Source organism: Streptomyces longispororuber, from assembly GCF_024448165.1.
Taxonomy (GTDB): Bacteria; Actinomycetota; Actinomycetes; order Streptomycetales; family Streptomycetaceae; genus Streptomyces; species Streptomyces longispororuber_A.
Genome location: NZ_JAMOLN010000046.1, coordinates 1 through 53,764, shown reverse-complemented (window position 1 = coordinate 53,764; position 53,764 = coordinate 1). Strand labels below are relative to the sequence as shown.

Annotated in this window: 45 protein-coding genes, 5 tRNA genes and 2 pseudogenes; 20 read left to right on the top strand and 32 right to left on the bottom strand. The window is 71.1% G+C overall.

Translation table 11 applies throughout. From position 1 onward, the window contains the following. The 4 genes from M4J07_RS15930 to M4J07_RS15915 form a co-directional block, all read right to left on the bottom strand. On the bottom strand, positions 1-837 hold an 837-nt coding region (locus M4J07_RS15930; protein WP_255972317.1), incomplete at its 3' end, for an MFS transporter. A gap of 229 nt (positions 838-1,066) precedes the next feature. Beyond that, the gene (smc, locus tag M4J07_RS15925) at positions 1,067-4,657 is read right to left on the bottom strand and encodes a chromosome segregation protein SMC (protein ID WP_255972315.1); all 3,591 of its coding nucleotides are present in this window, start codon (positions 4,655-4,657) and stop codon (positions 1,067-1,069) included. 218 nt (positions 4,658-4,875) lie between these two features. Further along, a complete protein-coding gene (locus tag M4J07_RS15920) occupies positions 4,876-5,079 on the bottom strand; it encodes a hypothetical protein (RefSeq protein WP_018531075.1) in 204 nt (67 codons plus the stop codon). 381 nt (positions 5,080-5,460) lie between these two features. Continuing rightward, positions 5,461-5,742 carry an acylphosphatase gene (locus M4J07_RS15915; protein WP_255972313.1) on the bottom strand — a complete coding sequence of 94 codons (282 nt, stop codon included), beginning with the start codon at positions 5,740-5,742 and terminating at the stop codon, positions 5,461-5,463. A gap of 133 nt (positions 5,743-5,875) precedes the next feature. On the opposite strand from M4J07_RS15915, the gene M4J07_RS15910 reads away from it, so the two are divergent. Next, positions 5,876-6,958 (top strand): CAP domain-containing protein, encoded by a 1,083-nt coding sequence (locus M4J07_RS15910; RefSeq protein ID WP_255972312.1) that lies wholly within the window; start codon positions 5,876-5,878, stop codon positions 6,956-6,958. Between the two features lie 64 nt (positions 6,959-7,022). Beyond that, a complete protein-coding gene (locus M4J07_RS15905; RefSeq protein WP_255972310.1) occupies positions 7,023-7,427 on the top strand; it encodes a winged helix-turn-helix transcriptional regulator in 405 nt (134 codons plus the stop codon). On the opposite strand, the gene mutM is transcribed toward M4J07_RS15905, so the two are convergent. The 8 genes from mutM to recG form a co-directional block, all read right to left on the bottom strand. Further along, positions 7,400-8,269: a bifunctional DNA-formamidopyrimidine glycosylase/DNA-(apurinic or apyrimidinic site) lyase gene (mutM, locus tag M4J07_RS15900; RefSeq protein WP_255972309.1), complete on the bottom strand. Its 870-nt coding sequence runs from the start codon at positions 8,267-8,269 to the stop codon at positions 7,400-7,402. The two genes, M4J07_RS15905 and mutM, sit on opposite strands and share 28 nt — an antisense overlap. 139 nt (positions 8,270-8,408) lie before the next feature. Next, the gene (rnc, locus tag M4J07_RS15895) at positions 8,409-9,203 is read right to left on the bottom strand and encodes a ribonuclease III (RefSeq protein WP_255972307.1); all 795 of its coding nucleotides are present in this window, start codon (positions 9,201-9,203) and stop codon (positions 8,409-8,411) included. A gap of 19 nt (positions 9,204-9,222) precedes the next feature. Continuing rightward, the gene (rpmF, locus tag M4J07_RS15890; protein WP_030361955.1) at positions 9,223-9,396 is read right to left on the bottom strand and encodes a 50S ribosomal protein L32; all 174 of its coding nucleotides are present in this window, start codon (positions 9,394-9,396) and stop codon (positions 9,223-9,225) included. A gap of 2 nt (positions 9,397-9,398) precedes the next feature. Beyond that, positions 9,399-10,043 (bottom strand): YceD family protein, encoded by a 645-nt coding sequence (locus M4J07_RS15885; protein ID WP_255972329.1) that lies wholly within the window; start codon positions 10,041-10,043, stop codon positions 9,399-9,401. A gap of 153 nt (positions 10,044-10,196) precedes the next feature. Beyond that, entirely contained in the window at positions 10,197-11,270 is a 1,074-nt protein-coding gene (locus tag M4J07_RS15880; RefSeq protein ID WP_255972327.1) for an ATP synthase F0 subunit B, read from the bottom strand. Between the two features lie 91 nt (positions 11,271-11,361). After that, positions 11,362-11,841 carry a pantetheine-phosphate adenylyltransferase gene (coaD, locus tag M4J07_RS15875; RefSeq protein ID WP_255972305.1) on the bottom strand — a complete coding sequence of 160 codons (480 nt, stop codon included), beginning with the start codon at positions 11,839-11,841 and terminating at the stop codon, positions 11,362-11,364. A gap of 26 nt (positions 11,842-11,867) precedes the next feature. After that, entirely contained in the window at positions 11,868-12,464 is a 597-nt protein-coding gene (gene rsmD, locus M4J07_RS15870) for a 16S rRNA (guanine(966)-N(2))-methyltransferase RsmD (protein WP_255972303.1), read from the bottom strand. 96 nt (positions 12,465-12,560) lie between these two features. Then, positions 12,561-14,768 (bottom strand): ATP-dependent DNA helicase RecG, encoded by a 2,208-nt coding sequence (recG, locus tag M4J07_RS15865; protein WP_255972302.1) that lies wholly within the window; start codon positions 14,766-14,768, stop codon positions 12,561-12,563. A 193-nt stretch (positions 14,769-14,961) separates the two neighbouring features. Here recG and M4J07_RS15860 point away from each other — a divergent pair, with 193 nt between their 5' ends. Together M4J07_RS15860 and M4J07_RS15855 are read left to right on the top strand one after the other, a co-directional pair. Further along, positions 14,962-16,800, top strand: coding sequence for an HSP90 family protein (locus M4J07_RS15860; protein WP_255972300.1), 1,839 nt, complete (start codon positions 14,962-14,964; stop codon positions 16,798-16,800). Beyond that, positions 16,797-19,514, top strand: a complete 2,718-nt coding sequence (locus M4J07_RS15855) for a tetratricopeptide repeat protein (RefSeq protein ID WP_255972298.1) — start codon at positions 16,797-16,799, stop codon at positions 19,512-19,514. The genes M4J07_RS15860 and M4J07_RS15855 overlap by 4 nt, the downstream gene beginning before the upstream one ends. 22 nt (positions 19,515-19,536) lie before the next feature. Here M4J07_RS15855 and M4J07_RS15850 read toward each other — a convergent pair whose 3' ends face one another. Then, positions 19,537-21,258: a DAK2 domain-containing protein gene (locus M4J07_RS15850; protein WP_255972297.1), complete on the bottom strand. Its 1,722-nt coding sequence runs from the start codon at positions 21,256-21,258 to the stop codon at positions 19,537-19,539. A 231-nt stretch (positions 21,259-21,489) separates the two neighbouring features. On the opposite strand from M4J07_RS15850, the gene rpmB reads away from it, so the two are divergent. The 3 genes from rpmB to M4J07_RS15835 all read left to right on the top strand — a co-directional run bounded on the left by rpmB (position 21,490) and on the right by M4J07_RS15835 (position 26,562). Then, positions 21,490-21,675, top strand: a complete 186-nt coding sequence (gene rpmB, locus M4J07_RS15845) for a 50S ribosomal protein L28 (RefSeq protein WP_003957616.1) — start codon at positions 21,490-21,492, stop codon at positions 21,673-21,675. A gap of 145 nt (positions 21,676-21,820) precedes the next feature. Then, on the top strand, positions 21,821-24,835 hold the full coding sequence (locus M4J07_RS15840) for a BTAD domain-containing putative transcriptional regulator (RefSeq protein WP_255972294.1): 3,015 nt from the start codon (positions 21,821-21,823) through the stop codon (positions 24,833-24,835). 338 nt (positions 24,836-25,173) lie between these two features. Next, positions 25,174-26,562: an FAD-dependent monooxygenase gene (locus tag M4J07_RS15835; RefSeq protein ID WP_255972292.1), complete on the top strand. Its 1,389-nt coding sequence runs from the start codon at positions 25,174-25,176 to the stop codon at positions 26,560-26,562. Here M4J07_RS15835 and thiD read toward each other — a convergent pair. After that, entirely contained in the window at positions 26,478-27,557 is a 1,080-nt protein-coding gene (gene thiD, locus M4J07_RS15830) for a bifunctional hydroxymethylpyrimidine kinase/phosphomethylpyrimidine kinase (RefSeq protein WP_255972290.1), read from the bottom strand. The genes M4J07_RS15835 and thiD overlap by 85 nt on opposite strands. Continuing rightward, complete coding sequence (locus tag M4J07_RS15825; RefSeq protein WP_255972288.1) at positions 27,554-28,537, bottom strand: thiamine-phosphate kinase; 984 nt, start codon at positions 28,535-28,537, stop codon at positions 27,554-27,556. Before M4J07_RS15825 ends, thiD begins: the two co-directional genes overlap by 4 nt. A gap of 244 nt (positions 28,538-28,781) precedes the next feature. Between M4J07_RS15825 and M4J07_RS15820 the strand changes: the two genes are divergently transcribed. Together M4J07_RS15820 and M4J07_RS15815 are read left to right on the top strand one after the other, a co-directional pair. Next, complete coding sequence (locus M4J07_RS15820) at positions 28,782-29,015, top strand: Lrp/AsnC family transcriptional regulator (protein WP_016642988.1); 234 nt, start codon at positions 28,782-28,784, stop codon at positions 29,013-29,015. Between the two features lie 20 nt (positions 29,016-29,035). Then, positions 29,036-29,554: a DUF3515 domain-containing protein gene (locus tag M4J07_RS15815; RefSeq protein WP_255972284.1), complete on the top strand. Its 519-nt coding sequence runs from the start codon at positions 29,036-29,038 to the stop codon at positions 29,552-29,554. 70 nt (positions 29,555-29,624) lie between these two features. On the opposite strand, the gene M4J07_RS15810 is transcribed toward M4J07_RS15815, so the two are convergent. The 3 genes from M4J07_RS15810 to M4J07_RS15800 form a co-directional block, all read right to left on the bottom strand. Then, on the bottom strand, positions 29,625-30,809 hold the full coding sequence (locus M4J07_RS15810; protein WP_255972282.1) for a D-alanine--D-alanine ligase family protein: 1,185 nt from the start codon (positions 30,807-30,809) through the stop codon (positions 29,625-29,627). Positions 30,810-30,879: 70 nt separating this feature from the next. Continuing rightward, positions 30,880-31,890 carry an NAD(P)H-dependent glycerol-3-phosphate dehydrogenase gene (locus M4J07_RS15805; RefSeq protein ID WP_255972280.1) on the bottom strand — a complete coding sequence of 337 codons (1,011 nt, stop codon included), beginning with the start codon at positions 31,888-31,890 and terminating at the stop codon, positions 30,880-30,882. Continuing rightward, a complete protein-coding gene (locus M4J07_RS15800) occupies positions 31,887-32,669 on the bottom strand; it encodes a lysophospholipid acyltransferase family protein (RefSeq protein WP_255972278.1) in 783 nt (260 codons plus the stop codon). The genes M4J07_RS15805 and M4J07_RS15800 overlap by 4 nt, the downstream gene beginning before the upstream one ends. Before the next feature lie 135 nt (positions 32,670-32,804). Between M4J07_RS15800 and cofC the strand changes: the two genes are divergently transcribed. Together cofC and M4J07_RS15790 are read left to right on the top strand one after the other, a co-directional pair. Then, complete coding sequence (gene cofC / locus M4J07_RS15795) at positions 32,805-33,440, top strand: 2-phospho-L-lactate guanylyltransferase (RefSeq protein WP_255972276.1); 636 nt, start codon at positions 32,805-32,807, stop codon at positions 33,438-33,440. 13 nt (positions 33,441-33,453) lie between these two features. Beyond that, positions 33,454-33,657 (top strand): hypothetical protein, encoded by a 204-nt coding sequence (locus tag M4J07_RS15790; RefSeq protein WP_255972274.1) that lies wholly within the window; start codon positions 33,454-33,456, stop codon positions 33,655-33,657. 110 nt (positions 33,658-33,767) lie between these two features. On the opposite strand, the gene M4J07_RS15785 is transcribed toward M4J07_RS15790, so the two are convergent. The 4 genes from M4J07_RS15785 to leuC all read right to left on the bottom strand — a co-directional run bounded on the left by M4J07_RS15785 (position 33,768) and on the right by leuC (position 37,156). Next, a complete protein-coding gene (locus tag M4J07_RS15785) occupies positions 33,768-34,445 on the bottom strand; it encodes an HU family DNA-binding protein (protein ID WP_255972272.1) in 678 nt (225 codons plus the stop codon). Positions 34,446-34,577: 132 nt separating this feature from the next. Continuing rightward, positions 34,578-34,817, bottom strand: a complete 240-nt coding sequence (locus M4J07_RS15780; protein WP_255972270.1) for a hypothetical protein — start codon at positions 34,815-34,817, stop codon at positions 34,578-34,580. Between the two features lie 308 nt (positions 34,818-35,125). Beyond that, a complete protein-coding gene (leuD, locus tag M4J07_RS15775) occupies positions 35,126-35,719 on the bottom strand; it encodes a 3-isopropylmalate dehydratase small subunit (RefSeq protein ID WP_255972268.1) in 594 nt (197 codons plus the stop codon). Between the two features lie 6 nt (positions 35,720-35,725). Continuing rightward, positions 35,726-37,156 carry a 3-isopropylmalate dehydratase large subunit gene (gene leuC / locus M4J07_RS15770; RefSeq protein WP_255972266.1) on the bottom strand — a complete coding sequence of 477 codons (1,431 nt, stop codon included), beginning with the start codon at positions 37,154-37,156 and terminating at the stop codon, positions 35,726-35,728. 192 nt (positions 37,157-37,348) lie between these two features. Here leuC and ndgR point away from each other — a divergent pair, with 192 nt between their 5' ends. Continuing rightward, a complete protein-coding gene (ndgR, locus tag M4J07_RS15765) occupies positions 37,349-38,065 on the top strand; it encodes an IclR family transcriptional regulator NdgR (RefSeq protein WP_135330737.1) in 717 nt (238 codons plus the stop codon). A gap of 175 nt (positions 38,066-38,240) precedes the next feature. On the opposite strand, the gene M4J07_RS15760 is transcribed toward ndgR, so the two are convergent. The 10 genes from M4J07_RS15760 to M4J07_RS15715 all read right to left on the bottom strand — a co-directional run bounded on the left by M4J07_RS15760 (position 38,241) and on the right by M4J07_RS15715 (position 42,919). Then, positions 38,241-38,313, bottom strand: a tRNA-Glu gene (locus tag M4J07_RS15760). 40 nt (positions 38,314-38,353) lie between these two features. Next, positions 38,354-38,425 (bottom strand) — tRNA-Gln (locus M4J07_RS15755). A 30-nt stretch (positions 38,426-38,455) separates the two neighbouring features. Next, positions 38,456-38,528, bottom strand: a tRNA-Glu gene (locus M4J07_RS15750). A gap of 63 nt (positions 38,529-38,591) precedes the next feature. Next, a tRNA-Glu gene (locus M4J07_RS15745) sits at positions 38,592-38,664 on the bottom strand. 42 nt (positions 38,665-38,706) lie between these two features. After that, positions 38,707-38,778: transfer RNA gene (locus M4J07_RS15740), tRNA-Gln, on the bottom strand. An 88-nt stretch (positions 38,779-38,866) separates the two neighbouring features. Beyond that, positions 38,867-39,592 (bottom strand): HAD family hydrolase, encoded by a 726-nt coding sequence (locus M4J07_RS15735; RefSeq protein WP_255972261.1) that lies wholly within the window; start codon positions 39,590-39,592, stop codon positions 38,867-38,869. A gap of 18 nt (positions 39,593-39,610) precedes the next feature. Beyond that, complete coding sequence (locus M4J07_RS15730) at positions 39,611-40,279, bottom strand: DUF4241 domain-containing protein (RefSeq protein ID WP_255972259.1); 669 nt, start codon at positions 40,277-40,279, stop codon at positions 39,611-39,613. A 74-nt stretch (positions 40,280-40,353) separates the two neighbouring features. Continuing rightward, positions 40,354-41,838, bottom strand: coding sequence for a glutamate--tRNA ligase (gene gltX, locus M4J07_RS15725; RefSeq protein WP_255972257.1), 1,485 nt, complete (start codon positions 41,836-41,838; stop codon positions 40,354-40,356). Beyond that, on the bottom strand, positions 41,831-42,628 hold the full coding sequence (locus tag M4J07_RS15720) for a fumarylacetoacetate hydrolase family protein (protein ID WP_255972255.1): 798 nt from the start codon (positions 42,626-42,628) through the stop codon (positions 41,831-41,833). Before M4J07_RS15720 ends, gltX begins: the two co-directional genes overlap by 8 nt. A 105-nt stretch (positions 42,629-42,733) precedes the next feature. After that, complete coding sequence (locus M4J07_RS15715; protein ID WP_255972254.1) at positions 42,734-42,919, bottom strand: hypothetical protein; 186 nt, start codon at positions 42,917-42,919, stop codon at positions 42,734-42,736. A gap of 577 nt (positions 42,920-43,496) precedes the next feature. Here M4J07_RS15715 and M4J07_RS15710 point away from each other — a divergent pair. The 8 genes and pseudogenes from M4J07_RS15710 to M4J07_RS15675 form a co-directional block, all read left to right on the top strand. Further along, complete coding sequence (locus tag M4J07_RS15710) at positions 43,497-47,306, top strand: sensor histidine kinase (RefSeq protein ID WP_255972252.1); 3,810 nt, start codon at positions 43,497-43,499, stop codon at positions 47,304-47,306. 9 nt (positions 47,307-47,315) lie between these two features. Next, positions 47,316-47,729 (top strand): roadblock/LC7 domain-containing protein, encoded by a 414-nt coding sequence (locus M4J07_RS15705; protein WP_003951074.1) that lies wholly within the window; start codon positions 47,316-47,318, stop codon positions 47,727-47,729. A 162-nt stretch (positions 47,730-47,891) separates the two neighbouring features. Next, on the top strand, positions 47,892-48,302 hold the full coding sequence (locus M4J07_RS15700; RefSeq protein WP_255972250.1) for a DUF742 domain-containing protein: 411 nt from the start codon (positions 47,892-47,894) through the stop codon (positions 48,300-48,302). Next, positions 48,283-48,870, top strand: coding sequence for a GTP-binding protein (locus tag M4J07_RS15695; RefSeq protein ID WP_255972249.1), 588 nt, complete (start codon positions 48,283-48,285; stop codon positions 48,868-48,870). The genes M4J07_RS15700 and M4J07_RS15695 overlap by 20 nt, the downstream gene beginning before the upstream one ends. 372 nt (positions 48,871-49,242) lie before the next feature. After that, a pseudogene (locus M4J07_RS15690) lies at positions 49,243-52,508 on the top strand (sensor histidine kinase). Positions 52,509-52,518: 10 nt separating this feature from the next. After that, positions 52,519-52,932: a roadblock/LC7 domain-containing protein gene (locus M4J07_RS15685; protein ID WP_026057603.1), complete on the top strand. Its 414-nt coding sequence runs from the start codon at positions 52,519-52,521 to the stop codon at positions 52,930-52,932. Positions 52,933-53,025: 93 nt separating this feature from the next. Next, a complete protein-coding gene (locus tag M4J07_RS15680; RefSeq protein ID WP_374215046.1) occupies positions 53,026-53,613 on the top strand; it encodes a DUF742 domain-containing protein in 588 nt (195 codons plus the stop codon). Beyond that, a pseudogene (locus M4J07_RS15675) lies at positions 53,594-53,764 on the top strand (ATP/GTP-binding protein); the annotation flags it as partial. The gene M4J07_RS15680 and the pseudogene M4J07_RS15675, both read left to right, overlap by 20 nt.

Genomic DNA, 53,764 nt, shown 5'->3' with positions numbered 1-53,764 from the left:
GAGGCCGATACCGACCCAGACGATCGGCTTGAAGAAGAAGCTGCCGCCGAGCAGGTCCTTGAAGGTGGACTTGTGCTCGCTGCGCATGGCCGTGTGGATCTCGGCGACCCGGGCGTCGAGGTCGACCTCCTTGCCCTCGACCTCCTCCAGGACCTTCTTGGCCTTCTCCTCCTTGCCGGCGGAGATCAGGTAGCGCGGGGACTCGGGGATCGCGAAGGACAGCAGGCCGTAGAGGACGGCCGGGATGACCATGACGCCGAGCATGACCTGCCAGGCCTCCAGGCCCATCAGCTTGCCGCGCTGGTCGCCGCCCGCGGCGTTCAGCAGGCCCCAGTTGACGAGCTGGGAGATCGCGATGCCGATGACGATGGCGGCCTGCTGGAAGGAGCCGAGCCGGCCGCGGTAGGCGGGCGGGGCGACCTCGGCGATGTAGGCCGGGCCGATCACGGAGGCCATACCGATGGCGAAGCCGCCGATGATCCGCCAGAACGCCAGGTCCCACAGCGCGAACGGCAGCGCGGAACCCACGGCGCTGATGGTGAAGAGGACCGCCGCGATCTGCATGCAGCGGATCCGGCCGATGCGGTCGGCGATCCGGCCGGCGGTCGCGGCGCCGATGGCACAGCCGATCAGCGCGATGGCGATGACCTGCGCGAGCGCGGCGGAGCCGATGTCGTACCGGTCACGGATGGCCTCGACCGCACCGTTGATCACGGAACTGTCATAGCCGAAGAGGAAGCCGCCCATCGCGGCCGCGGCCGCGATGAAGATGACATGTCCGAGATGCTCGGGCTGGGCATCCCGGGCTCCGGATTTGGGTGCCGAAGTGCTGGTCACGTGTACTCCTCGGGCCACCGGCTTCGCTGCCGGGGGTGGGGGCGAGCCCTTCAGTTGAGATTCCAGTGGCGCACAAGTTCGCGCCACCCACCACCTGAAGGTAAAAGCAACGTCGCAGAGACTATGCCTTCAAGTTTCGAAGTCAACAGGTGGGGTGCTGTGAATTTTCGGCATGGAAGCAGCACCTTGAGTTCAAGACTTGAACATGACTGGACGCCAACCCGCGCGACTAGCGCAGCCGCTGGCTGATCACCTTCGACACCCCGTCGCCCTGCATGGAGACGCCGTACAGCGCGTCGGCGACCTCCATCGTGCGCTTCTGGTGGGTGATCACGATCAGCTGCGAGGCCTCCTGCAGCTCCTGCATGATGCGGATGAGCCGCTGCAGGTTGGTGTCGTCGAGGGCGGCCTCGACCTCGTCCATCACGTAGAACGGGCTGGGCCGCGCCTTGAAGATGGAGACCAGCAACGCCACGGCGGTCAGCGATCGCTCGCCGCCGGAGAGCAGGCTCAGACGCTTGACCTTCTTGCCCGGCGGACGGGCCTCGACGTCCACGCCCGTGGTGAGCATGTTGTCGGGATCGGTCAGGATCAGCCGGCCGTCGCCGCCCGGGAAGAGCCGGCCGAAGACACCCTCGAACTCCCGGGCCGTGTCCCGGTAGGCCTCGGTGAAGACCTGCTCGACGCGCTCGTCGACCTCCTTCACGACCTGAAGGAGGTCGGCCCGGGTCTTCTTGAGGTCCTCCAGCTGCTCACTGAGGAACTTGTGGCGCTCTTCCAGCGCCGCGAACTCCTCCAGAGCCAGCGGATTGACCTTCCCGAGCTGCTGGTACGCCCGTTCGGCTGACTTGAGCCGCTTCTCCTGCTCCGCCCGGACGAACGGCCGTGGCTTGTTCCGCGGGTGCTCCGGGTCCTCCGGCAGCTCCTCCCCCTCGGCGGGGAGCGAGGGCGGCACGAGCTGTCCGGGACCGTAGTCCGCGACGAGCCCGGCCGGTTCGACACCCAGTTCCTCCAGCGCCTTGGTCTCCAGCTGCTCGATCCGCAGCCGCTTCTCGGCGCCGAGTACCTCGCCGCGGTGGACCGAATCCGTCAGCTTGTCGAGTTCCGCCTTGAGATCGCGGCCCCGGGTCCGCTCGGCGACGAGCTCCTGCTCCCGTGCGGCCTTGGCGCGCTCGGCGAGGGTCCGCTCCGCGTCGGCCCGCGCGATGGACACCTCCACGTGCCCGAGCAGCTGCCGGGCGCCGGACGCGACGGCCTCGGCGACGGCGGCCTCGTACTTCAGCCGGGTCCGCTGCCGCTCGGCACGCGCGCGTGCCTCGCGTTCGGCGCGGGCCGCCCGGTCGAGGGAGTCGGCGCGCCCCGCGAGCCCCTTGACCCGCTCCTCGTGCGTACGGGCCTGGAGCCGCGCCTCCATCTCCGTCTGCCGCGCGTTGGCACCGTCGGCGGAGAGGCGGTCCCGCACGGACGTGTCCGGCTCCTCGTCCGCTCCCTCGCAGAAGGGAGCCTGCTCCTCGGCCACCGCGAGCCGCTCGGCCAGCTCCTCGGCGTCCATCGCGGCCTTCTCCAGGGCGTCCTGCGCCTTGGCCGCGGCGGCGGCGCTGCGCTCCGCCTCGCCCGCGGCTCCCCGCGCCTGCCCGGCGAGCCGGCCCAGCTGCTGGGCCCGCCCGGACCGCTCCCGCTCTATGGCTCGCTGCCGCTGCCCCAACTCCTCGACGAGCGCGGCACACTCCGTGCGCCGCTCCCCCGCGGCGCGCTGCGCCCCGGCCAGCTCCTCGCACTGGGCGGCGAGCTGCTCCAGCTCGGCGGCGGCCTCGTCGACGGACGCCTGCACTTCGAGGAGGCTGGGCGCCCCGGCCGACCCGCCCTGCGCGAAATGCGCCCCGAGGAGGTCCCCTTCAGCGGTCACGGCGGTCAGCTCCGGCCGCGCGTAGACCAGGTCCTCGGCGTCCTCCAGGGTTCCCACGACCACGACGCCGCGCAGCAGCCGTCGCACGGCGGGCATCAACTCGGCCGGTCCGCGGACCAGTTCGGCGGCGTACGGGGGGCTGCTCGGCCCCTCGCTCCCCGCGACGTCGTCGGGGGCGTCGGCGGCACTCGCCCCGTCGCCCGCGAGGAGCAGGGCGGCCCGCCCCCCGTCCTGCTTGCGCAGCAGGCGAATCGCTTCGGCGGCGGAGGCGGGCGAGGCCACGGCGATCGCGTCGGCCGCGGCGCCGAAGGCCGCGGCCACCGGCACCTCGAACCCCGGCGCCACGGACAGCAGCTCCGCGGCCGGCCCGAGCAGCCCGGTCAGCCGGTCCTTCGCGCCGAGCAGCGCCCCGGTGCCGTCCTTGCGTCGCAGTCCGAGGGCCAGCGCCTCGCGCCGGGCGGCGACGGCGGCCCGCTTGCGCTCGGCGGAGGTCGCGGCCTCGCGGGCGGCGGACGCGGCGGCTTCGGCGCCGGCGAGGGCCGACTTGGCGTCCTCCAGCTGCCGCACGAGTTCCTCGTCACCGGCGTCGAGGCCGTCGACCTCGGCCTTCAGCTCCTCGTACTCCTCCTGCGCGGCGACGGCCCGCTGCTGCGCCTCGTCCCGGGCGGCGGCCAGCCGGTCGATCTCGGCCTGCGCGGACGCGGCCCTGCTGCGGGCGGCGTTGACCTGGCCCTGGAGCCGGGCGAGGCCCTCGCGGCGGTCGGCGATGGCGCGGGCGACGTCCTTGAGCCGGCGCTCCTCGACCGCCAGCTCCCGCTCCAGTTCGGCCCGGTGGGAGACCGTCTCCTCCAGCGCGGTCTGCGCCGCTTCGAGGGCGGCCGCCAGCTCGGCCTCCTGCTCGCGCACCCGGGCGGCCTCGCGCTCCAGGTCCTCGGGGTCGCGGCCGCGCCGCTCCTCGGTGGGCGCGGAGGTGGCGCTCTTCACCCGGGCGTCGGCCAGCGAGACGGTGCCGCGCACCCGCTCGGCGAGCTGCGACAGCTCGTACCAGGTCTGCTGCGCCCGCTGCAGTCGCGGCGTCAGCCGGCGCACCTCGTCCTCCAGGTGCCCCTCCTTCTGGAGGGCCTTCTTCAGCTCTTCCTCGGCCGTCTCCTTGCGCCGCTTCAGCTCGGCCTCGTCGGCGACCTCGGCGCTGAGCGCCTCCCGCAGCCGTACGAGATCGTCGGCGAGGAGCCGCAGCCGGGTGTCCCGCAGATCGGCCTGGATGACAGCGGCCCGCCGCGCGACGGCGGCCTGCCTGCCCAACGGCTTCAGCTGCCGCCGCAGTTCGTCGGTCAGGTCCTGTACGCGGGCCAGATTGGCCTGCATCGCGTCCAGCTTCCGCAGCGCCTTCTCCTTGCGCTTGCGGTGCTTGAGGACACCGGCGGCCTCCTCGATGAAGGCGCGGCGGCCCATGGGATCGGCGTGCAGCACGGAGTCCAGCTGGCCCTGGCCGACGATGACGTGCATCTCGCGGCCGATGCCGGAGTCGGAGAGCAGGTCCTGGATGTCGAGCAGCCGGCAGGTGTCCCCGTTGATCTGGTACTCGCTGCCGCCGTTGCGGAACATGATCCGCGTGATGGTGACCTCGGCGTACTCGATGGGGAGCGCCCCGTCGGAGTTGTCGATGGTCAGCGACACCTCGGCGCGGCCGAGCGGCGGGCGCCCGGTGGTGCCCGCGAAGATGACGTCCTCCATCTTGCCGCCGCGCAGCGACTTGGCGCCCTGCTCGCCCATGACCCAGCTCAGGGCGTCCACGACATTGGACTTGCCCGAACCATTGGGACCCACGACGCAGGTGATGCCCGGCTCGAAGCGCAGCGTGGTGGCCGAGGCGAACGATTTGAACCCGCGCAGGGTCAGAGCCTTGAGGTGCACGCCGTCGGACTCTACCGGGCGCCCCTGTCTCACTCCATGAACCCGCGGTTTCACCGATGAAGGTGCAGGGCACATCAGACGTTAAGAAAGCGCTTCGGTGCGCGGGGGGTCGGGTCCGGAGCAGGCAAGAAAAGAAAGAAGGGACGCCGAAGCGTCCCTTGCATATCTCTGTCAAGCGGCTGTCACGGCAGCCCGACCACGTACGTCTTTGGATGTGGTCAGGTGAGCGCAGGCTCCGCCTGGGGTACGTCGATGCTCTCCAGGAGCGAATCGTGAGAAGCGGCAGCCGCGAGCGCGTCGTTCTCGGCCTGGATCCGGCCGAGCTCGGATTCAAGATCCTGGACGCGCTGCTGGAGCCGTCGCATCTCGGCGAGGAGTCGCGGGTCGCTGCCGCCGACGTAACCGAGAAGCGCCTTTGCCATGATGGATGGTCCTCCACACTGAGTGACCGACCGAAGCGGTGTGGGTCGTGAGGGAATCGCACCCGCGGTGCTTGGCACTTCTTGTCTTGCTGCCGTTCTTACATGCCAAACAGCTAAGGTGCGCGGGGATTCCAGAGTCTCACCAAAAAGTTTGACGGTCAACACGATCACGCCCCGTATTGGCGGGCAACCCGGGGGCTCGGCGCCGTGAAACATCCGGCGCGGCCTGACGCTCGGGGCCCTGGGGGCGTGGAGATCATCCGTCCTTCGGGAGCCTGCCACGAGTCCCCCTTCTTGGCAACCACCAGGGCGTTTCTGCCCGGAGCAGTTGCCTGCGGCATCTCTTTCCGGGGTGCGTGCGCCGCCGCCTGGGCCGACGTGTCAGCGAATGGCAAATCCGTCGTAGCCGCCGCGGGGCGTGTCCCAGATCTCAGTCACACCGTCGACGCGGCCGGGTGTGTCGTCGCCGTGGAGCCAGTCGAGCAGTTGCTGGCATCCGTCGCGAGGCCCCTCGGCGACCACTTGCACACGGCCGTCCTCCAAATTGAGAGCAAAGCCACTCAGGCCACCGATCTCCAGAGCACGTGCACGGGTGAACCACCGAAAACCCACACGTTGGACGCGTCCTCGCACCCAGGCGACGAGCCGCACTTCTTCGTTCATGGGTGCACGCTAACCGGCCAATTGCACTCGGAGCACTTCGTCCCCTTGCGTCTTGGGGTACCGTCGCGGACCGATGAGCCTCACTCGTACGGGTGAGTCACATTGACGACCGCGAGGATCAGGAAGGCCAGACATGGGACGCCACCGACGCTCCGCCGCCGGACGCGCCGCCACGGGCCGCGCCACCGGGACCCCGGACAGTTACGCCGAGGGCACGCACGCCGAAGGATATGGCCAGGCATACGACGCCGATCACGCAGGGTCGTACACCGGTGGGCACTCCGACGCGCACCCCCTTTACTCCCCCTACTCCGCCTACCCGGCCCACGACGAGACCGTGACCGCCGTGTACGGCTCCATCTCCTCGGCCGGCGGGTCGGGGGACGAGCCGCACGGGCGCTCCTCCCACCGGCGCAAGAAGCGCGGCGGCGTGCCCGTGCGCACCGGACTGCTCGGCGTCTCCGCCGCCGTCGCCATGGGCGCGGTGGCCGTCGCCTCGGGTCTGATCCCGGGCGCCGACAACTACAAGCTCGGCGGCGACCACGGCAACAAGGTGCAGGCCGCCGACTCGCCCAGCGTCGAGGCGCAGGGCGGCACGGACGGATCGGTCGAGGACCGTGCACCGTCGGCCGCCAGCCGGAACACCGAGCGCGCCACGCCGTCGGCCTCCCCGTCGAAGTCCGCGTCGGCCAAGCCGTCCGCGGAGCCCTCGAAGAAGCCGGCGCCGTCCAAGACCTCCGCCGCAGGGGGCGGGACGACGACGAAGAGCGCGAGCCCGTCCACGAAGGCGCCCGAGAAGACGAAGGCGCCCACCTCCGCCGCGCCCGCGACGTCGTCGGAGAGCGCGGCCGCGGCCCAGGTGCTGTCCCTCGTCAACCAGGAGCGCGCCAAGGTCGGCTGCTCCCCGGTCACCGCGGACAGCGGTCTCGCCGCTCTGGCCACGGCGTTCAGCGAGGACATGGCCGCCCGGAACTTCTTCGACCACACGGACCCGGACGGCGCGACGCCGTGGGACCGCGCCAAGAAGGCCGGGATCACCGACCTCGGCGGCGAGAACATCGCCCGCGGCCAGGCCAACGCCCAGTCCGTCATGGACGCCTGGATGAACAGCCCCGGCCACAAGGCGAACATCCTCAACTGCGACTACAAGACCCTCGGCGTCGGCGTGCACTTCGGCTCCGGCGGCCCGTGGTGGACGCAGGACTTCGGCTTCTAGTCGAGCACTAACCCCTGGTTAGCGCCCTCCTGGGGTTCGCGCTGCGCGGGAGTATGCTCGGCATATGACCACGACCGGGACCGACAGCGCCGTCGCCGCCGGCCTTCCGTACGACGTGTTCTCCAAGGCGTGCCCGTCCCGCGGCACCCTGGAGCACGTCACGGGACGCTGGGGCGCGCTCACGCTCGGGGCGCTGCACGAGGGCTCGCTCCGCTTCAACGAGCTGCGCCGCCGCGTCGACGGCGTGAGCGAGAAGATGCTGTCCCAGACCCTGCACGCACTGGAGCGTGACGGGCTGGTGCACCGCGAGGCGCAGCCGACGAACCCGCCGCGCGTGGACTACGAACTGACGCCGCTCGGCCGGGACGTGGCCGAGCGCCTCCTCGCCCTCATCCACTTCGTGGAGGGGCGGATGGACGACGTGCTGGTGGCGCGCGGACGCTACGACGAGACGCGCGGAACGCGCTGACAGCGCGGGCAGTAGTAGCTCGACCGGTTCATCCAGGGGCGCCGCCGCATCGGTGTGGCACACCGGCGGCAGGGCTCGCCCTCCCGCCCGTACGCGTCGAGCGACCGGTCGAAGTACCCGGACTCCCCGTTCACGTTGACGTAGAGCGCGTCGAAGCTTGTCCCGCCAACCGCGAGCGCCGCGTTCATCACGTCGCGCACGTGGCCCAGAAGTTCGGCCGTGCGCGGGCGGGTGAGGGTCGCGGTGGGCCGCTCGTAGTGCAGCTTCGCGCGCCACAGTGCCTCGTCGGCGTAGATGTTGCCGACGCCGCTGATGAGGGACTGGTCGAGCAGGGCGCGCTTGATGGTGGTGCGCTTGCCGCGCAGGGCCGTGTGGAAGGCCGCGTCGTCGAAGAGCGGATCGAGCGGGTCGCGCGCGATGTGCGCGATGACGTCCGGCAGACCGTCCGCACTGTTCTCCGCGGTCTCGTGCAGCGAGAGCCCGCCGAAGGTGCGCTGGTCCACGAAGCGGAGCTCCGTGCCGAGGTCGTCCGCGAACCGGACGCGGATGCGCAGGTGCTTCTCGTCCGGGGCGTCGTGCGGCTGGACCAGCAACTGGCCGCTCATGCCCAGGTGCGCGAGGACGGACACGTGCGTCGTCTCGAGCGGCAGCCACAGGTACTTGCCGCGACGGCTCGGCTCGCCGATCCGCTGCCCCTTGAGGCGGTACGCGAAGTCCTCGCCCCCCGCGATGTGCCGACGCACGGCCCGCGGGTGCAGCACTTCGGCGTCGGCGACGGTCCGGTGGGCCACCCACCGCGCGAGCCCGCGCCGTACGACCTCGACTTCGGGCAGCTCGGGCACGGGGTTCCTCCGGACAAGGGGCTGATGACAGCGGTGCAGCGACCCTACCGCGCCCCGAAGGGGCACGGGGAACCGCACGAAAAGCCGCCCGTTCCCCTTGGCGAACCGAGGGGAACGGGCGGCTGAGGAAGCGCAGCGCCTACGCGCCGGAGGCGGTGTCGGCGGCCGCCCCTTCAGAGGCCGCGGCCCCTTCGGACGCGGCAGCCTTGGCCCGCTCGTCCGCGGCGGCGCGAATCGCACGCCACGCGGACTCGGCGGCCTGCTGCTCCGCTTCCTTCTTGCTGCGGCCGGTGCCGGTGCCGTACGAGACGCCTCCGACGCGGGCGGCAGCAGTGAAGGTCTTCTCGTGGTCCGGGCCGGTCTCGGTGACCAGGTACTCGGGAACGCCGAGCCCCTCGGTCGCCGTGAGCTCCTGGAGACTGGTCTTCCAGTCCAGGCCGGCACCCAGATTCGAGGACTTCTCGATCAACGGGTCGAAGAGACGGTGGACGAGCTCGCCCGCCGCTTCCAGACCCTGGTCCAGATACACAGCGCCGATCACCGCTTCGAGGGTGTCGGCGAGGATGGACGCCTTGTCCCGGCCGCCCGTGCCCTCTTCACCACGGCCGAGCCGGATGAAGGAACCCAGGTCGAGCCCGCGGCTGACCTCCGCAAGCGCACGCGAATTGACCACCGCGGCCCGCAACTTGGCCAGCTGGCCTTCAGGCAGGTCGGGGTGGGTGCGATACAGGGTGTCGGTGACCACGAGGCCGAGCACGGAGTCCCCGAGGAACTCAAGGCGCTCGTTCGTGGGCAGACCACCGTTCTCGTACGCGTACGAGCGATGCGTCAGCGCACGCACCAGAAGGGCGGACTCGAGTTGATACCCGAGCCGCCCTTCCAGAAGCGTGTGGGACGAGGCTGTGGTGTCCGCCTTTTTCTTGGCGTCAGACATAGAGCCTCTCACCAGCCGCTCAGACCTCGAGGACCTGGCGCTTGTTGTAGGTGCCACAAGCGGGGCACGCGATGTGCTGCAGCTTGGGCTCCTGGCAACGCTCACACGAAACCAGGGTGGGGACCGCAGCCTTCCACTGCGACCGGCGGTGGCGCGTGTTGCTGCGCGACATCTTCCGCTTCGGAACAGCCACGGCTACTTCTCCTGCTTCTCGTCGACGCCCGCTTGTGCTTCGGCGCCGCTCATCTCGTCCTTCTCGCCGTCCTGGATGGTGCCAGCGAGTCCCTGCAGTGCCGCCCAACGGATGTCGACGGCGTCGTGGTGGTGGCCCGGCTCGTCCGAAAGCCGCACTCCGCACTCGGAGCACAGCCCTTCGCAGTCGTCCTGGCACACCGGCTGCATCGGCAGTGCGAGCACCACCGCATCACGCAGCACAGGCTCGAGGTCGAACATGCCGTCCTCGAGAAAGAGCCTGTCCTCGTCTTCCTCGGCGTCGTCGGCCGGCTCCGCTTTCACACGGCCCCGGTCGTCGGCGTCAGGGTACGAGAACATCTCCTGGAAGTCCGCGTCGACCTCTTGGTCGAGCGGCTCCAGACACCTTACGCACTCCCCCTTCGCCGATGCACGGGCGGTGCCTGTGACAAGCACCCCTTCCATGACCGACTCCAGACGGAGGTCGAGCTCCACCGGGGCGCCTTCCGGCACCTCGATGACTCCCTGGATACCGAAGTCCTTGGGAGCGTCGATCGTGCGGGACAGCCGCTGCATGGCACCAGGACGCCGACCCAGCTCGTGCGTATCGAACACGAACGGGTTGCGGTGATCGAGGTGGGTGTTCAGGGCTGGTCCCGCTTTCGTTCTTCGAAGCTCATGAGGTCGCTGCCCCGATTTTCCGGGCAGCTCGGATCACACGTGTACGCGCGACCGAAGAGCCAGGATACTGGACCTTTCGCTCTCGGCCCAATCCGGTCCCGGCCACCCTGTGCGACTCGGTCAGCGGCCCTGGTCGTACTGCCGCTCGTACTCCCGCACCTGATCCATGTTGATCATGCTGGTGTCGAAGAGGCTGGTCTCGTCGAGCGCACCGCTCTGCGCCTCCTGCTGCACCTGCACCTGCTGCTGGTACGCGTACGGATCCTGCTGATAGGCCGCGTACGGGTCCTGCTGCTGTTGCTGCTGCTGGTACGCGTAGGGGTCCTGCTGGTACGCGGCGTACGGGTCCTGCTGGCCGTAGGGCTGCTGCTGGTACCCGTACTGGTCCTGCTGCTGCGGGTACGCCGGGGCCGGCTGCTGGGCCGGGATCTGCGGGGCCTCGGGCTCCTGGCGCTCCTGGCGGTCCTGGTTGCCGATCTCGGCCAGGCCCGCGAGGTAGTCGGCGTCACTGGTGTGCGCCTGGGTGCCGCCCTCGCCGTCCAGCGTGAGGGCGCCGAGGTCGTCCTGGGCGATGCGGCCGTGGAGCTTCTGGCGGCCCTTGCCGACGGCCTCCAGGGTCTTGGCGAGCACCGCCTCGAAGGCGCCGAGCTTGACGTCCACGTACGCGTCGGCGTCGCGCCGCAGCGTCTCGGGGTCGTGGCTGCGCTCCGGGGCGTCCTCGTCCTCGTAGCCCTGCTCGTCCGTGCCGGGGCCGGTGCCGAGCAGCTTCTCGCGGCCGCGGCCGACCGAGCCGAGGGTCTTGTTGAGGACGACCTCGAAGTTGGCGAGTTTCGAGTCGACGTAGTCGTCGGCCTCGGCGCGGACCTCCTCGGCCTCCTGGCGGGCCTCGGCCAGGATCCGGTCGGCCTCGTCCTGGGAGCGGCGGGCGATCTCGGTGTCGGCGATCAGGGTGCCGCGCTCGGCGTGCGCGGTCTCGATGATCCGCTCGGCCTCGACGCGGGCCTGCTCGACCATCTGCTCGCGGCCGCCGATGAGCTCCTGGGCCTGGGCGAGGGAGCCGGGCAGTGCCTGGCGCACCTCGTCGAGCATCGCGAGCAGATCGGCGCGGTTGACCACGCACGAGGCCGACATGGGCATGGACCGGGCGTTGCCTACCGCGGCGACGATCTCGTCGAGCTTCTTCTGCACGTCCACCGTGTGCTCGCCACTCTCTCGTCTGCTCACAGGGATGTGAGGGGTGTTGGAGACGGACGGGACGACTGTATGCCCAACTGGCGCGTGCGTGTCACTTCTTGGGGAGGCGTTCGGTCAGGGCCCGGTGCACCAGCGGCGGGACCAGGTGCGACACGTCTCCGCCCCAGGCGGCGACCTCCTTGACGAGCGAGGAGGACAGGAAGCTGTACGTGGGGTTGGTGGGGACGAAGAGCGTCTCCACGCCGGAGAGGCCGTTGTTCATCTGGGCCATCTGCAGCTCGTAGTCGAAGTCGCTGACCGCGCGCAGGCCCTTCACGATGGCCGGGATGTCGCGCTGCTTGCAGAAGTCGACGAGGAGGCCGTGGAAGGACTCCACCTCCACGTTGCCGAACTCGGCCGTGACCTCACGGATCAGCTCGATCCGCTCGTCGACCGCGAACAGGCCCTGCTTGGACTGATTGATCATCACCGCGACGTGCACGACGTCGTACAGCTTGGAGGCTCGGGCGATGATGTCGAGGTGGCCGTTGGTGATGGGGTCGAACGACCCAGGACAGACTGCGCGGCGCACGGGATGTCCCTCGCTCTCCGGTCCGGTCATCGTGCGTCGTCGCACGTGAGGGTGGTGTTCAAGGCGGCGCGACCGTACCAAAACGTGCCCTCGCCGTAACGCCGGGACCTCAGTCCCTCGAACCCGTCGGGCCACCGGAATTCGCCGCCTCTGGTGCTGCGTTCAACGGTGACGAGCGCTTCGTCCGCGAGCCAGCCCTGAGTGCGGAGTGTGAGCAGGATCTCCCGAAGATCGTCGTCCGAGACCGCGTACGGAGGGTCGAGGAAGACCAGGTCGTACGGGGTGGAAGGGGGCGATCCGGAGATGACTTGTTCCGCTTTTCCGGTACGTGCCTCCGCGCCGGGCAGGGCGACCGCCTTGATGTTCTCCCGGATGGTGCGGGCGGCCCGGGCGTCGGCCTCGACGAGCAGGGCGTGCGCGGCGCCGCGCGAGAGGGCCTCCAGGCCGACGGCCCCCGATCCCGCGTAGAGATCGGCGACGCGGGTGCCGTCGAGCGTGCCGAGCAGTGCCTGCCAGGTCGAGAAGAGGCCCTCGCGCGCACGGTCGGAGGTGGGGCGGGTGCCGTTGCCCGGCGGTACGGCCAGGCGGCGTCCGCCGGCGCGCCCGGCGATCACGCGGGTCATGTCAGTCCTTCACCGTGCCTTCAGCATGAGCGGGATCCGTCGCGGATCACTCCGGGACCGCTCCCGGATCGCTCCCGATCTTTCCCGCCCAGTGTCTCAGCCCTTGTCCAGGTACTGCTCACGCTCCTCGTCCAGGAGGGCGTCAAGGGCCGTCCGCAGACCGGGCAGGCCCGCCAGGTCCGGGTCGGCCGCGACGACCCTGGTCGCCTCCTCGCGCGCCTCGGCGATGATCTCCTCGTCCTCGATGACGGCGAGCATCCGCAGGGACGAGCGGACCCCGGACTGGGCCTGCCCGAGGACGTCGCCCTCGCGGCGCTGCTCCAGGTCGATCCGGGACAGCTCGAAGCCGTCGAGCGTGGCGGCGACGGCGCCGAGGCGGGCGCGCGCGGGGCTGGCCTCGGGCATCTCGGTGACCAGCAGACACAGGCCCGGCGCCGAGCCGCGGCCGACGCGGCCGCGCAGCTGGTGGAGCTGGGAGACGCCGAAGCGGTCGGCGTCCATGATCACCATCGCCGTCGCGTTCGGCACGTTCACCCCGACCTCGATGACCGTCGTCGCGACCAGGACGTCCGTCTCGCCGGCGGCGAAGCGGCGCATCACGGCGTCCTTGTCGTCGGGCTGCATCCGGCCGTGCAGCACCTCGACCCTGAGCCCCTGGAGGGGGCCGTGCGCCAGCTCGTCGGCCACGTCGAGGACGGCGAGCGGCGGGCGCTTCTCGGCCTCGTCCTCGGCGGACTTCTTCTTGGCGCCCTTCTTGGGCTTGTCGTCCTCGTCGTCCCCGATGCGGGGGCAGACGACGTACGCCTGGTGTCCCTTGCCCACCTCTTCCCTGACGCGCTCCCACGCGCGGGCGAGGAAGTGCGGCTTGTCGGCGGCGGGCACGACGTGGCTGGCGATCGGCGAGCGGCCGGCCGGGAGCTGGTCGAGGACCGAGGTCTCCAGGTCGCCGAAGACCGTCATGGCGACCGTGCGCGGGATCGGCGTCGCCGTCATGACCAGGAGGTGCGGGGGCTGCTTGCCCTTGGAGCGCAGGGCGTCGCGCTGCTCCACGCCGAACCGGTGCTGCTCGTCCACCACGACCAGGCCCAGGTCGTGGAACTGCACCTTGTCCTCGATCAGCGCGTGCGTGCCGATGACGACGCCGGCCTCGCCGGTGACGATGTCGAGCAGGGCCTGCTTGCGGGCGGCCGTGCCCATGGAGCCGGTGAGCAGCACGACCTTCGTGGAGTGCTCGGCGCCGCCGAGCATGCCGCCCTCGGCCAGCTCGCCCATCATCTCGGTGATCGAGCGGTGGTGCTGCTGGGCGAGGACCTCGGTGGGCGCGAGCATCGCGGCCTGGCCGCCCGCGTCGACGACGGTGAGCATGGCGCGCAGCGCGACCATCGTCTTTCCGGAGCCGACCTCGCCCTGGAGCAGCCGGTGCATCGGGTGCTCGGTGGCCAGGTCGTCGAAGATCTCCTTGGAGACCTTCTGCTGGCCTTCGGTGAGGGTGAACGGCAGCTTCGCGTCGAACGCCGTGAGCAGTCCGTCCGGCTGCGGCACGCGCGCGACGGCGGTGAGCTGGGTGTCGGCGAACCGGCGCCTGGCGAGGGCGACTTGGAGGACGAACGCCTCGTCCCACTTCAGCCGGGACCGCGCGTCGGCGATGTCGGCCTTGGTGTGCGGCCGGTGGATCTTGAGCAGGGCCTCGGTGAGCGGGACGAGGCCACGGCCCTCGCGCAGCGACTCCGGGAGCGGGTCGACGGCGTCCTGCGCGCTGGGCAGCACCAGGTCGACGGCCTTGGCGATCTTCCAGGACTCCAGCTTGGCGGTGGCCGGGTAGATCGGCAGGAGGGCCCCGGCCCAGGAGCCGACGGTCTCGGCGGCCTCCTCCGAGGAGTCGGCGCGCAGCAACTGGTAGGCGGGATGCGCCAGTTGCATCTTGCGGTTGAAGACGCCGACCTTGCCGGCGAACATCGCGCGCGTGCCCGGCAACAGGTCCTTGTGCGGCTTGTGGATGCCCCGGCCGAAGAAGACGAGCTGGAGCTGTCCGCTGCCGTCGGTGATGGTGACTTCGAGGCGCTGGCCACTGCCGCCGTTGAACCTCAGGACGCGGGCGCTCGCGACCTGGGCGACGACCGTGACGTGCTCGTCGAGCGGCAGCTCGGCAAGGGCGGTGAGCTCTCCGCGCTCCGCGTATCTGCGCGGATAGTGGTGCAGGAGATCCCCGACGGTGTGCAGGCCTAGGTGCTCGGCCATCACCTTCGCGGTGGCGGGACCGAGCGCTTTCTTCAGCGGTTCTTCGAGCGCGGGCACGAGATCCATTGCACACCACGCCACTGACAATCACGCGCGGTCCCTCGCGGTTCCGTCCGAACAATCCCGTGCAGGTCCTTGAAAACTGCTGGTCAGCAGCGGCTTCCCGGCCCTAGGATGACCGCCTTCCGCCCTCTTCGCGGTCACCTCGCGGGGCCGCCCGACCCGCGCCGTCGCCAGTCCCCCCACCGGCGCAGCGACGATGGAATCCCAGACTTCTCACGATGCCCAGCGCGCTCAGGCGCCGCACACGTTCCAGGTCGACCTGCGCGGTCTCGTCGATCTGCTCTCCCACCACCTGTACTCCAGCCCCAAGGTCTACCTGCGCGAGCTGCTGCAGAACGCGGTGGACGCCATCACCGCGCGCCGCGCCGAGGAGCCCGGATCCCCCGCCACGGTGCGCCTGTTCGCCGAGGGCGGTGCGCTGCGCGTCGAGGACTCCGGCATCGGTCTGACCGAGGCGGACGTGCACAGCCTCCTCGCGACGATCGGCCGCAGCTCCAAGCGCGGCGACGGCCTGGAGTCGGCCCGCGCCGACTTCCTCGGCCAGTTCGGCATCGGCCTGCTCGCCTGCTTCGTCGTCGCGGAGCGGATCCGTGTCGTCAGCCGCAGCGCGCGCACGCCCGAGGCGCCGCCGGTCGAGTGGACGGCCCGCGACGACGGCTCGTACACGGTCCGTACGCTCCCGGACTCGGCCCGCCCCGAACCGGGCACGACCGTGCACCTGGAGGCCCGCGCGGGCGCCGGCGACTGGCTGGCCGAGCCGCGGGTGCTGGCCCTGGCCCGCGACTTCGGCTCGCTGCTGCCGTACGACGTGCGGGTGGGCGACGCCGCCGTGACGGACCTTCCGGCCGTCTGGGACCGCGCGCATCCGAGCCCGGCCGCGCGCCGGGTGGCACTCGCCCGCCACTGCCACGACCTGTTCGGCTTCACTCCGCTGGACTCGATCGAGCTGGACGTGCCGGTGGCCGGCATCCGGGGTGTCGCGCACGTGCTGCCGCAGGCGGTCAGTCCGGCGCAGCGCGCGGGCCACCGGGTGCACCTGAAGGGCATGCTGCTCACCGAGCGGGCCGAGCAGCTCCTGCCCGACTGGGCCTTCTTCGTGCGCTGCGTGATCGACACGGACAGCCTGCGCCCCACGGCGTCGCGCGAGTCGCTCTACGAGGACGAGACGCTGGCCGCCGTACGGGAGGCGCTGGGCGAGCGGGTCCGGGAGTGGCTGACGGCGCTCGCGGCCGGCGATCCCGAGCGGCTCGCGGCCTTCCTGTCCGTGCACCACCTGGGGGTCAAGTCCCTTGCGCGGCACGACAAGGAGATGCTGCGCACGATGCTTCCCTGGCTGCCGTTCGAGACGACGGACGGGCAGCTCTCCCTGGAGGAGTTCGCGCAGCGCCACCCGGTGGTGCACTTCACGCGGACGGTGGAGGAGTTCCGGCAGGTCGCGCCGATCGCCTCCGCGCAGGGCATCGGTGTCGTCAACGGCGGTTACACGTATGACGCCGATCTGGTCGAGGCGCTGCCCTCGGTGCGGCCCGGCACGGCCGTCGCCGAGCTGGACGCGGACACGGTGACCGCGCACCTGGACGCCGTCGACCCGGCGGAGGAGCTGGCCCTGTCGGCGTTCCTGGCGGCGGCCAGGGCCCGCCTCGACCCGCTGGGCTGCGACGTCGTCCTGCGCGCCTTCCACCCGCTGACGGTGCCCGCGCTGCACCTGGACGACCGGGCGGCCCGGCACGAGCAGGCACGGGCGGAGGCGGAGGGCCAGGCCGACGACCTGTGGGCGGGGATCCTGGGCTCGCTGCGCGGCAGCGCTCCTCGCGCGCGGCTGGTGCTCAACCACCTCAACCCGCTGGTCCGGCGAGTGAGTTCGCTGGCCGACGCCGAGCTGATCGGCACGGCGGCCGAGGCCCTGTACGGCCAGGCCCTGCTGATGGCGCAGCGCCCGCTGCGGCCCGCCGACTCGGCGCTCCTGAACCGTTCGTTCATCGGCCTCCTGGAGTGGGCCACGCATCCCGGTACCGGAAAGGACGACCTTCGATGAGCGACCTGGACTTCGACGGCCTGCGTCGGGCGATGGCGGAGAACGCCGCGCGGCCCGAGGGGCCCGCGCGCGGTGCGCGCGCCGAGCAGCTGCTCGTCGAGGCCGAGCGGCTCGGCATCCCGCTCGCCGTGATCGAGGCCCTCGGCCACCAGCTGCAGATGTACAACTACAGCTCCGAGAAGGACAAGATGTTCGTCCCCTTCGCGCGGCTGCTGCGCATGTGGGACGAGCGCCCGGAGGACTTCGACGCCTACGAGACGCACTCGCTGCACTGGGTCTTCAAGTGGATGTCCGGCGGCATGCTGAACCAGCCGCACATCCCGCTCGCCTCCATGGAGAAGTGGCTCGGCGAGATGGAGCACCGCTACCGGGTGGCCGGTCACTCCGAACGTGCCGTCCGTATGAGCGAGTTCTACGTCGCCGACCACATGGGCGACGAGGAGCGGGCCACGCGCGCGTACGACGCGTGGCTCGCGGCGGACCGTGACGACATGGCCGACTGCCACGCCTGCGAGCTCAACGGACAGGGCGCCCGCCAGTCCGACCTGCGCAACGACGAGCGGGCCCTCGAACTGTGGCGGCCGGTCCTGGAGGGCGAGTTCACGTGCGCCCACGAGCCGCACGCGGCGCTCGCCTCGTCGCTGCTGCCCCTGCTGCGCCTGGGCCGCCCCGAGGAGGCCCGGGCGAACCATCTGCGCGGGTACCGCCTCGTACGGCAGATGGAGTCCATGCGGGGCGCCTTCGCCTCGCACGTGGAGTTCTGCGTCCTGACCGGTAACGAGGCGCGGGCCCTTGAGCTGCTGGCGGAGCGGCCCGCGTACTTCAGCGACAGCGGCAACCCGCACGGCCTGATGGACTTCCTCGGCGTCACGGCGCTGGTCATGGACCGGCTCGTCGAGCTCGGTCTGGGCGAGCAGGGCGTGCCCGGGCCCACCGGTCGCGCGTGGACGGCGGCCGAGCTGGCCGGGCACGCGCGCGTGGAGGCCCTTGCCCTGGCCGCCCGGTTCGACGAGCGCAACGGCACACCACACGTGGGTGCCCGGCTGCGGGAGCGGATGGACCAGCGGCCCGTGCTGGAGCGGCTGCCGCTGGGCGTCCGGGTCGTGCGGACGGCCGTCCCCGCGAAGCCGGTCTCCCCCGCGCCCGTGGAGCGGCCCGCGGACGCGGCGTCCCTGGTGGCCGAGGCGCGGCGGATCTCCGCGGAGGAGGGCGGCCCGGACGCGGGCCGCGCCTGGGAGGCGGCGGCCCGGGCCGCACAGGCGGAGGGCCTCGAACTCACCGTCCACGACCGCGCGGAGATCGCCGACTACGAGGCCATGCGCGCGGACGACGACGGCGCGGGACTGTTCGACCACGCGGCCGCGCTGTACGAGGCGGCCGGCGATCCGGACGAGGCCAGGGCGGCACGCGCGCGTGCCGCGTACGCACAGGCCCTCACCGGGCACGTGGACGAGGCGCTCGCCGCGATCCGGGAGCCGTACGAGCAGGTGCTCGCGCTGCTGCCGGACGTGGACGCCACGACGGCCAGGCCCGCGGCGGCCGTGCTGGCGTGCCGCGCGCGCATCCTGCTGCTGGCGCACTCCGGCGACGCGGAGATCGGTGAGGCGGAGGACGGCGCCCGCCGGCTCCTGGCGCTCGCCGAGCCCTTCCCTGACGTCCCGCGGCTCGCGTCGCAGGCAGCGGCGGCCCGGGCGATGCTCGGGGACATCGCGGTGCATCGCGGGGACCCGGAGGCGGCCGGTGCGCTGTACGAGCGGGCGGCGGCCGCTCATGTGGCGGCCGGGCGGCCCTGGCTGGCCGTGGACTGCGAGGTCCGGATCGCGGGTCTCGCCCGTGACCGGGAGGACGCGCCGGGCGCCGAGCGGGCGTTGCGGGCGGCCCTGGAGCACGGGGCCGGATACCTGGAGCCGGCCGGTGCCGCGCAGCTGCACCTCCAGCTGGCCGAAGTCCTGGCGGCCGGAGGGCAGTTCGGCCCTGCGGCCGACCATGCCCTGGAGGCCGCTCACTGGGCGGACGAGTCGGGCGGGAACGCGGGGCTCGGCGCCTGGGCACGGTTCCAGCTGGGCGGGCACCTGCTGCGCGCCGAACGCACCGCGGAGGCCGCCGAGGTCCTGGAGTCGGCGCTGCTCGACCTGACCTCCGACGACCACGGCGACGGGGCGATCGTGCAGGCCCAGTGGTGGCTCGGCGACTGCGCCCGCGCGCTCGGCGAGGACCTCCAGGCCGCCGAGGCATGGCTGAAGGCGGCGGAGATCGCCCAGCACTGGCCGGAACAGCGGGACCACGCGATGCTCGCGAACCTGGCGGCGGACGCCCTCGACCGGGCCGGACGCCCGGAGGACGCGGATCGCGCCTACGCGCGCGCGGGCGAGCTGTGGGGCTCCTTGGAGCACGTCCATGCCGTGGCGCGTTGCCTACGCGCGCGTGCCTGGCTCGACTCGGCGTCGGCGCAGGACGAGCGGGAGCTGATGACCGCGGCGATTCGGGCCTGTGAGGAGGCCCTCGCCACGGCCGGAGCCGACCGGGCCGAGCTGCTGTCCGAGCTGGGACACACCCACCGGCAGTTCGCGGAGCTCCTGGACCGGCGTACCGAGGCCGGCGACGCCACGGACACGGCGGCCCAACTGGAGCTGGCCGCGGCCGCGTTCGGTGAGGCCGGGGACACCGAGCGGCGGGACGAGGCGCGGACCGCGCGCGCCGCACTGCCCGCGTAGGGCCGGTGGTCGTGGCGGGCGGCTACTCGACGCCGATGAGCATCAGCGCCGACTGCCGCCCGCCCCGGTACACCATGGTGTCCACCGCCAGGTAGGACTCGCGGACGTGCTGCTCCAGACCGTCGGCGACCTCGTCGGGGACGTCCTCGCCGAGGACGAGCGTGACGAGTTCGCCGCCCGCCGCGAGCATCCGGTCCAGGACGGTGCGGGCGGTGGCCGGCACCTCGCTGCCGATGACCGCCACGTCGCCGTCGATGAGGCCGAGGACGTCACCGGCCTGACAGATGCCGGCCATCGTCCAGGACTGCCGCTCGGCGACGGCCAGTTCGGCGTACCGGGTCGCGCCCGCGGCCGAGGTCATCGCGACGACGTCCTCGTCGAAGCGCCGGTCGGGCTCGTGGACGGCGAGCGCGGCGATGCCCTGGACCGCGGAGCGGGTCGGGATCAGGGCGACCCGGACGCCCTCGGAGCGGGCCTGCTCGGCGGCGGCCGCCGCGGTGTGCCGCAGCTCGGCGTCGTTGGGCAGCAGTACCACCTCACGCGCGTGGGCACGGCGGATCGCGTCGACGAGCTCTCCGCTGGCGGGCGGCTCCCCCGGCCGGTCGGGCACGGTCGTCGCGCCCGCCTCCGCGTAGAGACCGGCGAGCCCGTCGCCCGGCACGACCGCCACCACGGCGCGCTGGGCACGCTCGCGGGGCGGTGCCGAGGCGCGGCCCGCGTGCACGTCGCCGAGGCCGAAGTGGGTGATGCGGATCCGGTAGGGGCGGCCCGCCTCGACACCCGCCTCCACGGCCGCACCGGCGTCGTCGACGTGCACGTGGACGTTCCACAGGCCGTCCCCGCCGACGACGACCAGGGAGTCACCGAGGGCGTCCAGCCTGGTCCGCAGCCGGGCCACGGCCCGGTCGTCGGCCTCCAGCAGATAGATGACCTCGAAGGCGGGTCCCGCGACGCCGTGCTCTTCGGGGCATTCGAGTGCGGTGTCGCCGGGCGTGGCCTCCACGCGCGCGTGCCCGCCGTCCACTCGGCTCCGTACCGGCGCCCTCTCCCCCGAGACGGCCTCGCTCAGCGCCCCGAGAACCGCGACGAGACCCCGTCCGCCCGCGTCCACGACCCCGGCCCTGCCCAGGACCGCCAGCTGCCCCGGTGTCGCGTCGAGCGCCGCGCACGCGCCTTCGTAGGCGGCACGGGCGACGGCACCGCAGTCGCCGTCGACGCCGGAGGCGGAGTCCGCGGCCGCCGTGGCGACCGTCAGCACCGTGCCCTCCACGGGGTGGGCGACGGCCTCCCGCGCGGACTCCGAGGCCCGCCGCAGCGCGAGCCGCAGCTCCCCCGGGGCGGCCCCGCCGGAGTGATCTCCCTCACGCGCCTGCCCGTCGGCCAGCACCTGGGCCATGCCGCGCAGCAGCTGCGCGAGGATCGTCCCGGAGTTGCCACGGGCACCGATGAGCGCCCCGTGCGCCATCGCGCGCATCACTTCGGGCAGCGCGGGCGCGGCGGGCTCCGGGCCTGCCTCCAGACCGGCGAAGACCGCCTCGACGGCCTGATGCGCCGACTCGACGGTCAGATAGAGATTGGTGCCGGTGTCCCCGTCGGCCACGGGATACACGTTGATCGCGTCGATCTCCGCGCGCTCCCGCCCGAGCGCCTCCAGGGCGAGTGAGCACCAGGCGCGCACCGCGACGACGTCGAGCACATGCGGCACCTGCGGCACCTGCGCCTCCTTGAGCTGCTGGACTGGCATCGCAGAGTAGACCCCGGAGGGAGGCCGTCCGGAAGAGGGCCTGGTCCGGTCCCCGGGACAGCGGCCCGGGCAGTCATGGTAGTTTCGTTGTACCGAAGCAGCCGTTGTATGCTGCTCCGGTTGCCCGATATTCATCGGGCCACCCCCTGGCACCGCCACTCAGATCCTCTGATCTCGATCCCGGCATGCCGGGATCAACCGTAAGTGCATCTGAAGTCTTTGGAGTGACCCGTGGCTGCCAACTGCGACGTCTGCGGCAAGGGGCCGGGCTTCGGCAACAACATTTCGCACTCGCACCGCCGTACGTCCCGTCGCTGGAACCCGAACATCCAGCGTGTGCGTGCAGTGGTCGGTCGGACGCCGAAGCGGCTCAACGTCTGCACCTCGTGCATCAAGGCCGGCAAGGTCTCGCGCTGACGTAACGCGTAGCGCGGCCACCTCGCTGGTTGCTTGAAGGAACCGGTCCCCTCGGGGGCCGGTTTTTTCTTGTCCTCGATCACGCTCCCCGACGGGATCCGGCGCTCCGGGCACGACTGTCAGTGGTGACTGCGAGACTCAGCGCATGCGGTTCGGCATCCTCGGCCCCCTCGACGTGCGGGCCCCTGACGGCAGCCCCCTGGACCCCGGGGGGCCGCGGCCGCGCGCCCTGCTGACGCTGCTGCTCCTGGACGCCGGCAGGACCGTCTCGGTGGAGCGTCTGATCGACGGCCTGTACGGCGAGGATCCCCCGGCCCACGCGGCCAATGCGCTGCAGTCGCAGGTCTCGCGGCTGCGCAGGCGCCTGGCCGTGGAGATCGAGGCGGGGCCTGCCGGGTACCGGCTGGTGATCGATCCGGACGACGTGGACCTGCACCGCTTCGAGCGCGTCGCACGCGAGGGCGGGCAGGCGCTGGCCGTCGGCGAGCACGCGCGGGCGGCGGCGCTGCTGCGCGAGGGCCTCACGCTGTGGCGCGGCCCAGCCCCCGCCGATCTGCCGCGCCTGGAGGAGCTGCGGCTCGGCGCCGTGCAGGACCGGATCGAGGCCGACCTCGCCCTGGGCGACGGCAGGGAGCTGGTCGCGGAGATCCGTGAGCTGCTCGCCGCCCACCCACTCGGCGAGCGCCTGTACGGGCTGCTGATGCGCGCGCTGCACACCGCGGGGCGGCCCGCCGAGGCACTGCGGGTCTTCGAGGAGGCGCGGCGCACACTCGCCGACGAGCTCGGCGCGGATCCGTCCCCGGAGCTGTCGGCGCTGCATCTGGAGCTGTTGCGGGGACAGGAGCCCGTGCGGCAGCGCGGGGTGCCGGCGCAGCTGACCCGGTTCGTGGGCCGGGCGGACGAGCTGGCCAGGATCGACGCCCTGCTGGGCGGGGCGCGACTGGTGACGCTGACCGGGCCGGGCGGCGCGGGCAAGACGCGGCTCGCGGTCGAGGCGGCGCGCTCCCGAGCAGACGTCTGTTACGTGGAGCTGGCACCGCTCGCCGACGGGGCGCAGATCCCGTACGCCGTCCTCGGCGCGCTCGGCGTCCGCGAAGGGCTGCGCGGGCCGCAGGGCGAGGACGCGGCCGAGCGGCTCGTCGCCGCACTGGAGAGCCGTGACCTTCTGCTCGTGCTCGACAACTGTGAGCATCTCGTCGACGGAGCGGCGCAGGTCGCCGGTGTGCTCCTCGGCACCTGCCCGGGCCTGCGGATCCTGGCGACGAGCCGCGAGGCGCTCGGCATCACCGGGGAGGCCCTGTGTCCGGTGCCGCCCCTCGCCGCGGGCCCGGCGGCGCAGCTCTTCCTGGACCGGGCGGCGGCCGTGCGCCCGGACTTCGAGGCGTCGGAGCACGCGCGCGTGGCCGCGATCGACGACATCTGCTCGGCCCTGGACGGGCTGCCGCTCGCGATCGAGCTGGCCGCGGCCCGACTGCGCACCCTCACCGTCGAGGAGCTCGCGGTGCGGCTCGGCGACCGCTTCCGGGTCCTGTCCCGCGGGGACCGCACGAAGGCGCCCCGGCACCGCACGCTCCGCGCGGTCGTGGAGTGGAGCTGGGAGCTGCTCGACGACGAGGAGCGGGACCTGGCCTGCCGGATGACGGTGTTCACGGGCGGCGGCCGGTCCGGTGGCGCGACGCTGGACGCGGTGGAGGCGGTGTGCGGCATCCCGTATCCGGAGGATCTGCTCGCCTCACTCGCGGAGAAGTCGTTCCTGGACGCCTCCGAGGGGCGCTACGGGATGCTGGAGACGATCCGCGCCTTCTGTGCCGAGCACCTCACGGATCCCGTCCGCCAGGAGCTTCGGGACGCGCACGCCGCGTACTTCCTGCGGCTCGCCGAGGAGGCCGAGCCGCGCCTGCGCGGGGCTGATCAACTCCCTTGGCTGGCTCGGCTGTCCACGGAGCGCGGCAATCTGGACGCGGCCCTGCGCCACTGCGTCGTGGCCGCACCGGCCGACGGACTGCGCCTGATGGCGGCCCTGTCCTGGTTCTGGCGGCTGCACGGCCTCGCCGGTGAGCGCGTGCCGCTGGCCCGCGAGCTGGTCGACGCGGTGGGCCCTGAGCCACCGCCCGGCCTGGAGGAGGAGTACGCACTGTGCGGGCTCAACTCCGTGGCGTCCGTCGCGGACCAGAGCGACGAGGCACGGCTCGTGCGCGCGGACCGGGTGCTGGCCACGATCGACCGTCAGTTGAGACTGCCGTTCACCGTCGTCCTGTGGACCCTCGCCGTCGGGCCCGAGCGGTCCAGGGACGAGCGGGTGCACGCACAGGTCGGGAGTGACCCGTGGGGCCGGGCGCTGCTCGGCATCGGGCTCGGGTTCCAGGAGCAGTTCGCCGGGCGGCCCGACGCGTCGGAGGCCCTGTTCACGGAAGCTCTTGAGGGGTTCCGGGAGACGGGTGACCGGTGGGGCATGGCCAACTCCCTCGACCAGCTGGGCATGTTCGCGGACTGGCGTGGTGACCGGACGCGCGCGCTGGAGCTGATCGACGAGGCCCTCGGCTACGCACGGGAGCTGGCAGCCCCCGAGGAGACCGCCGACCTGTTGTGCCGGCGCGGCGTGGTCCTGCTGCGCAGCGGCCGGTACGAGGAGGCCGCCGCCGACTTCGCGCGGGCGGCCGGCCTCGCGCGCACCGCGGGCGCACCCGAGAAGGTGGCGGGCGCCCACTGGGGCATGGGCGACGCGGCCCGTCTGGCCGGGGACACGACGCGGGCGCGGGAGCACTACGAGACGGCCCTGGAGACGAGCGCGGGGTCCTGGTTCAGCGCGGGCCAGACGGTCCACATCTTCCTCGGCCTGGGCCGCGCGGCGCTCGCGGAAGGGCGTCAGGACGAGGCCGACGACTGGTTCCGGCAGGCCCGCACCTTGTCGACCGACGGCAGGACGCAAGGGCTCGAACTCGCGGAGGTGGCCGAGGCGTTGGCGTCCCGCGCGGACGGGCCCGAGCAGGCCGCGACGCTCCTCGGCGCCGCGTCGGCCCTGCGCGGCCGGCTGATCGTGGACGACCCGGACGTCACCCCGGTCGAGCGCCGGATCAGAACGCTGCTCGCGCCCGACGTGTACCGGAAGGCCTTCGAGCTGGGCGGACGCCTGCGCGGGGCGGCGGTCGACGGGTCGTGAGGCTGCGCGGGCCGTGGCGTGTGGGTGGATGGCTGGATAGATGAGCGAGGTGCGCATCATGGCCTCACGGTCAACGCGTCGGGGCCCGGCCAGTCAGCACGTCAGGGCCCGGCGGCCGGCAGGTCACGGCCAGCCGGTCAGCAGTCCAGGCCCCACAGTCAGCACGCCACCGCCAACAAGTCAGCAGGTCACGGCCCCACAGTCAGCACGCCACCGCCAGCAAGTCAGCAGGTCACGGCCCCACAGTCAGCACACCGCAGCCCGAAGGTCAGCGGCCGGTAAGGCACGGTCAGCGGGCGGTCAGCGAACGGTAAGCGGTCGGCCGCAAGGTCACTGGCATGACGAAGCAGACGCACACCAACGCCGGCCACCAAACCACCACCACCGACAACAACAACCCGCAGGTCACCACCACCGACAGCAGCCGCCCGGCGACCCCCGCCCAGCCCGCGCTGACGGCCGACGCCCTCGCGCACCTCGACGTCCTCGTCTCCGGCGCGAGCATCGCGGGCCCCGCCATCGCCTTCTGGCTCTCCCGGCAGGGCGCCCGTGTCACGGTCGTCGAGAAGGCGGCCACCCTGCGCGAGGGCGGCTTCGCAGTCGACTTCCGGGGTCACGTCCACCGCACCGTGCTCACCCGCATGGGCATCTGGGACGAGCTGCACCGGATCCAGACCGACATGGGCCGCCAAACCATCGTCGACGCGGACGACCGCGAGCGCGTCGATCTCCCCGCCCACCTCATGAGCGGAGACGTCGAAGTCTTCCGCGGCGACCTCGCCGTGCTGATGTACGAGCGCACCAAGGACGCCGTGGAGTACGTGTTCGGCGACTCGATCGCCTCCCTCACCGAGACGGCCACGGGCGTCGACGTCACTTTCGACCACGGCGTGCCCCGCACGTTCGACCTGGTCGTCGGCGCCGACGGCCTGCACTCGAACACCCGCCGTCTGGTCTTCGGCGACGAGTCGCAGTACCTGCACCGGACCGACTACTACGTCGCCGGGTTCGACATGCCCAACCACCTGGCGCTCGACCGCACGGCCCGTCTGTACACCGAGCCCGGCCGCACCGCCATGATCAACAACTATGACGGTGACCCGGCCCGGGCCGGAGCCGGCGTGGTCTTCCGGTCGGAGCAGCTCACGTACGACCGCCGGGACACCGCCCAGCAGAAGCGGATCATCGCGGATCAGCTGCGCGACATGGCGTGGCCGCACGTGCGGCAGATCCTCGACGCGCTCGACGCGACGGACGACCTCTACTTCGACGCCATCGCCCAGATCCACATAGACCGGCTCTCCAAGGGCCGGGTGATCCTGCTCGGCGACGCGGGACACGGCGCGACGATGGGCGGCATAGGCACCGGCACGGCACTGGTGTCGGCGTACGTCCTGGCGGGCGAGCTCGTCGCGGCCCGCGGCGACCACCGCACGGCGTTCGCGGCCTTCGAAGCGGCGATCACCAAGTACGCGAAGGGCTGCCAGAAGCTCTCCGGGAACGCCGGCCCCTTCCTGGCCCCGCCCACCGAGAAGAAGATCCGCAGCCGCGACCGGGCGTACCGGATGCTCAGCTCGCGCTTCCTCGCGGGCCTCTTCAAGCGGATCACGGAGAAGGCGGCGAGCAATCTGACGCTGAAGGACTACGCCCTCTCCGCCGCCCCGCTGCTCCCGTCCAGCCCCGCACCCGCGCCCGGACTCGCCACCGATGTCAACCGCCAGCCGTGATCCACGGGCCCGATGCCGCCGCCCAGCGCGAACCCGGCAGCGATCGCCCCGGTCACGTACTCCTTGGCCGCGTGTACGGCCTCGGGCACCGACTGCCCCTTCGCGAGCTGCGCCGCGATCGCGGAGGCAAGGGTGCAACCCGTGCCGTGCGTGTGCCGGTTGTCGTGGCGCGGGGCACGCAGCCAGTACTCCTCGGTGCCGTCCGTGAGCAGATCGACGGCGTCGGCCGACCCGGCCCGCACACGCCCCGGGCCAAGCCCTGAAGCATCACCCGAACCCACACCCGAGCCGGAACCCGCACCCGAGCCCGGCCCCACACCCGAAGCCGACCCCGCACCCGCACCCGCTCCTGCACCAGCACCAGCACCAGCACCAGCACCAGCACCAGCACCAGCACCCGAAGACGCCCCCACACCAGAGGAGGACAGATGCCCACCCTTGATGACCACCCAGCGCGGCCCATAGGCGAGGACGGCCGCCGCGGCGCGACGCATCCCGTCCTCCGACTCGACCTGGATGCCGGTGAGTTGAGCCACCTCGTCGAGGTTCGGGGTCGCCACGGTGGCGGTCGGCAGCAGCTTGGTGCGGACGGAGTCGAGCGCGGAGGCGGCGAGCAGGGAGTCGCCGTGCTTGGACACGCCGACCGGGTCGACCACGACCGGGGCGTCGGTGCCGGCGAGCAACTCGGCGACGCACTCCACGAGTTCGGGCGACGCGAGCATCCCCGTCTTGACGGCCTGCACCCCGATGTCGTCGACGACGCTGCGATACTGCGCGCGCACCGCCTCCACCGGGAGTTCCCACGCTCCTTGCACTCCGAGGGAGTTCTGGGCGGTCACCGCGGTGATGACGCTCATGCCGTGGGTGCCGAGCGCCAGCATCGTCTTCAGGTCGGCCTGGATCCCGGCGCCGCCGCCGGAGTCGGACCCGGCCACGGTGAGCACCCGCACCGGCGGGGACCCGGCGGTGCGCGCCACGCCGACGGGCGCCGTCACGACTCGATCTCCCCACCGGGGAAGTCGTCACCGAAGTGGTCCCAGCCGCCCTTGCTGGTCCAGGGCGCGCCGTCGACGGTGACCTGGGGCAGGGCCGACGGATTGAGCACCTCGCCGATCACCTTCCAGCGGGCGGGCAGCTTCACGTCCGGCGGGAAGGTGGCCACGATCGCGTGGTCCTCTCCCCCGGTGAGGACCCACTGCAGCGGGTCGACGCCGACGGCCTGGCCGATGTCGTTCATCTGCGACGGCACGTCCACCTTGCCGGACTTGATGTCGATGCGGACCTTGCTGGCCTCGGCGATGTGCCCCAGGTCGGCGATGAGGCCGTCGCTCACGTCGCACATGGCGGTCGCGCCGAGACCGGCCGCGGCGGGACCGGCGTGGTACGGCGGTTCGGGCCTGCGGTGCGCCTCGACGAAGGCGCGGGGTGAGCGGAAGCCCCGGGAGAGCACCGCGTATCCGGCCGCGGACCAGCCCAGCCAGCCCGTCACGGCCACGACGTCACCGGGCTGCGCCCCGGCCCGGGTGACCGGCTCATGGTTGCGCAGATCGCCGAGGGCGGTGATCGCGATGGTGATGGTGTCGCCGCGTACGACGTCACCGCCGACCACCGCGGCACCGGCCACCTGGCACTCGTCGCGCAGCCCGTCCATCAGCTCGGAGGGCCAGGAAGCGGGCAGCTCGGCGGGCACCACGAGGCCGAGCAGCAGCGCGGTCGGCACGGCGCCCATGGCGGCGATGTCCGCGAGGTTCTGTGCGGCGGCCTTGCGTCCGACGTCGTACGCCGTGGACCAGTCCCGCCGGAAGTGCCTGTTCTCCAGCAGGACGTCCGTGCTGGCGACGACCCTACGGTCCGGTGCGGCGACCACGGCGGCGTCGTCGCCGGGGCCGATCCGGACGGCCGGGGTGGTGGTGAGCCGCGAGGTCAGCTCTCGGATGAGCCCGAACTCCCCCAGCTCTCCGACGGTGCCCTTCATGCGCGTACTGCCCCTTCTGCCACGGTCCGCTCGCGGTCGCGGACCGTCTCTGTCATGGGTACGGTTTGTGTCACGGGCGTGCCTTCTGCTTCCGTCATGGGACCGCCCCTACGATGCCTTGCGCTCCCCGCGCATACACGGCGAGTACGCCACAGCCACCCCGGGTCTCCCCGCGACGAGCGGCGACGCGATACCGTGGCGTCCCTTCTCCCCACATGATCCTCGTGGCCGCCCTGGAGGTTCCGTGGTACAGGCGTACATCCTGATCCAGACCGAAGTAGGCAAGGCGTCGACTGTCGCCGAGCTCATCGGGAAGATTCCAGGAGTCATTCAGGCCGAGGATGTCACCGGCCCCTATGACGTGATCGTCCGCGCTCAGGCGGACACGGTCGACGAGCTCGGTCGCATGGTGGTTGCCAAGGTCCAGCAAGTGGACGGCATCACGCGCACCCTGACCTGCCCGGTCGTCCACCTGTAGCCCCCGTCTACCCTGTGCCGGTGAACTCTTTCCGTCACCGGCTCCGCCTTGGCCGACTCGTCATCGGGTCGTCCGCGCTGTCCCTGCTGATCGCCACCGCGGGTTGTTCCTCAGCAGACGGCAGCGCGTCGGCTGCGGTTCCCAGCCCGGGGACGACGGTCACGAAGCTGTGCCAGAACCTGGACAAGGTGCTGCCGTCGAAGGTGGACGGACTCAGTCGCAAGGACCCCGAGCCCTCGTCGAAGCTGACCGCGGGCTGGGGAGGCAACGCGATCATACTGCGCTGCGGTGTCCCGCAACCCCCCAAGATGATCGACCCCAAGGTCGCCGAGGGCGGTGACCCCGACGCGGTGGCCGGCGGGGTCAACGGGGTGGACTGGCTGATGGAGAAGCAGGACGACGATTCGTACCGCTTCACGACCGCCAACCGAGAGGCGTACGTCGAGGTGGCCGCGGAGAAGGGGCGCGACAGTTCGAGCGTCCTGGTCGACCTGGGCCCGGCCATCAAGAAAGCGATCCCCGAAGGGATCGCTTCCTGACAAGCGGTTTCCCGCCCTGCCTGCCCGCTGCCCGGACCGGGCGCGGGTCAGGCGGGCCGGAGCCGGACGGCTATCGCAGCCCCGTCGGGCGGCGCAGGGCGGCCTGCAGCAGGCGGTCCACCAGTTCCGGGTAGCTGACGCCGCTCTCCTGCCACATGCGCGGGTACATGGAGATCGGGGTGAAGCCGGGCAGCGTGTTGATCTCGTTGATCACGAACTCGCCGTCCTCGGTGAGGAAGAAGTCCGCGCGGACGATTCCCTCACAGGCCACGGCCTCGAAGGCCTCGACGGCGAGCCGCTGGACCTCGGCGGTCTCCTCGTCGGTCAGCGGGGCGGGCACGATCCCGGAGGCCGAATCGATGTACTTGGCCTCGAAGTCGTAGAAGTCGTGGGACTGGACGGGCGGGATCTCGGCCGGGACGGAGGCACGCGGCCCGTCCTCGAACTCCAGGACACCGCACTCGATCTCGCGGCCGACGATCCCCGCCTCGATGATCACCTTCGGGTCGAAGGAGCGGGCCGTCTCCATCGCCTCGTCGAGCCCCTCGAAGGAGTCGATCTTCGTAATGCCGAACGAGGAGCCCGCGCGGGCGGGCTTCACGAACAGCGGCCAGCCGTGCTCGCCCACGAAGTCGGCGATGCGCCGACGGGTGACGTCCCGCCTGCTCCCGCCGTCCGCGTCCGGGGCCGACTGCTCCCACTCGCGCGGCCGGACGACGAGGTACGGCCCGACCTTCAGCCCGAAGGAGGTGAAGATCCGCTTCATGTACTCCTTGTCCTGGCCGACGGCCGAGGAGAGCACACCACAGCCGACGTACGGCGTCCCGGACAGGTCCAGGAGGCCCTGGATCGTGCCGTCCTCGCCGTACGGGCCGTGCAGCACGGGGAAGACGACGTCGACGTCACCGAGGACCTTGGGCACGGAGCCCGGCTCGTTGTAGACGACCTCGCGCGAGGACGGGTCGACCGGGAGCACCACGCCGCCCTCGGGCGACTCGGCGAGATCGGCGACGTCCGGCACCTGACGGTCGGTGATGGCCATCCGCTCGGGATCGTCCGCCGTCAGCGCCCAACGCCCCTCACGCGTGATGCCGATGGGCAGCACGTCGTACTTGGAGCGGTCGATGGCGCGGAGCACGGCGCCCGCCGTGACGACGGAGACACCGTGCTCGGAGCTGCGACCGCCGAAGACGACGGCCACGCGCGGCTTCTGCCCGTGCGGCGCAGGGCTCTGGGGGAGGTTCTCGCTGCTCATATCGCGTTGAGCGTACCTGCTGGTAGTACGAGAGTCAGCGCCCTCCCGAGCCACGTCGTGCCGCCGTCGCTCAGCGTCGTTCCGACTTGGCGGAGCGCGACATGAGTTCCTTCACGGCGACGACCGGCGGCTTCCCCTCGTGGACGATCGCGACGACCGTCTCGGTGATCGGCATGTCGACTCCGTAGCGGCGTGCCAGATCCAGCACGGACTCGCAGGACTTGACGCCCTCGGCGGTCTGCTTGGTGACGGCGATGGTCTCGTCGAGGGTCATGCCCTTGCCGAGGTTGGTGCCGAAGGTGTGGTTGCGCGACAGCGGCGACGAGCAGGTGGCCACCAGGTCGCCGAGGCCGGCGAGCCCGGAGAACGTGAGCGGGTCGGCGCCCATGGCGAGGCCGAGCCGGGTGGTCTCGGCGAGGCCGCGCGTGATGAGCGAGCCCTTGGCGTTGTCGCCCAGACCCATGCCGTCCGCGATGCCCACCGCGAGCCCGATGACGTTCTTGACGGCGCCGCCCAGCTCGCAGCCGACCACGTCCGTGTTCGTGTAGGGCCTGAAGTACGGGGTGTGGCAGGCGACTTGGAGGCGGCGGGCGACGGCCTCGTCGCGGCAGGCGACGACCGCGGCGGCAGGCTGCCGGGCAGCGATCTCGCGTGCGAGGTTCGGCCCGGTGACGATCGCGATGCGGTCCTCACCGACCTTGGTGACGTCCTCGATGACCTCGCTCATGCGCATCGCCGAACCGAGCTCGACGCCCTTCATCAGCGAGACGAGGACGGTGTCGGGGGCGAGCAGCGGCGTCCAGTCGGCGAGGTTGGCGCGCAGCGTCTGCGACGGCACGGCGAGGACGGTGAAGTCCGCGTCCGCGGCGGCCTCGGCCGCGTCGGTCGTCGCCCGCAGGTTCTCCGGGAGCTCGACGCCGGGCAGGTAATCCGGGTTCGTCCGCGTGGAGTTGACGGCCTCGGCGAGTTCGGCGCGGCGGCCCCAGAGCGTGACGTCGCACCCCGCGTCGGCGAGGACCATGCCAAATGCCGTGCCCCACGAGCCGGTTCCGAAGACGGCGGCCTTCACGGGTCGGGTCACTTGCTGCTCTCCTCGGTCGTACTGCCGGGCGCCGAACTCCCGCTGTCCGTCTGCGACTTGCGGCGCTGCTCGATGCGCGCCTCACGCGGGTCGTAGCGCTTCGTCGGCGGGGTCTCGCCGCGCAACTCCCCCACCAGGGCGGTGATCTCGCCCATGATGACCTCGGTCGCCTCCTTCAGGAGCTCCGGTGTCATCTCCTTGTCGTAGTACGCCGACAGATCGACGGGCGTACCGGCGAGGACGTGGTGCGTCTTTCGCGGGAAGAAATCCGGCTTCTTCGCATACGGCGCGAGCGCGTCGGTGGCGCCCCACTGGCCGACGGGAATGACCGGGCACTTGGTCTGCAGGGCCACGCGGGCGACGCCCGTCTTACCGGTCATGGGCCACAGGTGCGGATCCCGGGTAAGCGTTCCTTCGGGATAGAAGGCGACGCACTCACCGCGCTCCACGGCGTCGATCGCGGCGCGGAAGGCGCTCAGCGCGTTCGTCGACTCGCGATAGACGGGAATCTGCCCGGTGCCCCGCATCGCGGCGCCCACGAACCCCTTCCTGAAGAGGCCGTGCTTGGCGAGGAAACGAGGGACTCGTCCACTGTTGTACTGAAAGTGCGCGTACAGGAACGGGTCCAGATGCGAATTGTGGTTGACCGCGGTGATAAAGCCGCCGTCCGCCGGAATGTTCTCCATTCCGCGCCAGTCCCGCTTGAACAGAACCACCAGCGGCGGTTTGCAGAGGACCGCAGCGAAGCGGTACCAGAAGCCGATTCTGCGGCGGGACACTCGGACACCTTCCTCTAGGACCTGGCGGGCCGTACCCGGCGGGCCGCACAAGTGTCGCCCCAGGCCACCGGTCTGTCGAGAACACCGTACGCCCGCCCGAAGGGGCTCACCTCATGCACAGGTCACAATAGGCGCGTGCAGTGGACCCTGGTGATACCGCTGAAACCGCTGGTGCGGGCCAAGAGCAGGCTGGCCCCCACGGCGGGGGACGCCCTGCGCCCGGGCCTCGCCCTCGCATTCGCGCAGGACACGGTGGCCGCCGCACGGGCCTGTGCGGCGGTGGGCGATGTGGTGGTCGTCACGGACGACGTCCGCGCCGGACGCGAACTGAGGGCCCTGGGCGCCCGCATCGTCCCCGACGCCCCCCAGGCGGGCCTCAATGCCGCTCTCGCACACGGAGAGGCGTCCGTGCGCTCCGTGAGCCCGGGGGCGCCCGTGGTGGCCCTGAACGCCGATCTGCCGGCGCTGCGGCCCGTGGAATTGGCCCGGGTTCTCGCGTCGGCCGCCGCATTTCCCCGGGCATTTCTGCCCGATGCCGCCGGAATCGGCACCACTCTCCTGTCGGCGGCCGCCGGCACGGAATTGCTCCCCGCATTCGGCACGGCCTCCCGCGCCCGGCACACGGCGTCCGGGGCCGTGGAACTCCCCCTCGGCGGCGTCGACTCCGTCCGCCAGGACGTGGACACCGGCGAGGACCTGCGCGCCGCGCTCGCCCTCGGCGTGGGCCCGCACACGGCGAAGGCCACCGCGGGGCTGCTGCTCGTGGACTGAGTACGCTGCCCGTATGCAGGCCACCGCGTACACGTACGACCCCGAGACCCGTTCCGGCAGCGTCCTCCTGGACGACGGCACCCCGGTGTCCTTCGACGGCGCCGCCTTCGACGCGGGCGGCCTCCGTCTGCTCCGTCCGGGGCAGCGGGTCCGGATCGAGGTCAGGGGCGAGGGCGAGGCCCGGCAGATCACGCTCGTGACGCTGCAGACCTTCTGAGGCCGCTCCCCGCGGGACCCCGCACATGCCGCGGGCCGGGCTCCCCGAGGGGAGCCCGGCCCGGCGCGTGAGCAGCCTGGGGCGCAAGCCCGAGAAGGCAGGCAGGTGCCTTACTTCTTGCGGGCCGTGGCCTTCTTGGCGGTGGTCTTGCGCGCCGTCGACTTCTTGGCGGGTGCCTTCTTGGCCGTGGCCTTCTTGGCGGGCGCCGTCTTCTTCGCGGTGGCCTTCTTGGCGGTGGTCGCCTTCTTGGCCGGGGCCGCCTTCTTGGCCGTGGTCTTCTTCGCCGTGGCCTTCTTGGCGGTGGCGGTGGTCTTCTTCGCGGTCGCCTTCTTCGCGGCGGCCGTGGTCTTCTTCGCGGCAGCCGTCGTCTTCTTCGCCGGCGTCGCCTTCTTGGCAGCAGCCTTCTTGGCGGTGGTCTTCTTGGCCGCGGCCTTCTTGACGGTCGCCGAAGCGGCACCGGTCAGGCTGCCCTTGGGCGCCTTCTTGACGGCGACGTCGTTCTTCGGGAGCTTCTTCGAACCCGCGACGAGGTCCTTGAAGCCCTGGCCCGCACGGAAGCGCGGCACCGACGTCTTCTTGACCCGGACGCGCTCACCCGTCTGCGGGTTACGGGCGTAACGGGCCGGACGGTCGACCTTCTCGAACGAACCGAAGCCGGTGACCGAAACGCGGTCGCCGTTCACCACGGCACGGACGATGGCGTCGAGTACGGCGTCGACAGCCTCGGCGGCCTGCTGACGGCCACCGACCTTGTCGGCAATCGCTTCTACGAGCTGCGCCTTGTTCACGTCTTCCCCTTCGGAGACATTGCCGGAGCGAATCTCTTTCGACCCGGCTTTTTCGCACGTTAGGCAGATATATACCGCAAATCAAACACGAAACGGGCTAATCACCCTTGTGCCGCAACGAACTCGGCTGTCTCAGAGTTCCTCTTGGGTGCCGGAGCCCTCGTCGAAGTCGTCGAGGTCCGCCATGAATCGCTCCAGACGCCTTGCCGCACCGGCGAGATCGTGTTTGGCCGCAGCCGTAATGGCCAGCAGCTTCCGGGTCAGCGCCATCCGTACGCCCTCCGGGACTTGCAGTGCGCGCACTCGGGCGTGCGCTTCCTTGAGTTGGTTCGCGACCGCCGTGTACATCTGGAGTTGGCCGTCGTGTTCCATGCACAGATTGTGCCATCTGGGGCGAGTTGTCGCCTCCGCAGGGGGTAACTCCCGCCCCACGACGGCCTCCTGGGCCCTCGCACGACATGCCCGCTCAGCTCGGTGCCGAGGCTCGCGTGCCCCAGGAACACCCTTGGTATTCAAGGGAGTTGGCAGGTCACGGAGACCACCCGTTCAGGTCAGTGCCGGGCCGCGGGAGCCGCACACAGAAGTACCCCCAACCGGTGCACGATTGGGGGTACGGGGTCTGCGGATGTGGCCGGAATGAGCCTTGCAAAGAGCCTGTCCCGGCAGCCGATCCAGCCGGGTCAGACCTGGAGGGTCCGCGGCTTGAAGGAGGGGCGCTTCGCCTCGTAGGCGGCGATGTCCGGCTCGTTCTGCAGGGTGATGCTGATGTCGTCGAGCCCGTTCAGCAGCCGCCAGCGGGAATTCTCGTCGAGCTCGAAGGGAGCGGTGATCCCCTCGGCCCGGACCTCGCGGGCCTCCAGGTCGACCGTGACCTCGGCCTGCGGGTCGCTCTCGACCAGCTCCCACAGGGCGTCCACGATCTTCTGGTCCAGAACGACGGTCAGCAGACCGTTCTTGAGGGAGTTGCCGCGGAAGATGTCCGCGAAGCGGGAGGAGATGACGGCCTTGAACCCGTAGTTCTGCAGCGCCCAGACGGCGTGCTCACGGGACGAACCGGTGCCGAAGTCGGGACCGGCCACCAGAACCGTGGCCCCGGCCCGCTCGGGCTTGTTGAGCACGAACTCGGAGTCCTTGCGCCAGGCCTCGAACAGCCCGTCCTCGAACCCGTCCCGCGTGACCTTCTTGAGCCAGTGAGCAGGGATGATCTGGTCGGTGTCGACGTTGCTGCGGCGCAGCGGGACGGCCCGGCCGGTGTGCGTGGTGAATGCTTCCATGGCTGATCAGACTCCAGCGGGCGTACGGGCGTCGGTCTCGGTGAGGTCCGCCGGGGAGGCCAGGTGGCCCAGGACGGCGGTGGCGGCGGCGACCTGGGGCGAGACCAGGTGCGTACGCCCGCCCTTGCCCTGCCGGCCCTCGAAGTTGCGGTTGGAGGTGGACGCGGAACGCTCGCCGGGGGCGAGTTGGTCCGGGTTCATGCCCAGGCACATGGAGCAGCCCGCGTGCCGCCACTCGGCGCCGGCCTCCTTGAAGACCTTGTCCAGGCCCTCGGAGACGGCCTGCAGGCCCACCCGAGCGGAGCCGGGGACGACCAGCATCCGTACGCCGTCGGCGACTTTGCGGCCCTTGACGATGTCGGCCACGGCGCGCAGGTCCTCGATGCGGCCGTTGGTGCACGAACCTACGAAGACGGTGTCGACCTTGACGTCGCGCAGCGCCTGCCCGGCCTCCAACCCCATGTACTCCAGGGCCTTTTCGGCGGCGAGGCGCTCCGAAGCGTCTTCGTACGAAGCCGGGTCGGGGACGGAGGCCGAAAGCGGCGCGCCCTGCCCCGGGTTGGTGCCCCAGGTGACGAACGGGGACAGTTCCTCGGCCTTGATGAAGACCTCGGCGTCGAAGACCGCGTCGTCGTCCGTCTTCAGCGTCTTCCAGTACGCGACGGCGGCGTCCCAGTCCTCGCCCTTCGGGGCGTGCTCACGGCCCTCGAGGTAGGCGAAGGTGGTCTCGTCCGGGGCGATCATGCCCGCGCGGGCACCGGCCTCGATGGACATGTTGCAGATGGTCATCCGCGCTTCCATCGACAGCTTCTCGATGGCGGAGCCGCGGTACTCCAGGACGTAGCCCTGGCCGCCGCCCGTGCCGATCTTGGCGATGATCGCCAGGATCAGGTCCTTGGCGGTGACGCCGTCGGGCAGGTCGCCGTCGACCGTGATGGCCATCGTCTTGGGGCGGGCCAGCGGCAGCGTCTGCGTGGCGAGCACGTGCTCGACCTGCGAGGTGCCGATGCCGAAGGCCAGGCCGCCGAAGGCGCCGTGCGTGGAGGTGTGGGAGTCGCCGCAGACGACCGTCATGCCCGGCTGGGTCAGGCCCAGCTGCGGGCCCACGACGTGCACGACGCCCTGCTCGACGTCGCCCAGGGAGTGCAGGCGCACCCCGAACTCCGCGGCGTTCTTGCGCAGGGTCTCCAGCTGGACGCGCGAGACCGGGTCGGCGATCGGCTTGTCGATGTCGAGGGTCGGGGTGTTGTGATCCTCGGTGGCGATGGTGAGGTCGAGGCGCCGCACCTGGCGGCCGCTCTTGCGGAGGCCGTCGAAGGCCTGCGGGCTGGTCACCTCGTGCAGCAGGTGCAGATCGATGAAGAGGAGGTCGGGCTCGCCCTCGGCGCGCCGGACGACGTGGTCGTCCCAGACCTTCTCCGCGAGTGTCCTACCCATCGCTTTCCCTCCGACCGGCTTGTGGTGCGCCGGCCCAACTAGAGATTTCGGGATCGCCGACATCCGTACCCCTCGTACCGGACGTCGACGGCCGGGCCCGTTTTGGTCCACGGGCCGGTGTGACATCCAGAGTGGCAAGTTCCACGGGAAATTGAACTTGCGTTTCACAGAGTGAGACGGGAGTATCGACGCATGGACAACAGTAGCGGCGTCGGCGTTCTGGACAAGGCAGCCCTTGTCCTGAGCGCCCTGGAGTCCGGACCCGCGACCCTTGCTGGCCTTGTCGCGGCCACCGGATTGGCAAGACCGACGGCCCACCGCCTGGCGGTGGCCCTTGAGCACCACCGCATGGTGGCGCGTGACATGCAGGGCCGTTTCATTCTCGGCCCGCGCCTCTCGGAGCTCGCGGCGGCCGCGGGCGAGGACCGCCTGCTCGCGACCGCGGGCCCGGTCCTCACGCACCTGCGGGACGTCACGGGCGAGAGCGCGCAGCTCTACCGCCGCCAGGGCGACATGCGCATCTGCGTCGCCGCGGCGGAGCGCCTGTCCGGCCTGCGGGACACGGTCCCGGTCGGTTCGACGCTCACGATGAAGGCGGGCTCCTCCGCGCAGATCCTGATGGCCTGGGAGGAGCCGGAGCGCCTGCACCGCGGCCTCCAGGGCGCCCGCTTCACGGCGACGGCCCTGTCGGGCGTCAGGCGCCGCGGCTGGGCCCAGTCGATCGGCGAGCGGGAGCCGGGCGTCGCGTCCGTCTCCGCGCCCGTCCGCGGCCCGTCGAACCGCGTGGTGGCCGCCGTCTCGGTCTCCGGCCCCATCGAGCGTCTGACGCGCCACCCGGGCCGCATGCACGCCCAGGCCGTCATCGACGCCGCGGGCCGTCTCTCCGAGGCACTGCGCCGCACCGGCTGATCCACAACTTCCCTTACGTTCCCGCCTGTTCCCGGCCGGTCGCTCCAACGCCGCAGCGACCGGCCGGACTTGTGTCCGGGGCCGACCGGCTTCCGCACGGGCCAAGGGAGTTGACGCACCCCGAGGCCCACGCGAAGAGGCCCTTCCCGCACTCGGGAAGGGCCTCTTCGTCTTGTACCCCCGACCGGATTCGAACCGGCGCTACCGCCTTGAGAGGGCGGCGTGCTAGGCCGCTACACAACGGGGGCCTTGCGGATGAGATCCGCGGTTGCAGATGAGCTCTGCGAGCTGGCCTACCAGGACTCGAACCTAGAATGACGGTACCAGAAACCGTAGTGTTGCCAATTACACCATAGGCCATAGTGGTTTAGACCAATGCGATCCAACCCGTACCCCCGACCGGATTCGAACCGGCGCTACCGCCTTGAGAGGGCGGCGTGCTAGGCCGCTACACAACGGGGGCCCTAGCGATCCTGGCATCAAGGTCGGCGGGAGCTACCCATACCGTCCTCACGAGAAGGATCTGTACCCCCGACCGGATTCGAACCGGCGCTACTGCCTTGAGAGGGCAGCGTGCTAGGCCGCTACACAACGGGGGCTTTGTGGACCTGGGATCCACGGTTGCAGATGAGCTCTGCGAGCTGGCCTACCAGGACTCGAACCTAGACTAACGGAACCAGAAACCGTCGTGCTGCCAATTACACCATAGGCCACCGAAACTCAATCCCCTGAGGGACTTTGCTTGGCTTGCGCTTCCGGGCTTCGGCCTTTCGGCTCGCTCCCCTCGGCGCAGGAAGAACATTACCTGAAGGTGTCCGGCGCTCCAAAACGGGTATCCCGCGCCAGCAGCGGGGGCAGCTGGTCAAGCCCCGTGATGCGGACGAGTTCGGGCCGGCCGCCCAGCCCCAGGCGGTCCAGCCAGATGCCGGTCAGGCCCGCGTCGACCGCTCCACGGGCGTCGGTGTCCGGCTGGTCACCGACGTACGCGACCTCCTGCGGCGCCAGGCCGAGCTCCTCGCACACGGCGTGGAAGGCCGCCGCCTCGGGCTTGGCGACGCCGAGTTCGGCCGCGCAGACGACGGTCTCGAAGCGGTCGCGGACGCCGAGGACGCGGAGCTTGCGGTCCTGGTTGTGCAGCGAGGAGTTGGACAGGACGGCGTGCCGGTAGCCGTCGGCGAGGCTGTCGAGGGCCGGGACCGTGTCGGGGAACAGGCTCCACGCCGCTTCGTAGTGACCCAGATAACGGGCGAACCAGGCGTCGGCCTCCGCGTCCCGCAGCTCCTGCCCCACGAAGCCGCGCACCCGGTCCCTGCGCTGTCCTTCCCAGTCCGCCTCGCCCGCCTCGAAGCGGGCCCAGTGCTCGCGGGTCAGGGCCCGCCAGCGGGCGAGGGCCTGCTCGACGGTGCCGAAACCGTCGAGCAGGCCCTCGGAGGTGAGGTGGGCGCGCATGCCGGCCGTGTCGGCCGTCGCGTAGTCGAAGATCGTGTCATCGACGTCCCAGACCACTGCTTTGATCGGCGTCCCCATGGGACGACCGTACGTCGGTCAGGCCTCGCCCTCCCCCGGGATCACGAAGAAGTCCGTGACGAAACAGGCGACGTCGCCGGTCCGGGTGCGGCCGATCCAGGTGGGGTAGGCGCCGTCGCCCCAGCCCGAGCCGAACGCGGCCAGGGTGTGGCCCGTGGACGGCGACGTGATCAGGTACGGGCCGGGGGCGTGGTCGTGTTCCTCGAAGGCGTCCCAGAGCGGGCCCTCGTCGCCCTCGCACTCGGGGAAGGCGCCGTCGGACTCGGCGTCGTAGAAGCAGCCGGTGCCGGCGTCGACGCCGTAGCCGTAGAACTCGTCGTCGGAGAGCTCGGCGAGGTCCTGGCCTGGCTGGAGGGCGTGCTCCCAGGTGGCGACCGGTTCGTCGCGTATGACGAGGCGGGCGGCGGCGACGCGAAGGTGCGGGGTGTCGGGGGCCGGTTCGTCGGGGTCGGCGAGGGTGGCCACCGCCGCCTCGACGCGGTAGCGGCCGGGCTCGACGGCGACCGTGAACGGCTCGCTCTCGCCGGCGCCGAGCGCCACGAACGGGTCGCAGGCGACGACGCGGCCGGAGGGCAGGGACAGCTCGCCGGCCGGGCGGACGTCGATGGTGCCGATCGTGCCGGTCTCGTACGCGAAGGTGTGACCTGGGGTGAAGTAGCGCGTGTAGTCGCGGGGGGACATCGGCATGGGTCGGGCCTCTCGTTGCGGGTACGAGCGGAGGCCGGAACCCGTGCGGGTTCCGGCCTCTGGTGGCGCTGTGGTTATCCGGCGAGCTTCGCGAGGGCCGCGTCGATCCGGGTCAGGGTCTGCTCCTTGCCCAGGATCTCCAGGGACTCGAAGAGCGGCAGGCCGATCGTACGGCCGGTGACCGCGACGCGGACCGGGGCCTGGGCCTTGCCGAGCTTGAGGCCGTGCGCCTCGCCGGCGGCCAGGACGGCCTCCTTGAGCGACTCGGCGGAGGACCAGTCGGCGGCGTCGAGCTTCTCACGGGCCGTGGTCAGCAGGGCGTCGGAGCCCTCCTTCATGGCCTTCGTCCAGCTCGGCTCGTCGAAGACGGGCTCGGGCAGGAAGAGGAAGTCGACGTTGTCCGTGATCTCGGACAGGACCTTGAGGCGGGTCTGCGCGTGCGGGGCGATCGCCGCCCACTTGGCCTCGTCGAAGTCCTCGGCGGCCCACGGCGCGAAGGGGGCCTTGAGCCACGGGGCGCAGCGCTCGGCGAAGTCCTTCGGGTCGAGCAGGCGGATGTGGTCGCCGTTGATCGACTCGCACTTCTTGAGGTCGAAGCGGGCCGGGTTGGGCTGGACGTCCTTGACGTCGAAGGCCGCCACCATCTCCTCGATCGAGAAGATGTCGCGGTCGGCCGAGAGGGACCAGCCGAGCAGCGACAGGTAGTTGAGCAGGCCCTCCGGGAGGAAGCCGCGCTCACGGTAGAGGTTCAGCGACGACTGCGGGTCGCGCTTGCTGAGCTTCTTGTTGCCCTCGCCCATGACGTACGGGAGGTGGCCGAACTCGGGCGTGAACTTGGCGATGCCCAGGTCCGTCAGCGCCTTGTACAGGGCGATCTGGCGGGGCGTGGAGGAGAGCAGGTCCTCGCCGCGCAGGACGTGGGTGATCTCCATCAGCGCGTCGTCGACCGGGTTGACGAGCGTGTACAGCGGCGCGCCGTTCGCGCGGACGATGCCGTAGTCCGGGACGTTCTCCGGCTCGTACGTGATGTCGCCGCGGACCAGGTCCGTGAACGTGATCGTCTCGTCGGGCATCCGGAAGCGGGTGATGGGCTTGCGGCCCTCCGCCTCGTAGGCCTGCTTCTGCTCGGCGGTCAGCTCGCGGCAGTGGCCGTCGTAGCCGGACGGCTTGCCGGCGGCGCGGGCCGCGTCGCGGCGGGCGTCCAGCTCCTCGGTCGAGCAGTAGCAGGGGTACGCGTAGCCGCCGTCGACGAGCTTCTGCGCGACGTCCTGGTAGATGTCCATCCGCTGGGACTGGCGGTACGGGGCGTGCGGGCCGCCCACTTCCGGGCCCTCGTCCCAGTCGAAGCCCAGCCAGCGCATCGCCTCGAGCAGCTGCTCGTACGACTCCTCGCTGTCGCGGGCCGCGTCGGTGTCCTCGATGCGGAAGACCAGGGTGCCCTGGTTGTGGCGCGCGAAGGCCCAGTTGAACAGGGCGGTGCGGACCAGGCCCACGTGCGGGTTACCGGTGGGCGAGGGGCAGAAACGGACACGGACTGCTGGAGCGGATGCGCTAGCCACGCTTGACAACCTTGTTGGTGAGAGTGCCGATGCCTTCGATGCTGACGGCGACCTCGTCGCCGACGCTGAGCGGGCCGACCCCTTCCGGGGTGCCCGTGAGGATGACGTCGCCGGGGAGCAGCGTCATGGCCTCGGAGATGTTCGCGATCAGGTCCGCGATGGGCGTGATCATCTGCGACGTGCGGCCGAGCTGGCGCTGCTGGCCGTTGACCGTGCACTGGATCGTGAGGTCCGACGCCGCCGCGACGTCGAGGTCCGTCTCCACCCAGGGGCCCAGCGGGCAGGAGGTGTCGAAGCCCTTCGCGCGGGCCCACTGCTTCTCGCGCTTCTGGACGTCGCGGGCGGTCACGTCGTTCGCCGCGGTGTAGCCGAGGATCACGTCGTTCACGCGCTCGCGCGGGACCTCGCGGCACATGCGGCCGATGACGACGGCCAGCTCGGCCTCGTGGTGGAGGTCCTGCGAGAAGGACGGGTACTGGATCTCGTCGCCGGGGCCGATGACCGAGGTCGACGGCTTGAAGAAGGCGAAGGGGGCGTCGGGAACCTCGTTGCCCAGCTCCTTCGCGTGCTCCGCGTAGTTGCGGCCGAAGGCGATCACCTTGTTCGGGAGCACGGGGGGCAGCAGCCGGACCTTGGTGAGCGGGACCTTCGTGCCGCTCAGCTCGAAGTCGGCGAACGGGATGCCCTTGATGATGTCGAGCACGAGCCCCTCGTAGGACCCGGGGGGACTGTCGCCTTCGACCGCGCCGAAGGCGACGTTCCCGTCGATGGAGAATCTGGCGATGCGCACGGGTGGCTGCGCCCCTTTTTCTTGCCGGTGGGCCCGGGTGGGTTTGACCGGTCAAGGCTAACGCGGCGCGTGGGGGCGTGGTCCGTCGTGCGGCGTCGCGCCGCCTCAGGCTGCCGGAGTGATCTCCGGGGCGACCATCAGGATGGTGCGGCGGGGGTTGGCCGTGTTCGTGGGGAGCGTGGCCGAGTGTTCCGGGACGGCGGGCGCGGCCTGGATCTCGTCGGCGTCCTTGAGGTGCGCCAGCGTCGTGCGCCGCGGGTTGGCAATGTTGTGGAACATCATCGTCTTCATGACTGCGCTCTGGAACCTTTTCGGTCGTGTGCTCGGTTGTCTGGTGGGCCATCCCTGTAAAGCGTCAGGCTAAACATCAGATTCCCGTCGAAAGCCGGGAAGTTGCGATCCCCGCCATGTGAGTTTGCTCACGAAGGGCCTCGCAAAAGGGGCAGTTCGGAACGCCAGCCCCCGCACCCGAAACGGACATTGCGTACCTGAAGCCACCATTCCGCTCCCGATCATGGCGACTGGGACACCCCCGGGCCGTACCTGGAAAGTCCAGCATTGCCCGGTTTCCCCTAGATCACTTTCTACGTCTCGTAATACTCTCCTCACGCCGCGTCACATGCGGCGCGGCGCACCCCTCGGGCCTTGTTGGAGATCCTGCACTGTGCTGGAATCCCTGGGACCGCCGCGGGATCGAACCGGCGCACGGGGGCGCGAAGCAGCGCCCGGCCGGCGGCGGGAAGGGGGAGACCAGCGCCGGTCACTCACGACCACAGGGGGGCGTTTCAGGTCGCCCCTCGAACTACGCCGACACCGTCCTGTCCGCGCATGCGGGGGCAGGGCGCCTGGTCCAGAGGTTGCGACGCTAGTGCAGGGACGTAAGAACAGGGATGGCAGCGCTGCGGCGGAGCCGGAGCCGCGCGGCGGGACCGGCCCGATAGCCGGCGGTTCCCAGCCCCCGCACGCCCAGAGTCCGGGGCGCACCGCGTCCGTCGACGCCGGGGAGCGCGACGGGCGCTCCAGCGTGTCCGGGGCCGCGGCCCCGCCGTCGCCGGCCTTGGTGAAGAGCAAGGCGCCGACGGGTCCCGGCTCGCGAATAGCCCTGCGCAACTGGCGCATCTCGACGCGTCTGGTCTCGCTGCTCGCGCTCCCCGTGGTCGCCGCGACCTCGCTGGGTGCGCTGCGCATCGCCGAGTCCCTGAACGACATCGAGCAGCTCGACAACATGAAGCTGCTCACCGAGATGACGAAGCAGGCCACCGACCTGGCCTCGGCGCTCCAGGAGGAGCGCGACCAGTCGGCCGGACCGCTGTCGAACGACCCCAAGGCGACCGGCGACTTCAGCATCAAGTCCGCGCGCGAGAAGACCAACCGCGCCCGTGACACGTTCCTGCAGTCCACCACGGACATCGAGGGCGACGGCCAGTCGGGCAGCCTGCGCGGTGTGCGGGAGCACGCCGTCCAGATCGCCCACGAGCTGATCACGCTCAACACCATCCGGCAGGACGCGTACGCCAGCAAGACCAACTCGTCGCAGACGGTCGAGGCGTACGGCCGCATCGTCGAGCAGCTGCTCTCGCTCTCCACCGACATGGCGCAGGCGACCAGCAGCCCCGAGATGATCCAGCGCACCCGTGCGCTCGCCGCCTTCTCCTCCGCCAAGGAGTACGCCTCCGAGCAGCGCGCCGTCATCGCGGCCGCCCTCCCGCCGAACAGCTCCACCGTCGGCAAGCTCTCGGAGACCGACCGGCAGTACGCGCAGGCCGCGTCGGACAACCAGGACTCCCAGCTCGACTCGTTCCGCAGCGTGTACGGCAACGTCGCCGCGGCGGAGCTGCTCAAGCCGCTCGACGAGAACAACGCCACCATCAAGGCCGCGGACACCTACGCCGAGCGCGTGCTGTCCAAGCCCGAGGGCATCAAGACCCAGGACAAGCGCTCCTACAAGGACTGGGTCGACGCGGACAGCTCCCGCATCCAGGAAATGGGCAAGATCGAGCTGACGCTGCTCAACCAGATGGAGCAGGAGGCCCGCGAGCTGCGCAACGCCTCCGAGCGGTCCGCCATCATCAACGGTGCGCTGATCCTGCTCGTGCTCGGCGTCTCGCTCGTCGGCGCGTTCGTCGTGGCCCGCTCCATGATCCGCTCGCTGCGCCGCCTCCAGGACACCGCGACCAAGGTCGCCCAGGACCGCCTGCCCGAGCTGGTCAAGGAGCTCTCCGAGTCCGACCCGCAGGACGTCGACACGTCCGTGGAGTCGGTCGGTGTGCACTCCCGGGACGAGATCGGCCAGGTGGCCGCGGCCTTCGACGACGTGCACCGCGAGGCCGTCCGCCTCGCCGCCGAGCAGGCCCTCCTGCGAGGCAACGTCAACGCGATGTTCACCAACCTCTCGCGGCGTTCGCAGGGCCTCATCCAGCGCCAGCTCTCGCTCATCTCCGAGCTGGAGTCGCGCGAGGCCGACCCGGACCAGCTGTCGTCGCTGTTCAAGCTCGACCACCTCGCCACCCGCATGCGCCGTAACGGTGAGAACCTGCTCGTCCTCGCCGGTGAAGAGCCCGGCCGCCGGTGGACGCGGCCCGTGCCGCTCGTCGACGTGCTGCGTGCCGCCGCGTCCGAGGTGGAGCAGTACGAGCGCATCGAGCTGGCCTCCGTGCCCGCCACGGACGTCGCCGGACGCGTCGTCAACGACCTCGTGCACCTGCTCGCCGAGCTCCTCGAGAACGCCACGTCGTTCTCGTCCCCGCAGACCAAGGTCAAGGTCACCGGTCACGCGCTGCCCGACGGCCGGGTGCTGATCGAGATCCACGACACCGGCATCGGCCTGTCCCCCGAGGACCTCGCGGCCATCAACGAGCGGCTCGCGTCGCCGCCCACCGTGGACGTCTCGGTGTCGCGCCGCATGGGTCTGTTCGTGGTCGGCCGGCTGTCGCAGCGCCACGGCATCCGCATCCAGCTCCGTCCCTCCGACTCCGGTGGTACGACCGCGCTGGTCATGCTGCCCGTCGACGTCGCCCAGGGCGGCAAGAAGGTTCCCGGCAAGCCGGGTGGTCCGGGCGGCTCCGGCGGTCCCGCCGCCGCGCAGGCCGCCGCCGGTGCCTCCGCCGCCCGGCGCGGTGTCGCCCCGGGTGCCGGGGCCGGCGCGGCCGGACGGCTCGCCGCCGGTCCGGGTGCGGCACGGCCGCAGGTCGGCGCCGGGGCCGGTGGCCCGCGTGCGGCGCTGCCCGCCCGTGACGCCGCCCCGCAGCAGGGCCTCCCGCAGAACGCCCAGCAGAACCAGCAGAGCCCCCAGCAGCGCGGCCCGCAGAGCCCGCAGCCGCCCCAGCGTCCGCAGGCGCCCGGCGGCCCGACCACCGGTGGCCTGTTCGGCGCCGGTCCGCAGGGCCAGGGTCCCGTCCCGCCGCAGCAGCGCACCCACAACGACCCGGCCGAGCAGCAGAACCAGGGCGGTCGCCGTCCGGTGCTGCCGCCGCGCGGCGGTCCGCGTGCCGAGCTGCCGGGCGGCAACCCGCAGCCCCGCGTGCCCAGTTGGAGCGACGAGAACGCGCAGCCGCACCTCGACGCGCCGCGCGGTCACGACGAGAGCGACTCCGTCGGGTCCACCTCGCAGTTCCCGCGGGTCCAGGACGAGCGGCAGGGCCCCGGCTCCACCGCCGAGTTCGCCCGCCCGGACTACGACGCGCCGCTTCCGCCCGCGCCCCGGCAGCCGCAGGCTCCGACGCAGGACCAGGGCACCGGCCAGTTCGTCCGCCCGGACGTCTTCGGCGGCGCCCAGAACGGTGGCGCGCAGAACGGCGCCCTGCACAACGGCGCCGCGAACGGCTTCCGCGACAGCGGTCTGCCGGGCCACCAGGACCCGTCGGGCACCGGCCAGTTCGAGCGCCCGCAGCCGCCCCAGGCCCCGCAGTTCCCGCAGGCGCCGCAGAACCCGGCCGACACCGGCCAGTTCACGCGCCCGCAGAACCCTTCGGGCACCGGTCAGTTCGAGCGCCCGCAGGCCCCGCGCCAGCGCGGCGACCAGGACTTCCCGCCGTCACCGCCGCGCCCGGCCGACCACGGCCAGGGCCAGGGCATCCCGGCCCAGCCCGCGCAGCAGGACTACCTGCCGCCGGCCAGTGAGCCGGGCGACGGCCGCACGCCGCTGTACGACACCCTGGAGACCAACTGGTTCCACGGTCAGCAGGGCCAGCAGGCCCAGGGCCAGCCGAACCAGGGGCAGTACAACCAGGGCCAGTACAACCAGGGCGGCCAGCAGCTGCCGCAGCGCGGCACCTCCCAGTCGGCCGCCCCGCAGCAGGCGCCCCGGTCCCCGCAGCGTCCGCAGGCACCCGCCGCGGCGCCGCAGCGCCAGGCCGCCGCTCCGAACGGGGGCCAGGACCAGGCCAATTGGCGGCAGTCCCCGAACGACGAGCTGATGCGTCAGGCCGAGCGGGTGCGCAAGCCCGCCGCGGGCGGCGTCACCGTCTCGGGTCTGCCCCGTCGTGTCCCCCGGGCGAACCTCGTGGCGGGCACGGCACAGGAGCAGCAGCAGAACCAGACCGGTCCTCAGGTCTCGCGTGCGCCCGACGACGTACGCGGACGGCTGACCAATCTCCGTCGGGGTATCCAGCAGGGCCGCGACGCCGGCACGGGACAGACCGGCAGCTACCCCCGCCCCACTCACCAGCAGGAGCGTTAGTTGAGCCAGATGAGCCAGGCGGCACAGAACCTGAACTGGTTGATCACCAACTTCGTGGACAACACACCGGGTGTCTCGCACACGGTGGTGGTGTCCGCGGACGGCCTGCTGCTCGCGATGTCGGAGGGCTTCCCGCGCGATCGCGCGGACCAGCTCGCGGCGGTGGCGTCGGGTCTGACCTCGCTCACGGCCGGAGCGTCGAGAATCTTCGAGGGCGGGCCGGTGAATCAGACGGTCGTGGAGATGGAGCGCGGCTTTCTCTTCATCATGTCCGTCTCCGACGGATCGTCCCTGGCCGTGCTCGCGCACCCCGAGTGCGACATCGGCCTCGTCGGCTACGAGATGGCGCTCCTCGTGGACCGGGCGGGCGCCGTGCTCACCCCGGACCTCCGCGCGGAGCTGCAGGGCAGCCTCTTGCACTGAGGTGGGTGACGGCGGGTAACCCCCGGCGACCCGCACAGTCTTACGCATCAGTAGCCCCGGAAACCAGAGAAGTCACGTCATCCACATCCGGCCGTCACAAACCCCCCACCGGCCCACCCTCAGACGGCAGGCCCTGACCCCGCCGTCCCGCCCGGAGGATCCATGACCCCGCCCACCGCCTCTCACGGCCCGTACGGTGCCGCAGCGCACGACGCATACGGTCCTGAGGGCGACCAGCCGCTGGTCCGTCCCTATGCGATGACCGGTGGCCGGACCCGGCCGCGCTACCAGCTCGCCATCGAGGCGCTCGTCTCCACGACCGCCGACCCGGCGGCCCTGATGACGCTGCTCCCCGAGCACCAGCGCATCTGCCACCTGTGCCGCGAGGTGAAGTCGGTCGCGGAGGTCTCCGCGCTCCTCTCCATGCCGCTCGGTGTGGCCCGGATCCTCGTCGCGGACCTCGCGGAGGCCGGGCTCGTCGCCATCCACCAGCCGGGCGGCGACGAGAACAACGGCGGTGCGCCGGACGTGACTCTGCTCGAAAGGGTGCTCAGTGGACTTCGCAAGCTCTGACGGCTCCACGGGAGCCACCCGGTCGACCACCTCGGCGAAGATCGTGGTCGCGGGCGGCTTCGGCGTCGGCAAGACCACGTTCGTGGGGTCGGTCTCGGAGATCAACCCGCTGCGCACCGAGGCCGTCATGACGTCGGCCTCGGCCGGCATCGACGACCTGACCCACACCGGGGACAAGACGACCACCACGGTCGCCATGGACTTCGGCCGCATCACGCTCGACCAGGACCTGATCCTGTACCTGTTCGGCACGCCCGGCCAGGACCGCTTCTGGTTCATGTGGGACGACCTCGTGCGCGGCGCGATCGGCGCCGTCGTCCTGGTGGACACCCGCCGCCTCGCCGACTGCTTCCCCGCCGTCGACTACTTCGAGAACTCGGGCCTGCCCTTCGTCATCGCCCTCAACGGCTTCGACGGGCACCAGCCGTACAACCCGGACGAGGTCCGCGAGGCCCTGCAGATCGGTCCTGACACCCCGATCATCACGACGGACGCCCGCCACCGCGCGGATGCGAAGAGTGCGCTGATCACGCTGGTGGAGCACGCTCTGATGGCCCGTCTGAAGTAGACAACAACGGTCGGAAACCAGCCACCAAGTGGCTGGTTCCGTACGGCAGTTGTCGTAGGCCTTTCGGCGGCCCCTGTGGCCTTTGACACGCGGGGCCGCTGTGTTCATAACGTTTCGACAGAGAATTCCGGTGAAGCCGACACACGTCGCGCACAGCCGGTTCCACTGTGCTCACAAGAGCCCCGCCTTTTGGCGGGGCTCGCTCTTTATGACCGTTTTATCTGGGGCATACATCACGCTGAGGTTCCGGTTCCGACTGTTTGGAACTGCGCCTCCTGACGTGCTGGAATGCGCTGAACTGCCCAGTAAGAACGGGCCTGGAGTCAGACAGCGGCACAACGTAGGTGCCGACGCCGAGAGGTTGTTGGTCGAGTGAGGCGAAGCAAGAACAGTCCCGAGCCGGCATCGGCGCGGGGCAACTTCACCCCGCCGCCGCGGACAGCGGCACCGGCCGCCCCGGCCGAGGCCGCGGCGCCGGCACCGTCGGGCGGACGGATGTCACCGCGCAACTGGCGCGTACCCACCAAGCTGAACGCGATCCTGCTCATACCCGTGGTCGTCGGCCTGGTCATGGGCGGATTCCAGGTGAAGAGCTCCATCGACACCTGGCACGAGGCCGAGGACGCCGAGGCCACGGCGCGCGTGGTGCAGGCGTCGCTGACATACGGCAACCGCCTCATCGAGGAGCGGGACGTCACCGCCGCCCCGCTGCTCCAGGGCAAGAAGGACGACCCGACGGTCGTCAAGGCCCGCGCCGCGACGGACGCCGCCGCGGACGCCTTCCACGCCGCGGCGCAGAACATGCCGCACAAGGAGGGCCTCGACCGGCGCATGACGCAGTTCACCGAGGTCGAGGGCGGACTGAGCAAGCTCCGGGCCGCCGCGTACACCTCGAAGCTCCCGGGCGTGCAGACCGAGGAGCGCTACGTCGCCATCCAGCACCCGCTGATGGAGTTCGCCAACGAGCTGGGCCTCGGCACCGGAAACATCACCAGCTACGGCCGCACCGTCTACGCGATCTCGCTGTCCAAGGCCGCGCTCTCCCTGGAGCGCTCCATCGGCATGCACCTGCTGGTCAAGCCCGGCCCGACCGTCACGAGCTTCGCCAAGCAGCGCACCGCGCTCGGCAGCTACGCGTACCTCGAGGGCATCGCCGTCGAGGAGTACAAGGGCGGCGGTACGCCGGAGGACCTGCAGAAGCTCGACGACGCGATCAAGAAGCTGAAGACGGACGGCGCCAAGCAGGCCGCCGCCGCCAAGGCGAAGGCCCCGTCGTACATCCCGCCGCCGGCCGACACCACGGAGATGGTCGGCTACATCGTCGGGCTGCCCTCCACCCAGCCGAGCGCCCGTCTCGCCATCGCGCAGAAGGGCGTGACGCCCGAGAACTGGTGGGCCGTCAACACCGCGAAGTTCGACGCCTACCGCACGATCGAGTCGGACCTGGCCGACAAGGCCGTGAAGGAAGCCTCCGAGATCGCGGCCGACGCCAAGCAGGAAGCGATCATCATCGGCGCCGCCGTCGTGATCGCGCTGCTCGCCGCGGTGCTGCTCGCCGGTCAGATGGCCCGCCAGATGTCCCGCTCCATGCGCCGGCTGCGCTCCGCCGCCTTCGACGTGGCCGAGCAGCGCCTGCCGATGCTGGTCGACCAGCTCTCGCGCACCGAGCCGGGCCGGGTGGACACCCGCGTCCAGCCGATCCCGATCACCACGACCGACGAGATCGGCGAGGTCGCCCGCGCCTTCGACCAGGTTCACCGGGAAGCGGTACGGCTCGCGGCCGAGCAGGCCCTCCTGCGGGGCAACATCAACGCGATCTTCACCAACCTGTCGCGCCGCAACCAGTCGCTGATCGAGGGCCAGCTGACCCTCATCACCGACCTGGAGAACAACGAGGCCGACCCGGACCAGCTGGAGAACCTCTTCCGCCTGGACCACCTCGCGACCCGTATGCGCCGCAACGGCGAGAACCTCCTGGTCCTCGCCGGCGAGGAGCCGGGCCGCCGCTGGGACCAGCCGGTCCCGCTGGTCGACGTGCTGCGCGCCGCCACCTCCGAGGTGGAGCAGTACGAGCGCGTCGAGCTGTCCGGCGTCCCGGAGGCCGACATCCACGGCCGCGCGGTCACCGACCTCGTGCACCTGCTCGCCGAGCTGCTGGAGAACGCGACCACGTTCTCCTCGCCGCAGACCAAGGTCCGCGTCACCGCGACCCGTCTCCCCGACGGCCGCATCATGATCGAGATCCACGACAAGGGCATCGGCCTCACCGCCGAGGACTTCGCGGACATCAACCACAAGCTGGCCAACCCGCCGACCGTGGACGCCGCGATCTCCCAGCGCATGGGCCTGTTCGTGGTCGGCCGCCTGTCGGACCGGCACGGCATCCGCGTCCAGCTGCGCCCCTCGGGCGAGCAAGCGGGCACGACCTCGCTGGTCATGCTCCCGGACGCGATCACGCACGGCGGTGGCGGCGGTCACCAGCAGCACGACGACTCCGAGTTCACCGTCTCGACGATGATCCCGAAGCAGCAGGCGTTCGAGCACGCCCCGCTGCGCACGGCCGCCGAGCTGGGCTTCGACGACAGCCGTTACGAAGTCCCGGACGACGCCCGCGAACTGGACCCGGTCGGCCGCTCGCTGATGCGCGAGGAGCGCCGTGCGGCCCTGGAGGCGCAGGCGCAGACCCCTGAGGAGCAGCAGGCCCAGGGCGACCGTCCACTCTTCCGCGACCAGGTCGACCCGCAGCAACCGCTGCCGTCCCGCCCGGCCTTCGCCGAGCAGACCGCGTACGACGCTCAGCAGAGCGGCTACGACAACGGGCAGCAGTCGGGCTACGACGATCAGCGCCAGGGCGTCTACGACGAGCGGCAGCAGGTCTCGTACGGCGAGCAGCAGCAGCCCGCCTACGACGCCTTCGCCCCCGCGCAGCCCGCCTACGACAATGGCGGTCCCGGTTCGTACGACCCGAACTACGGGGCGCAGGACGGCTATGCGGAAGTCGCGCAGGAGTCCTACAACGCCTTCGAGCAGCCCGCGCGGCAGGCCGACTGGCAGGGGCAGGACTCCTACCAGGGCGACTTCCGGGCGCCGTACGCACCCGAAGCGGAATCCGTGCAGGCCGCTGACGCGGCGGAGCGGGAGAGCGTAGGCTTCGACCCGCACCGTCCGGCCGGTCCCGGCCTGTCGGCCGGCCCCTCCCCGTCCGCTCCGCACGCGCTGACCGACGCCGGTCTCCCGCGCCGCGGCGGTGGCGCCCCCCAGCGCCAGGAGCCGGCGCCGGAGCCTGCCGAGTCGGACGACGACTCCTGGCGCTCGGCCAACGACGAGCGGTGGGTGCGTGCCGAGCGGCTCAAGGAGCCGAAGGCCGGCGGAGTGACCTCGTCCGGACTTCCGCGCCGGGTGCCCAAGGCCAACCTGGTCGAGGGCACGGCGGAGTCCACGCCGCAGGGCGGCCCGCAGATCTCCCGAGCCCCCGAGGACGTACGGGGCCGGCTGAGCAACCTGCGCCGCGGTGTGCAGCGGGGCCGCAGCGAAGGCAGCAGTGACCAGCAGTGAACGCAAGTCTCGACAGTGTGACGAACGGCCAGGTCAGCGGGTTTCCCGATGAGCCTGACAGCACCTACAACCAGGAGCGTTAGTGTGAGCCCGATGAGCCAGGCGGCACAGAACCTGAACTGGTTGATCACCAACTTCGTGGACAACACCCCCGGGGTGTCCCACACGGTGGTGGTCTCCGCCGACGGACTCCTTCTGGCGATGTCCGAAGGGTTCCCCCGCGACCGCGCCGACCAGCTGGCGGCCGTCGCTTCGGGTCTGACCTCGTTGACCGCGGGCGCGTCCCGCATCTTCGAGGGTGGCGCGGTGAACCAGACAGTTGTGGAGATGGAGCGAGGATTCCTCTTCATCATGTCCATTTCTGATGGTTCTTCTCTCGCCGTCCTTGCACACCCCGAGGCGGACATTGGTCTCGTTGGGTACGAGATGGCACTTCTTGTCGACCGCGCGGGCACGGTTCTCACGCCCGACCTGCGCGCGGAGCTTCAGGGAAGCCTTCTCAACTAGCAGACAGGCGGTGCGGTTTCGCGCCTCGTGGCCGTAAGGTTTCGGGACGCGGCTCCACAGTGATGGTGCCCAGCGCAGTCGGAGGAGGAGTACGTGTCTGGTTCAGCAACACCCCCGAGCGGTTCGTCGGCCCAGTGGCCGCCCTACGGCCCCGGCCAGGGCCAGGCAGGCATGGGTGGTCGTGAAGACGGGTCGCAGAACCGGTACAACTTCCCCTCCACGCCGAGCCACGCCCGGCCGACCAGGCAGCCCGGTCCTTACGACCAGCCGCCCGCGCCCCGCATCCAGCCTGTGCAGCCCCAGCCGCGTCCTGACGCGAATCCCGCGCCTGCTGCGAAGAACAATCCCCTGGTGCGCCCGTACGCCATGACGGGCGGCCGCACCAGGCCGCGCTACCAGCTCGCCATCGAGGCGCTGGTGCACACCACCGCGCAGCCGCACCAGTTGCAGGGCCAACTGCCCGAGCACCAGCGGATCTGCAACCTCTGCCGGGAGATCAAGTCGGTGGCCGAAATCTCGGCCTTGCTGACGATCCCCCTCGGCGTGGCCAGGATTCTCGTCGCCGACTTGGCGGAGGCGGGCCTGGTCGCCATCCATCAGCCGGGCGGCGACGAGAACGCCGGCGGCCAGCCAGACGTGACTTTGCTCGAAAGGGTGCTCAGTGGACTTCGCAAGCTCTAGCGGAGGGCCGGTTTCCCCAAGTCGCTCCACCACCTCCGCGAAGATCGTGGTGGCGGGCGGCTTCGGTGTCGGCAAGACGACGTTCGTCGGCGCCGTCTCCGAGATCAACCCGCTGCGCACCGAGGCCGTCATGACGTCCGCTTCGGCGGGT

Coding starts and splice junctions, on each gene's coding strand:
- M4J07_RS15700 (WP_255972250.1), top strand. CDS start 47,892: ATGACCCCGCCCACCGCCTCTCACGGCCCGTACGGTGCCGCAGCGCAC.
- recG (WP_255972302.1), bottom strand. CDS start 14,768: ATGGATCTCGTGCCCGCGCTCGAAGAACCGCTGAAGAAAGCGCTCGGT.
- M4J07_RS15685 (WP_026057603.1), top strand. CDS start 52,519: ATGAGCCAGGCGGCACAGAACCTGAACTGGTTGATCACCAACTTCGTG.
- M4J07_RS15855 (WP_255972298.1), top strand. CDS start 16,797: ATGAGCGACCTGGACTTCGACGGCCTGCGTCGGGCGATGGCGGAGAAC.
- M4J07_RS15730 (WP_255972259.1), bottom strand. CDS start 40,279: ATGCCGATGTCCCCCCGCGACTACACGCGCTACTTCACCCCAGGTCAC.
- ndgR (WP_135330737.1), top strand. CDS start 37,349: ATGGACAACAGTAGCGGCGTCGGCGTTCTGGACAAGGCAGCCCTTGTC.
- rnc (WP_255972307.1), bottom strand. CDS start 9,203: ATGTCTGACGCCAAGAAAAAGGCGGACACCACAGCCTCGTCCCACACG.
- M4J07_RS15840 (WP_255972294.1), top strand. CDS start 21,821: ATGCGGTTCGGCATCCTCGGCCCCCTCGACGTGCGGGCCCCTGACGGC.
- M4J07_RS15705 (WP_003951074.1), top strand. CDS start 47,316: ATGAGCCAGGCGGCACAGAACCTGAACTGGTTGATCACCAACTTCGTG.
- rsmD (WP_255972303.1), bottom strand. CDS start 12,464: ATGACCCGCGTGATCGCCGGGCGCGCCGGCGGACGCCGCCTGGCCGTA.
- M4J07_RS15810 (WP_255972282.1), bottom strand. CDS start 30,809: ATGAGCAGCGAGAACCTCCCCCAGAGCCCTGCGCCGCACGGGCAGAAG.
- M4J07_RS15780 (WP_255972270.1), bottom strand. CDS start 34,817: ATGGAACACGACGGCCAACTCCAGATGTACACGGCGGTCGCGAACCAA.
- M4J07_RS15860 (WP_255972300.1), top strand. CDS start 14,962: ATGGAATCCCAGACTTCTCACGATGCCCAGCGCGCTCAGGCGCCGCAC.
- M4J07_RS15905 (WP_255972310.1), top strand. CDS start 7,023: ATGACCACGACCGGGACCGACAGCGCCGTCGCCGCCGGCCTTCCGTAC.
- M4J07_RS15825 (WP_255972288.1), bottom strand. CDS start 28,537: ATGAAGGGCACCGTCGGAGAGCTGGGGGAGTTCGGGCTCATCCGAGAG.
- leuC (WP_255972266.1), bottom strand. CDS start 37,156: ATGGGTAGGACACTCGCGGAGAAGGTCTGGGACGACCACGTCGTCCGG.
- M4J07_RS15715 (WP_255972254.1), bottom strand. CDS start 42,919: ATGAAGACGATGATGTTCCACAACATTGCCAACCCGCGGCGCACGACG.
- M4J07_RS15920 (WP_018531075.1), bottom strand. CDS start 5,079: ATGGCAAAGGCGCTTCTCGGTTACGTCGGCGGCAGCGACCCGCGACTC.
- M4J07_RS15850 (WP_255972297.1), bottom strand. CDS start 21,258: ATGCCAGTCCAGCAGCTCAAGGAGGCGCAGGTGCCGCAGGTGCCGCAT.
- M4J07_RS15915 (WP_255972313.1), bottom strand. CDS start 5,742: ATGAACGAAGAAGTGCGGCTCGTCGCCTGGGTGCGAGGACGCGTCCAA.
- M4J07_RS15790 (WP_255972274.1), top strand. CDS start 33,454: ATGCAGGCCACCGCGTACACGTACGACCCCGAGACCCGTTCCGGCAGC.
- M4J07_RS15910 (WP_255972312.1), top strand. CDS start 5,876: ATGGGACGCCACCGACGCTCCGCCGCCGGACGCGCCGCCACGGGCCGC.
- leuD (WP_255972268.1), bottom strand. CDS start 35,719: ATGGAAGCATTCACCACGCACACCGGCCGGGCCGTCCCGCTGCGCCGC.
- M4J07_RS15735 (WP_255972261.1), bottom strand. CDS start 39,592: ATGGGGACGCCGATCAAAGCAGTGGTCTGGGACGTCGATGACACGATC.
- M4J07_RS15835 (WP_255972292.1), top strand. CDS start 25,174: ATGACGAAGCAGACGCACACCAACGCCGGCCACCAAACCACCACCACC.